We start from the raw sequence: 56494 nt of genomic DNA on the forward strand, positions 1-56494 counted from the left end.
CACTACCTCGGCGTCCAGTGGACCACCTGGGACGGCCAGCTCATCATCACCATGATGATCACCGTCACGGTCCTGCACGAGACGCTCCGCCTACCTGGCCTGCGTCACGACGGTCGTCGAGGGCGTCGTCGGCGTCGTCCGCCCGCTGGCGAGCGGGGAGACGGCCGTCACCGTGCGGGTGACGCGCGCCTACAAGCCGGTGCCGGGGCCGGCGGACGTCACCCTCACCTTGGCCCACCGGGTCGACGTCGCGCAGGGCGCCCCCGTCCTCGTCACCCTCCGCGCGGGCAGCACCGCGCCGGACCACCTGGTCGTCGGCAGCACCGGCATCGCCGCCGAACGCCCGGCGCTCGTCAGGGCGTTGGCGGAGTTCCCGCCGTTCGGCTGCGAGGAGTGACGCACGCGAGAGGGCGGGCACCCTTCCCCGGGTGCCCGCCCTCTCGCGTGGGTGCTGCTCAGCCCTTGGCGTCCTTGTCGTCCCAGACCCAGCTGCCCTTGGGGTCGCCGGGAATCGGCTTGCCCGTGAAGATCGGGTCGCCGAACTCGTCGACCGGGCCGACGCTCTGGCTCTGCACGGACGTGCCGTGCCCGCCGGTGAGGGCCAGCGGGAGCGCGAAGGTCGCGGTGACGGCCAGGGCGGCCAGGGCGATACGGACGGCTCGGCCGGTGGTTCGTGTCATTCTCTGCCTCTGCAATTCATCGATCCGGTGGGTGGGCGGCGGGGCGCCGGCGCCTCCGGGCGGCGAGCGTGTGCCTGACACGATCATCGCCGGACGGCCATGCCGCTGTCATGCTCGTTCGCTGGCCTCAGGAGGTCATGGCAGGCACAGGCCAGTCGGGTCGTGCCTGATCACGTCCCATCACGCGACCCGGCCGCCTCTCGGTTCCCCGTACAGGTAACGGTCCGGACGACAGTCCCCCAGCTCCCAGTCCGGCAGCAGCCCCGGCATACTCAGCCAGTCCGCCCAGCCGTCCCGGGCCCGCTCCAGCGCCTCGTCCAGACTGCCCGCCTCCACGAACGTCATCCCGACGAGCCGGCGGCCCCAGCACGCCAGCGAGACGTGCGCGATGCCCGGTCTGGGGTCCGCCCTCGTGCGTGCGGCGACGGCGTCCAGCCGCCGGTCGCTGGGCATCGCGACAGGCGCGGACGGGAGGAGGACGACCTTGACTGCGTACACGCTGCGACCTTAGGCACCGACCGTCCAGGTATCGGCTAGGTCCGGCTGTCAGCCCCCGGTCATGGCAGGGAGCGGCCAGGGAGGGGCTAGGGAGCCGGAAGGGGTTCGGTGGCTGAGTGGTCGAGAGGCTGAGCGGCCGAGAGGCTGAGTGGCTCAGCCACCGCACCGCTTGGCCGAGTGGCTGGCTGGCCGAGTGGCCGAGTGGCCGAGTGGCCGAGTGGTCGAGTGGCTCGATGGCTCAGCCAATCGACGTGGCTCGGTGGCTCGGTGGCTCAGCCAATCCATGTGGCCGAGTGGCCGAGAGGCCGAGTGGCTCAGCCAACCCCCGTGGCCGAGTGGCCGAGTGGCTCAGCCACTGCACCACCCCGCCCACCACCCCGCCCACAGCCACAGCCACCCCGCTCACAGCCCTCCCCTCACACCCCTCCCCTCACCCCCACCCCCCTCACAACCACCCCCTCCGCACCGCCTCCGCCCCCGCCTGAAACCTGCTCTGCACCCCCAGCCGCCGCTGAAGGTCAGCCGTGTTACGCCGCACCGTCCGCAGCGACACCCCCATCTTGCGGGCGATCCCCTCGTCCGTCAGCCCCGCCGCGAGCATCTTCAGCAGAGCCGCCTCCCGGTCCGTCGGCGCCTCCTCGACGATCTCCGCGGGCGCCGAGCCGAGCGGCACCGCGTTCTCCCAGACCATGTCGAACAGTTCCTCCAGCGCACGCACCATCCCGGGGTAGCGGATGAGCAGCGCCCCCTTGCGGCTGTTGTCGATGTCGATGGGGACGACGGCGGTGGTGTGGTCGGAGATGATCATCCGCATCGGCAGCGCCGGCACCGTCCGCGTCTCACCCCCGCGCGAGGCCAGCCAGTTCGCGTACTCGACGGTCGGCTGGTCGTTGCGGACGCTGTCGAGGTAGACCGTCCGCATCCGCACCCCGCGCGAGAGGTGCTGCTCGTCGAGAGGCCGCCCGGCCTCCAGCGCGCCCGCGCTCAGGGCCCCGCCGGGCGCGAACGTCCGGACGTCGATACGTGCCTGATGAGCCAGTTCCATCAGCCGCACCCGCACCGCGTCGACCCCTTCGAGGCGCTCCACCCCGCTGTCCACCCGGTGCGCCGCCATGTTCGCGTACGCCGAGGTCAGCGAGGCGAGCGCGGCCCTCTCCCGGGACAGCCGCGCGCGTTGTTCGGCCAGTTCCGCCTCTCTGCGTTCCAGCAGCGGTGTGAGGACGATTTCCGGACTCATGGGAACGAACTGGTGGCCCGAGGCCTCGTGCAGGAGGGAGAGTTGCGTCAGCCGGTCGAGCGCGCCGCGCACATCCGCCTCGGTGAGACCCGTCTCGCGGGCGATGTCCTCCAGGGTCCAGGAGGGGTGCAGCAGCAGCGACCGGTAGACGTCGTGGGTCGACTCGTCGATGCCGATGGTCTCCAGCATGGCTCCCCCTGCGGCCGGATCGCGGCCGAGATCTGTCGGTGGCGTGGAACTGCCGTTGACGGTATCCGATCAGCCATTCCCCCGTATCTGCGTTCGAGTCCCCGGCGTGACCTCTGGCAACTCCCGGCCATGGCCACGTGGTGCCACGGCCGGAATGCTCATTCGGTCTCCGACCCCGCCTAATGTCAGTGATCGCCGGGCGGTGCTCCCTCGGGGGAGGGCACCGCCCGGCGGACAGACTCCGGCCGGCGCCGCACGGGGGTGGGCGTCGGCCGGAAAGAACGGGGGGACATGGGGGAGGAAGAGGGCGGGGACACGGGGGAAGGAAGAAGGCGGGCGCTCTGGGGGAGCGCCCGCCTTCTTGATGCGGGGACCTACGACACTTTCAGGGGCGCGGGGAACTGCACGACCAGCCACGGCAGACCCGCAGCCGACTCACAGCCCCGCCACCCTCCCCACTGGTCGCTAGTCGACGACCTTCGCGACGACGACGGTCCCGACGCCGGCGGCGGTCCCGCGGGCGTTCACCAGCCGGACCTCCCCGAAGAACTCGCGGCCCTCGGGCCCAGCGGACTTCACGAGGACGTTCCCCGAGATGGTGGCGGACGCGCCGCTCGCGATGGAGACGGTCGCCCCCGTGTCCACGGACACCGAACCCAGCGCGGGCGCGAAGTAGACGTCCTTGTACTGGAACGTCGTCGTCCCGGCGGGCACGCTGTACCCGTCCACCACGACCGTGTACGTCCCGGCGGCCGGCGAGGCGATGCTCACCGATTCCTCGGAGTCGCCGTCGGCGGACTGGGCGACCTGCACACCGTCCCGGAAGACCGTCAGGTCGAGGTCGGCGGCTTTGTCGGAGACGGACCCGATGGACACGTCGAAGCGCTCAACACCGGCCGGAATCACGACAGTCGACGACTGGGACGTGCCGTGCGCGATCGTCGGCGTGGCCATCTTCACCGACCCCAGCGACCCGCCCGCCAGCTTCGCCTTCAGCGGCGCGAACCCGTTCGTCACCTTCCAGTCGGCGACGGCCGGCGTACCGATCTTCGCCTCGGGCAGCGTACGGACGGCCGGCGAGAACTCGGTGCCGAGGACCGACACGTCGAGCTTGTACGGGTTGTCCAGGTACGGGGACGTCCGCCGCGACTCGACCTCGATCTCCCACACACCCGGCATCGGGTTCGGGTAAGTCCGAAGGTCCGGGCGGCAGTTGTTCGGCGAGGAGGGGTTGTTGTAGTTGCTGTAGCAGTACACGGTCGCCGAGTCCTCGACCTGCACACCCTGCGGGTGCAGCGAGATGAACCGGGTCTGGCTCTTGCCCTTCAGCCCGCCGAGCGCGACCTCAAGGGTCTTGGCACCCTGCGGCACGGTCACGAAGTACGAGTGGCTGCTGTTGCGCTGCACCGACGTCGACTTGGCGAACGAGTACGACGGAGCCGCGAGCGGCTGCGACACGATGACGGTGGAGAGGATCTGCTTGTCCACGCCGACGGTCTTCTTGTCGTCCAGCTCGACGATCGCGCTGTGCACCCCGGCCGACTTGGCCTGCGCCTGCACCTTGAGCGTGACCGGCTTGTTCAGCGGCAGCTTGACCCGCGCCGGGCTCAGCAGCTTGAACGTCCCGTCGTTCGTGGCGAGGGAGACGGTGTGCTCAACAGCCTTGGCGGACCCGTTGGTTCGGGTCACGACGACGTCGTACGTCCGCTTCTGGCCGGCCTTGAGGCCACCCTCGCGGTCGTAGATCCCGGTACCGAACCCGGGCACCTTCAGCTCGCCCGAAAGGGCCGTGCGCACCGGCGCCTTGACGGTGTAGTCGTGCGCGGTGGCGCCCTTCTTGATGGCGTCCCACGCCTGCACGATCTGGATCAGACCGGAGCCCTGGACGTGCGCGGGGACGTCCTTGAGCTCACGCGCGGTGGAGGTGAGGGCCGTGCGCAGGTTCAACGGCGAGAGCTTGATGTGCCGTTGCTTGGCGGCGGACAGCAACAGGGCGCTGGCACCGGCCGCTTGGGGCGACGCCATCGACGTGCCCTGGAGCATCGCGTATCCGGCGGGCAGGCTGTACCCGGACTCGGCGACCGGCGAGCCGGGCGACCACGTCTGGATCGTGTTGATCGCCGCGCCCGGCGCGACGAGCGTCGGCGCGAACCCGCCGTCCTCACGCGGACCGGTCGAGGAGAACGGCAACATGGCGTAGTTCTTGGTCACTTGGGACCCGTAGTTCGACGCCCAGGTCTCCTTGGAAATGGACGCGCCGACGTTGATGACCTTGTCGGCGAGGCCGGGGTCACCGATCGTGTTGAGGCCGGGACCCTCGTTGCCGGCCGCGATCACCAACTGCACGCCGTACTGGTCGATGAGCCGCGTGTAGAGCTGCGCGCGGGCGTTGTTGCCGTCGTTCAGCGGGGGCAGGCCGCCGATGGACATGTTGACGATGTCGACGCCGCGCTTGGTGACGAGGTCGATCATGCCCTCGGTGAGCGCGACGTTGGTGCAGCCGCCGCTCCAGGTGCAGGCGCGGGACGACACGATCTTCGCGCCCGGCGCGGCGCCGTTCATCTTGCCGCCGAACAGGGAGTTGGCGGCGGTGATCCCGGCGACGTGCGTGCCGTGCTCGCTCTCGACCACGCCGATGTTGACGTAGTCGGACTTGGTGCCGGCGCCGTCGAAGACGACGTCCTTGCGGATCTCGACGACGAACGGGATGCGCTCGGAGATCTGCGTCTTCGGGTTGTCGGTGCCGAAGTACCCGATCTGGAAACCGTTCTTGTATGGCTTCAGGGCCTTCTCGTCGGTGAAGTCACCGTCGTTGTCGAGGTCGACGCGGACCGTGCCGGCGGCGGCGTCGTACAGCACGCCCCACACATCGGTCGTGTCGCCGTCGCGGTTCAAGTCCCCCTTCATGTCACCGCCGGTGGTGACGGACTCGGCGAAGGTCTGGAACTGGAACTTCCCGGCGGGGGCCTTCCAGGTGCGGCCCGCGGCGGTGAACGTGGGCCCCGAGACAGGGGAGTTCATCCGCAGCCAGGTGCCGTCGCGGTCGACCACCGGGTCGGTCGCGGTGACCCAGTCGACGATCTTCCGCTGACCGGTCGTCGTCTTCTGGAGCGCGGGGTGGCCGAGGTCGACGCCGGAGTCGAGGACACCGATGGTGATGCCTCGGCCGTCGAAGGTCGGGTTCTTCTTGACGAAGTCGACCGCACCCGTCTCGAAGGAGGGGTTGTACGGGTTCTTCGCCGGGGTCTTCTTGCCGGGGGCGGGATAAGCCGGCTTCTTGGGGCCGGACTTGTCCTTGGAGGCGCCCGGGGTGGGGTCGTCCAGCGCGATCTCCTGGCGGAGGTCGATCGCCTGCACGGACGTCAGCTTCGATGCGGCGGCGATCGCGGCGTCGGCCTTGCCGGTGGGGACCGTCGCGCGGACGTACCCGAGGGCGTCGTCGGTCCGGCCCACGAACCCGCCGGCCAGGCCGTCGAGTTGCTTCGCGACCTGGGAGGTCTCGCCCGGGGTGGTGGCGACCATCATGGTGACGGTCTTGTCCCCCTCGGCCTTGGCGTCCACGAGCGCCGCCGCGTCGTCCGCGCCGAGCTTGTCGGCGGCTGCCTTGGGGACGGCGGTGGAGTGCTGGTCGGCGGCGAACGCCAGCGGCGCGGGACCGGCGGCCGACAGCGCGGCAACCAGTCCGGCCGCCAGGGCTATTCGGGCCGTGGCCGTACGTCTCTGGGGGGTGTGGGTCATGGACATCCCTAGGTCGGGTCGAACGTGATGCCGAATGATCGCCCAGCTTTACTCAAGAGGTGATTGTTTGGGGAGGGATGACCGGGAGGTGGTTGATGTATGGGGAAAACCCGCGATGGACTTTAGGGGGTTGGTCGGTAATTTGGGACAAATCACCTGCTGTAGCGAAGGAGTTGTGAACCACCCGTGAGGAAGACCAGAAGAACGGCCGCCTACGCCGTGATCGTCCAGGACGACCGCATCCTCCTCTCCCGCTTCCGCGCACCCGACGGCTCCGGCGTCTGGATCATGCCGGGCGGGGGAGTGGAGCACGGCGAGCACCCGTACGACGCGGTGATCCGCGAACTCCGCGAGGAGACCGGGTACGAGGTGGAGGTCACGGCGCTGCTGGGCGTCACCTCGCGCCGCATACCCCGTCCCCGCCGCGGCCTGCGCCGCCCGCCCTCCGACCACCACGCCACCGCGATCATCTACGAGGCGAAGGTCGTCGGCGGCGAACTGCGCCCCGAGGAGAACGGCTCGACGGACCTGGCGGGCTGGCACGACCTCGCGGACCTGTCCGGCATGCAGGCGGTGGGCATGATCGAGGAGTGCGTGCGGCTGTGGCGGGAACGGCCGGCGACGGGCCACTTCGATTGATTGGCTGAAACACGCTCAACCCGAACGAAGACGACAACTCGCCCGGACCCGACCGCGTCCCTCCCCCTGACCACATGATCACGAGCAGGGGGAACCACATGAAGAGACTCCGTACGACGGTCCTGGCGGCGACGGCCCTCACCGCGACGGTCGCCCTCGCGGCCCCGGCGCTGGCCGCCCCGCCGGACCACGGAGCGACCCGCAAGGCCGTCGAGGGCGTCGTCGCAGAGGGCGTCCCCGGCGTCACGCTCACCGCCCGGGAGAACGGCGGGACCTGGTCGACGACGGCCGGCGTCGGCAACCTCCGTACCGGCAAGCCGCGTTCGGCCGGGGACCACTACCGGGTCGGCTCGATCACCAAGACGTTCGTGGCGACTGTGCTTCTGCAACTGGAGGCGGAGGGGAAGCTGTCGCTGGACGACACGGTGGAGAAGTGGCTGCCCGGGGTGGTGCACGGGAACGGCCACGACGGCAGCCGGATCACCCTGCGCCAACTCCTCAACCACACCAGCGGGATAGCGAACTACACGGCGGACGAGCAGTTCGGGAAGGACTACTTCCTCAAGGACGGCTTCTTCAGGAACCGCTTCAGGCCGTTCACCGCGTCGGACGCGGTGACCATCGCGATGTCCCACGCCCCGGACTTCGCGCCGGGCACCAAGTGGAAGTACTCCAACACGAATTACATCCTGGCCGGAATGGTCATCGAAAAGGCGACCGGCCGTCCGTACGGAGAGGAGATTCGCACCCGCGTACTCAACCCCCTCCACCTCAAGGACACGTCGGTCCCCGGCAGCCGGGCCACCCTCCCCAGGCCGTCCAGCCGCGCGTACAGCAAACTCGCCGAGACGAACGACGGCCCGACGTACGACGCCACCGAACTGAACCCGTCCATCGCGGGCGCGGCGGGCGGTGTGATCTCCACCTCCGCCGACCTGACCCGCTTCTACAGCGCCCTCCTGCGAGGGAAGCTCCTCCCGCCCGCCCAGCTCAAGGAGATGCAGACCACCGCCTTCGACTCCGACTACGGCCTCGGTCTGGGCGTCGGCACCCTCTCCTGCGGCGTCCGGATCTGGGGCCACAGCGGCGGCATCCACGGCTCCAGCTCCATCGCCTTCACCACCGCCGACGGCAAGCACTCCCTCGCCGCGAACCTGAACGCCGACTGGACGGGCGACGTCACGCCGGTCATAGAAGCGGAATTCTGTGGAAACCCCGCCCCGGGCGCAAGCCGTTCGGGTGAAACCGACCTCTCCGTCATCCAGGATGCGGCGAAATAAAACACCCAGTTCATCCACCGGAAATATCCGTGCCGCCTGATATCGGCTAACCCGCACCAACACGGGGATGGCTTGATACATGTGCAAGGCGGGTGAGCGCGAATGCTCCGTGTGCTGTCTGTCTACGAGGGCTTCTTCTCCGGGGGCGCCCGGATCGTCCACAGCGACGTGGTGCTGGGCCTGAGCGAAGGGGGCCAGCACCATCGCGTGCTCAGCATGCACGCGGAGGTCCACCGCGAGGCGACGCGTCAGCGCATGGAGAACGACACGTGCTACCGCCGGCTGACGGCGGCCGGCATCCCGGTGACGGCCCTCGGGAGGGCTTTCGAGGGGGGTGTTCCGGCCGCCTTCACCGGCGACGAGCTGGCCGATACGGCACGCGCGATGGCCGAGGCGGACGTCATCCTGTCGCTGAAGGAGCAGCCCCTCGCGCTGCTGAACCAGGCCGGCCTTCCGCGCCGCCCGGTCGTCGTCGGCCTCCACCGCTCCGACCCCGAGAACCAGTCCCTCGACGAGCTGCTCACCGGCATCGCCGACGGCAAGGTCGCGGCGGCGGTGTGCTGCGCGGAGTCCACGCGGGCGGCGTACGAGGCGGCGGGCGTGCCGGGCGAGCTGCTGACCGTCATCCCCAACGGCGTCGACCTCATCCGCTTCCGCCCCGACGCGGCCCGCCGGCTGGCCGTCCGCGAGGAACTGGGGGTTTCCGACACGGCCCCGGTGGTCGTCTTCGCGGCCCGCTACGACGGCATGAAGAACGTCCCCCTGTTCCTGCGCGCGGCGGCGGAGTGGCTCGCCCGTGAGCCCGAGGGGCACATCCTGATGTGCGGGGCCGGTATGAGCACCGAGAACGCGTCCCTGCTGTCGGACATCGCCTCGGCAGGCGTCCAGGACACCTCCCGCCTCCACCTGCTCGGCGTCCGCCGTGACATGGAGATGCTCTACGCCGCCTCCGACGTCGTCGCCCTCACCTCCGCCTGGGGCGAGGCCGCTCCCCTCTGCCTCATCGAAGGCATGATGTGCGGCGCCGTCCCCGTCACCACCGACGTCGGCGACAGCGCCTCCATCGTCGCCGGCCACGGCATCGTCACCCCCTTCGACCCCACCACCATCGCCTCCGCCTGGTCCGAAGCAGCCGCCACGAGAGCCGACCTCGGCCCCACCCTCGCCGCCGGCCGCGAACGGTTCAGCCGGACACGGATGATCGCGTCCTACGCGGCGTTGCTGGACCGGGTGAGCGGTCGCACTACGCGGCGGTCTCGCGCGGGGGCGTGAGGTAGGGGGAGGGACCGATGGGGTGCCGGGATACGGGACGGCGACTTCAACGCCTCCGTCGCCTCCGGAATCGCCGCAGGACGACTTGAACCAGGTGTGCTCGGGGGTGAGTTCAGGCGCTGTGAAACGGTCGGCGGTAGCGCCGACGCCACCATGATGTCGAACCGGTCGACCCACGAGGCCTGTCCGAGGTGAAGACGGAACCCTGGGTGGCGCCGGTCCGCACGCGGGACGCGAAGCCATTCGTCGACCGGCAGCCGCGACGGAACGACAACACCCGGACGGCGCATGGTCCCAGGCGGCCACCTCCGCACTCCCGACGACACACCCCAACACGGCCTCACCGAGGACGAGGTGGAGCTCCACCGGATTCCCCGAACAAGCACACACCCTGCCGCCGCATGCGCAACTCCCCCCCTGTGCGGCTGGGTTCAGCCATGCGCTCGTCCACCGCGCTCTCGGCGAACGCGTACCCCTCAGCCCGCAGGAGCCCCCACACCAAATCTGCGCAGCACGCCTTCACAGACCGCGCCCCACCTCCAAAACCAACAAACCGGGCACCCCAGGCATCCCCACCCGGCACCCCGTCAGCCAACCCTGGCCGCTGGAGCCCTCGTTGAGACTGACGACGCTGCCGGGATCAACACCCCGAACTTGTCCCGTACCCACCCCCCCACCTCGGACTAGAACATGAGCTACCCCCGCGTGCGCGGGGACCACTCGGACACCTTCGCCCACTGCTCGCCGATGTAGGGAACACCCCCGCGTGCGCGGGGACCACCACCACGTCCAGCCCGCCATCGAGCGACACCGGGGAACACCCCCGCGTGCGCGGGGACCACGGCACGCTCGATGAGTTGAATCGGACCGCTCAGGGAACACCCCCGCGTGCGCGGGGACCACCGCCCGTCGGTACTGGTCAGGCGCTCTCGCCCGGGAACACCCCCGCGTGCGCGGGGACCACGTGCGCAAGGCGGGCAACGCCGCCATCGGCTTGGGAACACCCCCGCGTGCGCGGGGACCACCGCATGAACGTGATCATCTGCCGCGCCCCTGGGGGAACACCCCCGCGTGCGCGGGGACCACTCCCAGCAAGCGGCTGAGGACAACGGCAGGGAAGGAACACCCCCGCGTGCGCGGGGACCACATCGGCTTCAGCGCCTACGACGCCTCCGGGAAGGGAACACCCCCGCGTGCGCGGGGACCACCGTCCGTGACCTGGGTCTTTATGCGAGCAAGCGGCAGTTTCCCATTACTTCCAAAGAAGCGGACATTTCGCCCCCCTGTCAGCAGGCCCAAATCCTATCCCCGTCACCGAACTTACCCGCCCACGTTGGCCAAACACCCCCAGCTCTCCCCACCTCCAGGCCGCACCCGAAGCCGGCGCGTACCCAAGGTGGACCCCGCTGACGCGCCCCCGGGAAGCGCAACACTCCAAAGAGGGAGACGACCTGCGAGGGAGTCTCGGCCGTAGGGCTTCGGTCGGTACCCGAAAGCGCACTGTTCCTCACCCCCGCACCCCGTCGCATTCCCTCCCTCCCTGAAAGGGTTAGAAACGATACCTCTCGCGTGAAATGATCAGCCCAACTTTGGCACTCCTCTCGCTGCCTAGGTCGAAAAGAGGAAGGGCGCCTACCTTGAAGCGAAACCTCTCATTCCGATTGAAGATCCTCCTGTGCCTATTCATCATCGCAGGCGTATTCTTCGTGTCCCAGCCCCTCCCTGGGGTGCTCAAAACAGTAGTCCCCGTAACGGTAGGCATGTTCTTGGGTGGCGTCATGTCCAGAAACCGCCCAAGGAAATAGAGAAGGAACACGAACTCACCCCAGCCCAGACGGAAGGATCCGCAACGCATGTCAACCCTCCTGGAGCTAGCCGTACTTGCTATGGTCGCCACCCTCGCAGGCGCAACCGTACGCGCAGCAACCCGGCGAAGAGCAGCCCGCCGCGACGCGGAATTAGCGGAAACCGGAACAGCAGCTTTCCCCTGTCGAATCACGTGGAAGGAGGGGTTGGGTCGCAGGGGAAGCGTATACGGCAAGCTCGGCGTGACAAACGACAAGGAACCCGAATTCACTCCCAGGTGGAAACCACCCGTACCCCTTCCCCGCAGCCCCCACATCAGCCAAGAACCAAGCTGGCGAACCGGCCTGACAACCCTGACCTACACACCCCCCACCCACGGCGAGATAACCATCCTCCTCAGCGATGGAGACGCAGAAAACGTGAAGAAGATACTGGGGTCGGAGAAATGACACACGCCAGGCTGATGAGAAAAGAGGACCTGGCCCCACAGAACTAACCTCGGCGATCACCTTCCTGAAGGCGGACCGAACCACTCACCGAGTCACCGACCCGCTCCCGAACCCCGCTCGGCAGACGCATCGAGACGATGGATCGACCGAATGCGCCACTTCCTCACAACAGACCCCGAGGTCTGCTGGACAGCTGAGAAGGGCAACGAAATCGTAGGCTTCGCGATCTCCCGGAACCGCACGAACCTCTGGTCCCTCGCCACCTACGGAGTACACCCCGCTCACCAGCGCAAAGGCACCGAAAACCGCCGCCTCATGGCAAGCCCTCACCCACGCTGCCGACCACCCCGGCATCTTCTTCTCCAGCGTCCACCCGGCAGCAACGAGACGCTACCGCCTGCCCGGCTTCCCCCTGCACCCCCAAATACGCATGACAGGCACGTCAACACACTAAACCCTCCTCGCAGTCAAGGGATTTGGCAGGCGAACGGTGCGGACCTGGACCCGGCCGACATTCCTGCGGTCACCGTAGGTGAGGTGCTCGGCCTTGGTGAACTCGTCCTCTTCCTTTCCCCGGGCCACGCAGTCCGGGTAGTCGTAGTCGGTCTGCTCGACGGGGACGCCGCCGGTGTTGTCGGCCTCCGGGACCTGGGTGACTCACCGGCCTCGCAGTCGCCCGGCACCGGCCGAATCCGCACCTCCCATGAATTTGCCGACATCATCACCACCCCCAGTGCGCAGGAACCAATCCCATTGATATGCAATGCGAGGTTCGCATGCCCGAACGTTCATACCCGCGGGTGATGAATGGATGGAGCAATCCACCCGTCACATGCCCGGACGATGAATGGATTTCTCAGTATGAAGCAGCCCAAGAACTTGGAATTTCTGTATGGCGAGTGGGATGGCGTATAGCCACAGGCCATCTGACGCCCGCTCACAACAGCAGACGGGAAGCCGGCGTGACGCGGTCCAGTATGAACAGTGATCGCGAATGGCTTGCGGCGGTATCCCGGCGAGCCAAAACACTCCGAATCATCAAGGGTCTGGTTCGCTGGATCTGAACGCGCACCTCCTGCCGAGCGGAGGGGCCACCCCGCACCACCGGGTGACCCCTCCGCTCCCCCCGGATACAGCCCCGGTTCCCCTCCTGCGACTACCGGGGCAGTACCACGACATAGGCGGACGGTGGCCGGTCGGCGGAGGCCAGCAGGGCGGTGCGGATCACCATGGCCTGCTGTTCCATCGACTCACGCAACTTGCGCGGGGTGATGTGGACGACCGTGATGCCGAGGCGCTCCAGGGTCTCCCGTTTGCGGGCGTACTCGGCCCACAGGACGTCGTCCTCCTGGCGGGGCGCGCGGACGTCGAGTTCGAGGGCGACGGCGTGGTCGGGCCAGTACGCGTCGAGCCCCCCGAGATGCGGCCCGCCGGGAAGGCGGAGGTCGACGTTCCAGAGGGGGTCGGGGAGGGCGTGGTCGCGGACGAGGCGGTAGAGGCGGCTCTCCGCGAGGGCCCGGCCCTCGGCGAGCAGCGTGTCGACCGCCTCCATCACATGCGGCCGGTTCAGCAGCTTCGCCCGGCTCAACTCCCGCACAGCGGCGGCCGGTTCACAGTGCCCGTCACGAACGGCCTCCGTCATGAGACCGCGGACGACGCCGGAGTCGTCGATCTCCGCGACCGCGTCGGCGAGGGCGCGGGCGACGGGGGCCACGGGAACGCCCATGAGGGGGACGGGAGCCGGTGGCGCCGCCGCGCGGACGATGCGGACGTAACCGGTGGAGCGCAGGCGCCGCAGGCGGGGGACGAGGACGTCGACGTACTCCTGCTCGTCCAGCGAGGGCGCCGAGCCGAAGCCGTGCAGCCACAGCGCCGCGAGCCCGGTGATCATCGCCTCCGCTTCGGACGACGCCCCCTGCGACGGCACCGACGAACCGCGGCCGATCGAACCGCGGCCGATCGAACCCCGCCCGCCCGCACCCCGCGCCGCGTACAGCAACGCCCCCCGCACCCGCTCCTCGCCCGTCACCTGCGCGGAGTGCAACGCGTACACCCCGGGCAGCAGTTGCTGCCAGGGCCCGTTCGGCCGGCACCGTTCGTTCGTCTCCGCCTGGGAGACACCGCAGGCGCGCAGCTGAGCCGCCGTCAGGATGCGGCCCCGGGCGGCGGGGAGGGAGGAGAGGAGGCACTGGGTGTGGGGGGTGTCCGAGTTCATGCGATCGGGATTCCCGCGCTCACTCGGCCCTTTAACCGGTGTTACACGCCCGTCGACAAATGCGGACAACGCTGCACTAAAGGACGGGTGTTCGGTTGCCGATAGGCGCCGAAAACCCCTGGTCCCAAGGGAGGGAGCCAGGGGTTACGGGTCCGATTGACCGGATTTCGTAACGCTCACCGAACGCCGAATCCTTGGCCAAAGGGCCAAAGCTCCCTCCCCTGAAACCCCGGGCGCCCTCCCTTTGAAACCCTGGGCTCCCTCCCTTTGAAACCCCGAAAAGCTAACCCCCCGAAATCACCCCCTGCGCCCGCAACCCCCGAGCCAGATCGTCCCGCCCCTCCAGCACCAGCCTCCGCAACGCCGGAGCCGCCCCCTCATGCCCCGCCAGCCACGCGTCGGCAGCCTCCAGCACCGCGAGCTCACTCCCCGCCACGGGATACGCCGGGAACAGCCCCGACACCACATCCACCCCGATCTGGATCGACCGCCGCGCCCACACCCCCTCGATCGCGCCGAAGTACTTGGCCACGTACGGCGCCGTCAACTCCCGCTGCGACGACCGCGCGAACCCGGCGATGGACGCCCCCACGAGCGCGTTGGACAGCGAGTCCCCCTCGACGACCTGGGCCCACGCCTGCGCCTTGACGGCGGCGGAGGGGCGGGCGGCGAGGCAGCGGACGTGGTGCCGCTTGCCGGACGCCGTGTCGTCACGCACCAGCTCCGCCGCCAGCTCGGCCTCCCCGACGGCGCCGTGCGAGGCGAGCGCGTCCAGCAGGACCCACCTCAGCTCCTGGTCGATCTCAAGCCCGGCGACCTTCTGCGCCCCGTCCAGCAGCCCCCGCAGGAACGCCAGGTCGTCCGGCGAGGACGCCACCGACGCGAAGAACCGCGCCCACGCGAGCTGCGGCTCGCTCCCGGGCTCGGCGGCACGCAGATCCCGCAGCGCCACCCGCGCCACCAGCTCCTCCCCGGCCGCCCGCTCGCCCGCCGGCATGTAGTTGACCAGCGCCGAGTCCGTCCACGTGAGCACCATCTGGAGCACCCCGATGTCGGACTCCCGGCGCGCGAACCGCGTCACCAGCTCCACGAACTCCGCCGCCGGCAGCAGCGCGTCCCGCGTCAGGTTCCACAGCGCCGACCAGCACAGGGCACGCGCGAGGGGATCGGTGATGTCACCCAGCGACCCGGTCAGCGTCGCGAGGGACCGCTCGTCGAACCGGATCTTGCAGTACGTCAGGTCGTCGTCGTTGACCAGCACCAGATCCGGCGCCTCGGCACCCGCCAGCTCCGCGACGACCGTCCGCTCACCCGTGACGTCCACCTCGGCCCGCGCGTACCGCACGACCCCCGCGTCCGTCCGCCGGTACAGCCCCACCGCCACCCGGTGCGGACGCGCCGGTGAACCCTCCTGGACGACCGCCAGCTCGACGACCCGGCCCCCGTCGAGCCGCACCTCGGGGGTCAGCGAGTTCAGCCCCGCCGTCTGGAGCCAGGACCGGGACCAGGCGGCCATGTCCCGCCCACTGGTCTCCTCCAGCACCGACAGCAGATCCCCGAGGCGCGTGTTCCCGTACGCGTGCCGCTTGAAGTAGCGGCGGGCGCCCTCCAGGAACGCGTCCTGGCCGACGTACGCGACGAGCTGCTTCAGCACCGAAGCGCCCTTCGCGTACGTGATCCCGTCGAAGTTGAGCTTCGCGTCCTGGAGGTCGCGGATGTCGGCGGTCACCGGGTGCGTGGAGGGGAGCTGGTCCGCGCGGTAGGCCCAGGACTTGCGGCGGTTGGCGAACGTGATCCACCCGTCGGTGAAGCGGGTCGCGCCGACGAGGGAGAACGAGCCCATGAAGTCCGCGAAGGACTCCTTCAGCCACAGGTCGTCCCACCACTCCATGGTGACGAGGTCACCGAACCACATGTGCGCCATCTCGTGCAGGATCACGTTCGCCCGCGCCTCGTACGACGCGCGCGTCACCTTGCCCCGGAAGATGTACTCCTCCCGGAACGTCACGAGGCCCGGGTTCTCCATCGCGCCGAGGTTGTACTCGGGGACGAACGCCTGGTCGTACTTCCCGAAGGGGTACGGGTAGTCGAAGTGGTCGTGGAAGAAGTCCAGGCCCTGCTTGGTGACGAGGAAGACGTCGTCCGCGTCGAAGTGCGGGGCCAGGCCCTTGCGGCACATCGCGCCGAGGGGGATCTCCAGCGCCGTGCCGTCCTCGAACTCACGGCGGTAGGAGTCCGTCACGTAGTGGTACGGGCCGGCCACCACGCACGTGATGTACGTCGAGATCGGCTTCGTCTCCGCGAACCGCCACACCCCGTCCGTCCGCGTCCCCACGCCGTTGCTCCACACCGTCCACCCCTCGGGCGCGCGGACCTCGAAGCGGAACGGGGCCTTCAGGTCGGGCTGCTCGAAGCACGCGAAGACGCGGCGGGAGTCGGCCGGTTCGTACTGCGTGTAGAGGTAGACCTCGCCGTCCTCCGGGTCGACGAACCGGTGCAGGCCCTCACCCGTACGGGAGTACGCGCACTGCGCGTCCACCACCAGCTCGTTCTCCGCGGCCAGGTCCTCCAGGGCGATCCGCGCGCCGTCGAACACCTCGCCCGGGTCCAGGTCGCGGCCGTTCAGCGAGACCGCGGTGACGCTCGGGGCGATCAGGTCCGCGAAGCTGGACGCGCCCGGCTCGCTGCACCGGAACCTGATCGTCGTCACCGACCGGAACGTACGGTCGCCGACCGGGTCACCCACCGCCGAGCGCAGGTCCAGCGCGATCTCGTACGCGTCGACCGACAGCAGCGCGGCCCTCTCCCTGGCCTCGTCGCGGGACAGATTCTCACCGGGCACGGGCGGCACTCCCTCATCGTGATCGAACTCGGCGCTCCCCGTTAACCCCCTGGCCATCGCGGTACGCCTGGACGGCACCGATCCTGCCATGCGCCCCTGACCCGACACATCGGGGAAGACCCCTGATCCACCCCTGCGGCCGAACGGGTGAGCGAACCCCGAGGCGGCCCCGGGACACCCCTGAACCCGGCCCTGAACCTCGCGGAACCGGGAATGGTGGGGCCCGGCGGGGCGTTGGCACGGCAACAGCCGCACTTTTCACGTGCTGCGCACCCGAACTTTCACGTGTTCCGCTCACGAGGAGAGACATGTCCGAGACGGCCGCCGAGAAGACCCCCGTCGACTTCTGGTTCGACCCGCTGTGCCCCTGGGCCTGGATGACCTCCCGCTGGGTCCTCGAAGTCCAGAAGCAGCGCGACCTCGACATCCGCTGGCACCCCTTCAGCCTCGCCGTGCTCAACGAGGACAAGCTCGACCAGCTCCCGGAGGAGTACCGCGAGCTGCTGGCGACGAAGGCGTGGAAGCCGATCCGCGTCGTGGCCGCCGCCTGGCAGAAGCACGGTGACGAGGTCGTCGGCCCGCTCTACACCGCCCTCGGCACCCGCTTCCACAACAACGGCGAGGGCCCCACGGTCGAGGCCATCGCCGCCGCCCTGGCAGAGGTCGGCCTCCCCGCCGACCTCATCGACTACGCCGACCAGGAGGACTTCGAGTTCGACGCCGAGCTGCGCGCCTCCCACAAGGAGGGCATCGACAAGGTCGGCCAGGACGTGGGCACGCCGATCATCGCCGTCCCCGGCCCCGAGGGTAAGGAAGTCGCCTTCTTCGGCCCGGTCGTCACCCCCGCCCCCAAGGGCGAGGCCGCCCTGCGCCTCTGGGACGGCACGATCGCCGTCGCCTCGGTCCCCGGCTTCTACGAGATCAAGCGCACCCGTACGCAGGGCCCGGTCTTCGAGTAGTCCACAGCCCGGAAGCCCAGGAGCCGACCGCCTCAGCCCCCGCCCGCCGGGGCCTGAGGGTTCAGCTCCCGCCCGCCGGGCGCCGCAGGCTCGGCTCCCGACCGCCGGGAGTCTGTTCGGCCCTCCCGCTCGCGGGGAGTCGGCAGGCCCGGCCCCGGCTCACCGGGAGCCTGCCCGGACTCCGCCCGCCGGCTCAGCTCCCGCCCGCCGGCGGCGGACTCCCGAACTCCTCCGGCAGATTCCCGCCCACCTGCCAGTTGTCCTTCCGCTGGATGCGCCGGCACCCCGCGCCGGTGCACCGGTGGTAGGCCGACGGCCGGAACCGCTCGCCCCGCTCACTCGCGAGCCGGCTCATCACCTTCGCCGCAGCGGCGATCTCGGCACCCACCAGATCCCGGAACCGCCGCAACGGCCCCGCCTTGCACGTCGGATTGGGGCATCGGACGTCGGCCACGCATACCTCCTCGCACCGGGAGGAGGAGCATAAGGTGCCCGCCGCCCGCGCGGGAGGCCCACAACCGGCCAGGTGGTTCCCGCACACAGAAAGCCCCCGTGAGTCACGTCCTCACGGGGGCTTTCCTCAATCCGCCTGCCGCACGCGAAAGTTGAGAAGACGATCACGAGGCAGGACGAGCGACAGAATCAACCGCCGAGCAACAGCACATCCGCCCGCGCCTTCGCGGCCTCGTACCGCCGGGCCACGTCCTGCCAGTTGACGACCGCCCACATCGCGTCGATGAAGTCGACCTTCTGGTTCTTGTACTGGAGATAGAAGGCGTGCTCCCACGCGTCGAAGACGAGAACCGGCACCGACCCCTGCCCCACGTTCCCCTGGTGGTCGTAGACCTGCTCGACGACGAGGCGCCCACTGAGCGGCTCGTACGCGAGGACACCCCAGCCGGAACCCTGCGTGGTGGCGGCGGCCTTGGTGAGCTGCGCCTTGAACCCGGCGAACGACCCGAACGACTCGGTGATGGCGTCCGCCAGCTCACCCACCCCGTCGGCGGCCAGCGGCTCCCCGCCACCGTCCTTCGGGCCGGTCATGTTCTGCCAGTAGATGCTGTGCAGGATGTGCCCGGAGAGGTGGAACGCGAGGTTCTTCTCCAGCCCGTTGATCGACCCCCACACCTCCTTGTCCCGCGCCTCCGCGAGCTGCTCCAGCGTGTCGTTCGCACCCTTCACGTACGCCGCGTGGTGCTTGTCGTGGTGCAGCTCGATGATCTCCGGGCTGATCACGGGGGCGAGCGCGGAGTAGTCGTAAGGGAGTTCGGGCAGCGTGTAGACGGGCATGAGGGGTCCTCTCAGAACCTTTCCTGCGCACCACTTCTTATTGCAACTAGCTTGCAGGTAGACCCTAGCAATAAAAAGCCCCGTCAGTCCTTACGGGCCCGCTGCCACCCGTACCCGACCCCCGCCAGCACCACCGTCATCGCCCCCGTCCACACCAACTGCGTCCGCGTGTCCCCCTCCCGCGCCATCAGCACGAACACCGCGACCATCCCCGCCAGCGCGACCCACGTCAGCCACGGGAACCCCCACATCCGCACGACCAGCCGCGCGGGCTCCGTCCGCCGCCGCAGCAGCAACTGCGAGACCGCGATGAAGATCCAGACGACGAGGATGACCGCGCCGATCATGTTCAGCAGCCACATGAAGACGTCGTCAGGACGCCAGTAGCTCAGCAGCACGCACCCGAACCCGACGACCGACGAGACGAGGACGGCGACCCGGGGCACCCCGCTCGACACGGTGCCCAGCGCGCGCGGCGCCTGCCCCCGGTCGACCAGCGAGTACGCCATGCGCGAGGCGCCGTAGATGTTCGCGTTCATCGCGGACAGCAGCGCGACCAGCACGATCACGTTCATCAGCTGACCGGCGCCGGGGATGCCGAGGTGGTCGAGGGCGGCGACGTACGGACCCTTCTCGACGACCGCCTTCGAGTCCCACGGCACGAGCGTCACGATCACGGCCATCGAGCCGACGTAGAACAGCGCGATCCGCCACATCGCCGTCCGCACCGCGCTCGCCACACCCCGCACCGGATCCTCGGACTCGGCCGCCGCGATCGTGACGGTCTCCAGACCGCCGTACGCGAAGACCGTCGCGAGGAGGCCGACGACGAACCCCTGGCCGCCGTTCGGCAGGAGGTCACCGAGGTTGGCGGAGCCGGGCGCGTCCGTGCCGGGCAGGACGCCCGCTATCGCGAGCACACCGAGCACCAGGAACAGGGAGATCGCCCCGACCTTCAGCGCCGCGAACCAGAACTCGAACTCGCCGAAGTTCTTCACGGCCGTCAGGTTCATGACGCAGAAGACGACCATGAAGAGCGCGACCCACGCCCACTCCGGCGTCCCGGGCAGCCACCCCGTCACGATCTTCGCGGCACCGATGCCTTCGAGCCCGACGACCGTGCAGAGCAGGACCCAGAACGCCCAGCCGACGGTGAACCCGGCCCACGGCCCGATCGCGCGCTCGGCGTGCGCGGAGAACGAGCCGGACGACGGGTGCGCCGCCGACATCTCGCCCAGCATCCGCATGACGAGCATGACCAGCAGACCGGAGAGTGCGTAGGCGAGGACGATGGAGGGACCGGCGGCGGCGATCCCGGAACCGGAGCCGACGAACAGCCCGGCGCCGATGACACCGCCGAGGGCGATCATCGACAGGTGGCGCTGCTTGAGGGCGTGCGTGAGACCGGGCGACTCGGCGGGGGTCTCGGTGCGTGGGGGTGTGGTGGGCATGGGCGCGGCTCGTCCAATGCTGGAGGTGGGCAAAGGCGATCAGCGTACCGACGGGCGTCCGGTTCGGTCCGTGAGCAGAGTCACGTGCGCCGACCGTGTGGGGCCGCCCTTTGTCCGGAGCCCACCAAGCCGCTGACCTGCCGTTTGTCGACGAGTGACGGTTCGCTCGGCCAGGGGTCTGGGATAGCGTCCTTAGGTCCCCCTTATCCGTCCCGGATGAGCGTCCGTCCTGGATGAACCCCCGACCCCCGCGGAGTCCCCATGAGCACCCTCGCCGCCTCGTCCGCCCCCGGACGGGTCCTCGCCGACCTCCTCCCGGCCGGCCGTGTCCGCGACATCGCGCTCGTCGTCGGCGGCGCGGCCCTCACCGGCGTCGCCGCCCAGATCGCCGTCCCGGTCCCGGGCTCGCCCGTCCCCGTCACCGGCCAGACCTTCGCGGCGCTCCTCGTCGGCACGTCCCTGGGCGCGGGCCGAGGCTTCCTCTCCCTCGCCCTGTACGCCCTCGCCGGGGTCATCGGCGTGCCGTGGTTCGCGCAGGGGACGTCCGGCGCGGGCATGGTGTCCTTCGGCTACATCCTCGGCCTGCTGCTGGCGTCCACCGTCGTGGGCGCGCTGGCCCGCCGGGGCGCGGACCGCAACGTCTGGCGGATGGCCGGCGCCGTCCTCCTGGGCGAGGCCCTGATCTACGCCGTCGGCGTCCCCTACCTCGCGTACGCGGCCGGCATGTCCGCCTCCCAGGCGATCGCGGCCGGCCTCACCCCGTACCTCCTCGGCGACGCGCTGAAGGCGGCGCTGGCGATGGGCCTGGTCCCCGGGGTCTGGAAGCTGCTCGAACGGCGGTAGTGCGTAAGCGAGTCGGAGAGCCGCGTTGCCTGGCCTCAGGCAACGCGGCTTTTCCGTACGGGAGTTACTCCGCGCCCACCGGACGGCGCCGGGACCACCACACGCCGGCCGCGCCCGCCGCCATCAGCGCGGCCCCCGCCGCGCCCAGCGGGAGCAGCTCATCTGCCGGTCCGGTGCTGGGGAGTTGGTCCGCGCCGGGGGTGACCGGCTTGTTGTCGGTGCCGAGCAGGAGCGGGGTCGCGGGGGCGTTGGGCGCGGTGTTGGTGGAGCCGAAGGGGACGGGACCCTGCTGCCAGTACGTCTTCTTGCCGTCCGGCGACTGGACCGGCAGGCAGATCTTCCCCTTTTTGGTCAGGTCGTAGCTCGCATCGACCGCGAACGACTTCTTCGCACCCGCCGCGAGATTGTCGATCGGACAATTGAAACCACTGTTCGAGCCCTCGGGAAGGCCTGCCTTCTCGATCTGCGTACAGCCCTCGACGCTGTTGATCGAAAGGCCGTCGAAACCGACGACCAGCAGCCGGATCTTTCCACTGTCTTTCGTGCCCTCGTTTTTCACGGTGGCGGTGACGGCGGTTTTCCTGGTGCTGTTGTCGACCGAGATGCGCTCGGGCAGTGTCGTGGTCAGTTTGACGCCGGCCGGTGCCGGATCCATCGCCTTGCCGCCCTGCGCGCTGCCGGGCCCCTGATCGTCCGCGCCCGCCTGCGGCGCCACGACCAGCAGCGCGGCCCAGCCGACCGCGACCAGGGCACCGGTGATCGCCGCGTTGTGCCGAGAACTCATGTCCGTCCCCCTCTGAGACTCCCCCTGATACCGCGCCTGAATTCGCGGTACTTGAAGAGGTACCACAAGATTTCTCCGCACTATGCTGGTACGGCCTGAAGTGTGACCATTGTGTTTCTGGTGGTACGGCCGGTGAAAGGGAGCAGTGGATTGCCGAGGAACAGCAGCAGCGGCGGTGTTCCCGGGCTTTTGGTGGCCGGGCGTTATCGGTTGGCGGCCAGCATCGGACAGGGAGGAATGGGGCGGGTGTGGCGGGCCGCCGACGAAATACTCGACCGCCTTGTCGCCGTGAAGGAGATAAGCATCGACGGCGCGGACGCGGAGGACACCAGGACCCGCCGCGAACGCACCCTGCGCGAGGCCCGCGCGACCGCCCGCATCGACCACCCCAACGTGGTCCGCGTGTACGACGTCGTCGACGAGGGCGAACTCCTGTGGATCGTCATGGAGTTGGTGCGCGGCCGGTCCCTGGAGCGGATCACGCTCGACGACGGCCCGCTCGGCCCCGTCGCCGCCGCCCGCGTCGGACTCGGCCTCGTCGCCGCCCTCCAGCAGGTGCACGCGGGCGGAGTCCTGCACCGGGACATCAAGCCGGGGAACGTCCTGGTCGAGGGCGACGGCGAGCGGATCGTCCTCACCGACTTCGGGATCGCGGCGATCCAGGACGCCAAGGCGCTCACCATGGTCGGGATGATCGTCGGCTCCCCCGACTACATGGCCCCCGAGCGCATCTCCGGCCGCCCCCAGGGACCCCCGTCCGACATCTGGTCCGTCGGCGCGACCCTGTGCGCCGCTCTCGCCGGGCACTCGCCCTTCGCCCGCGACACGACGCTCGCGACCCTGCACGCCGTGCTCTACGAGGAACCCCGACTCCCGGACAACGCGGGGGCGTTGAGCGGGGTGCTCGGACGGCTCCTGGTCAAGGAACCCGAACTCCGGCCGGACCTCACCGAGTTGGAGAGGGAGCTACGCCGGGCGGCGTTCCCGGAACCGACGCCGACGGTGCGGGTGGGGGAGATGCAACAGGGGCTCCAGCAAGGGCAGTTGCAAGGGACACCCCCCGGGACGGCACCCCCCGGGACGGCACCCCCCGGGACGGCACCCCCCGAGACCCCGCCCGCCCCCGCCCCCGACCCCGACACCGCCCACCTCCCCCGTCCGCCCAGGACACCCCCCTCGCCGTTCCCCACCCCCCAGGAACCACCCCGCCACCGCCGCACAACAGCCTTCGCCGCGGCCGGAGTCGCCGCCGTGGCCGCCGTCGTCGTCACCGCGGTCCTCCTCACCTCGGGCGGCGGGGAACCCGGCCCCGAGGCGAGCGGCACGACAACTCCCGTCACCTCACCCACCGTCGAAGGCACCGTCCGCCCCCGCACCCCACCTCCCGGCACCCACGAAGAAGCCGGCGGATACGCCTGGAAGACCCCCGAAGGCTGGCGGAGGGACGTGAAGACGGGGGCCGAGGTGCACTACACCTCACCCGACGGCACCCAGGAACTCCTCGCCAAGTCCTCCCTCGCCCGAGGCACGTTGATCGACTCGTGGCGCAAGTCCGAGCAGGACGCGCACCGTGGCCAGAACTATCGCAAACTCCGCCTGGAGGAGACGGAGTTCAAGGGCAGGACGGCGGTCCTGTGGGAGTACACGTTCACACTGAAGGGCACCCCCTGGCACGCCCGGCTGCTCGGGTTCGACCAGGACGGGAAGTCGTTCCAGGTCAACACGTGGTACCAGCCGGGCGTCGAGGAGAGTGCCCTCAAGGTCTACGAGGAGGTGAAGGAGAGCTTCACGGTGCTGTGAGGTTCTTGCGCATCCGGTCCTTCACCACCGCCACCGCCAGCACGCCCGCCGCGACCGCCAACGACAGCAGCACGGTCGTACGCCCGCTGCTCTCCCCCTCCGTGTCGGTCAGCATGTAACCCAGCACGAAGACGATCAATCCGGCCGTCGCCCAGGTGAGATACGGGTAGAGCCACATCTTCACGACGAGCTTCTCCGGCGACTCCGCCTGCATGATCTTCCGCATCCGCAGCTGCGAGAAACAGATCACCAGCCACACGAACAGGGCAACCGCACCGGAGGAGTTGACCAGGAAGAGGAACACCGAGTCCGGGTAGGCGTAGTTGAAGAACACCGCGACGAACCCGAAGACCACGGACGACAGGATCGCCGCCATCGGCACACCCCGCGCGTTGGTCCGCCCGAACGACTTCGGCGCGTCCCCGCGCCGGCCCAGTGAGAACGCCATCCGGGACGCCGTGTACAGACCGGAGTTGAGGCAGGACAGCACCGACGTCAGCACGATGAAGTTCATGATCTGCCCGGCGTGCGCGATGCCGAGCGAGTCCAGGGCGGCGACGTACGAGCCCTTCTCCTTGATCGAGGGGTCGTTCCACGGCAGCAGCGCCACCACGACGAAGATCGAGCCCAGGTAGAACACCCCGATCCGCCAGATCACACTGTTCGTCGCCTTCGTCACCGCCTGCTGCGGGTTCTCCGACTCGCCCGCCGCCAGCGTCGGGATCTCACTGCCCATGAACGAGAAGACGACCAGCAGGACGCCGGTGAGGATCGCGCCGGCGCCGTTCGGCAGGAAGCCGCCGTGGTCCGTGAGGTTCCCGAGCCCCGCCTTGTCGCTGTCCACGCCCGGCAGCAGCCCGAACACCGCGAGACCGCCGACCACGATGAACGCGCCGATCGCGACGACCTTGATCCCCGCGAACCAGAACTCGAACTCCCCGTAACTGCCCACGGAGACGAGGTTGGTGGCCGTCAGCACCACCATCACGATCAGTGCCCACCCCCACTGCGGCACGGCCGGCACCCAGGACTCCAGGATCTTCGCCCCGGCCGTCGCCTCCACCGCCAGCACCACGACCCAGAAGAACCAGTACAGCCAGCCGATCGTGAACCCGGCCCACGGGCCGAGCGCGCGCTCCGCGTGCGCCGAGAACGAGCCGGACGTCGGGTTCGCCGCCGACATCTCGCCCAGCATCCGCATCACCAGCACCACGAGCGTGCCGACGAGGGCGTAGGACAGGAGGATGCCGGGGCCCGCCGTCGCGATACCGGAGCTGGAACCGACGAACAGACCGGCGCCGATCACACCGCCGATCGCGATCATCGACAGGTGCCGGTTCTTCAGACCCGCCTGGAGACCGGGGCCGGGTTCCTGCGGGGTCTCCTGGGACAGGGTCGGGGGCGAGGTCATGGGGACGTCCTTTACGCGGTGTGGGGGAGGGGAGTGGGGTGCGAGTGCTGGCGGTCAGTGAAACCGAGGTAAGAGTTTTCGTGTACCAGCCATTAAGGATCGGTGACACCGTTTTCCTGGACGTTTCGTCCAGTTCCTCGCCGTTGCGGACCGCCGCACCCCTGCCCCCCTGCCCGCAACCCCCATGTCACACTCATCCCATGCGCGTGTATCTCGGCTCGGACCATGCCGGCTTCGAACTCAAGAACCACCTCGTCGAATGGCTCAAGGCGGCCGGTCACGACCCCGTCGACTGCGGCCCCCACATCTACGACGCCCAGGACGACTACCCCCCCTTCTGCCTCCGCGCCGCCGAGCGCACCGCCGCCGACCCCGACTCCCTCGGCATCGTCATCGGCGGCTCCGGCAACGGCGAGCAGATCGCCGCGAACAAGGTCAAGGGCGTCCGCGCGGCCCTCGCGTGGAGCGAGGAGACCGCGTCGCTGGGCCGCCAGCACAACAACGCCAACGTCGTCGCCGTAGGCGCCCGCATGCACACCCAGGACGAAGCGACCAAGTTCGTGGAAACCTTCCTCGCGACCCCGTTCTCCGGTGACGAACGCCACATCCGCCGCATCGAGATGCTGAGCGAGTACGAGACGACGGGCAACTTGCCGGAAATTCCGGCGCATCACCCGCAGCAGTAGCGATCTTTCAGCCCGTCCGGTGTCTGCGGGCACTTTCTCGACGCAGGGTTCGATATTTCAGCCCGTCCGGCGTTTGAGGACGAGGCCCCTTCAGGGCCGACAGCGGGGTTGAAGGGGTGGCAGCCCCTTCAAGGATGGGACGGGTAGGGGCGGCGGGGGCGAGAAAACCCCCCGCCCCGACGAGAGGAGCCACCGTGCCGGAGGGGCACACGATCCACCGCCTGGCCCAGGACTACGCGTCCCGCTTCCACGGCACACCCCCCGAAGTGACCAGCCCCCAGGGCAAGTTCTCCGACGCCGCGGCCCTCCTCACCCGCACGGAACTCACCACCACCGAGGCCCACGGCAAACACCTCTTCCTCGGCTTCCGCGACACCGACTGGATCCACATCCACCTCGGCCTCTTCGGCAAGGTCACCTTCGGCACCCCTCCCGCACCCCCACCCACGGACACCACCCGCCTGCGCCTCACCAACGACACGGCGTACGTGGACCTCAAGGGCCCCACCACCTGCGCCCTCATCACCCCGCAGGAGAAGCAGGCGATACACGCCCGCCTCGGCCCCGACCCCCTCCGCGAGGACGCCGACCCCACGGCCGCCTACACCCGCGTCCACCGCAGCCGCACCACCATCGCCGCCCTCCTCCTCGACCAGAAGATCATCGCGGGCGTCGGCAACGTCTACCGCGCGGAAGTCCTCTTCCGCCACCACATCGACCCCTACCGCCAGGGCAAGGACATCACCCGCCCGGAATGGGACGCGATCTGGACAGACCTGGTGGCCCTGATGCGCGAGGGCGTCCGCAACAACCGCATCGACACGGTCCGCCCCGAACACACCCCCGAGGCGATGAACCGTCCACCCCGCGTGGACGACCACGGCGGCGAGGTCTACGTCTACCGCCGCACCTCCCAGCCCTGCCACCTCTGCGCCACCCCCATCCGCACGGCGGACCTGTCCTCCCGCAACCTCTTCTGGTGCCCCACCTGTCAGCCGGCCTAGGGCCTCCCGGACGGCACGCAGCCGTCCTTTTCGGGCATTGACGGACGAGTGAGCGAATTTCCTCCTCCCCGCCCGGAGAACGCTTTCCATGAAGTTGACTGTGAAGTCGAGCCTCGGACGGGGGACAAGTGGGACCTCCCGTGCCAAGCGGCGGGTTGGATGGATAGGGTCCCGAACTAATGACAGCAGGACGACAGCGGCGTGCGGAAGCCGAGACGTTCGCGGCCCGGTTGCGGCATCTGATGCACCGGGTCCGCACCGGCGTGCGCAGAAGCGCCGTGGACTACTTCCGGGGCGACGGCTCCGACTGGGTCGCGCTGGCCGGCCTCCTGCTCACCGTCCCCGTCATCGCCGCCGCGACCCTCGCCAACTCGGTCTGGTTCTCCCCGGCCGCGCTGGTCCTCCCGATCGTCGCCGGGGGACTCCTGCTGCGCCCCTCCAGCCTGCTCGCCCTGTACGCGGCGGCGGCGACGGCACTGATCGTCGAGTCGGTGCGGCTGGGCCCGTACACGGAAGGCCCGTCACGTGTCACGCCGGGCGTCGTCCTCGTCGTCGCCGCCTGCGGTTCCTTCGGCCTGCTGATCGCCCAGTTCCGCAGCCGCGTCGGGGTCCCCTGGCGGCGGGGCGGGACGATGCTCTTCGACCTCCGTGAGCGCATCCGCGTCCAGAGCAAGCTGCCGAAACTGCCGCCGGGCTGGCACCGCGAGATGGCGCTGCGCCCGGCCGGCGGCCAGTCGTTCTCCGGTGACTTCGTGGTCGCCGCCCGCACGAACGGCGGTCGCACGATGGAGGTCGTCCTCACGGACGTCTCCGGCAAGGGCATGGACGCCGGCTCCCGCGCCCTCCTCCTCTCCGGAGCCTTCGGCGGCCTCCTCGGTTCCCTCCCGCCCCACGCCTTCCTCCCCGCCGCCAACGGCTACCTCCTGCGCCAGGACTGGGACGAGGGCTTCGCGACGTCGATCCACCTCGTCCTGGACCTCGACTCGGGCGACTACGAGCTGTACTCGGCGGGCCACCCGCCGGGCCTCCAGCTCAGCGCGGGCAGTGGCCGCTGGGAGGAGAAGGCGGCGGAAGGCCCCCTCCTCGGCGTCTACGAGGGTGCTCAATTCGACCCGGTGAAGGGCTCGTTGCGCCCCGGCGACGTCCTGATGCTCTTCACGGACGGCCTGGTGGAGACCTCCGACCGCGACATCGTCGAAGGCATCGACAGGCTCACCGGCGAAGCCGACCGCTACGTCGCCGGCGGCTTCCAGGGCGCCGCCTGGCACCTCATCGAGGCGGTGGCCAAGGACGTCAACGACGACCGGGCCCTCCTTCTGGTCTGCCGCGAGGGTCCGACGGCGACGCCGTCCCGCTTCTGACGCCCCGACTTCCGTGTGATTGGCCGGATTTGGGCGGAGTAAGTTCACCGGTTCATAAGCGGCTGATACGCAACGCCCCGCATGAGACGCCCCAGTTGGTGGCACGATGCTCTGTGGAGAGCGAACCGAACGAGGATGTGTGATCAGTCGTGGCGATTTCACTGTCAGTGGTGGTGCTGTTGGCGGTCATCCTGGTGGTCATGGTCCGAGGAGGCAGCATCAAGGCCGGCCCCGCCATCATCGCCGTCCTCTTCGGCTTCTTCCTCGCCTCGACGGGGATGGCCCCGTCCATCAGCCGCTTCATGAACTCCCTGGCGGAGTCGATCGGCGCCATCAAGTTCTGAGAAACACGAGAGCCGGGCCGGAAGTCGAAACTTCCGGCCCGGCTCTCGTCGTGCACAGAGCGGGCGACGGGAATCGAACCCGCGTAGCCAGTTTGGAAGACTGGGGCTCTACCATTGAGCTACGCCCGCATACGTGATGCCGCAGGTCACAGAAGCCCGCAGCGCCTGATGCATAGTAGCCGCTGGACCCCCTCGCCGCACATCCCGTCTCCCGTGCCCCCGTGCGCCGGTGGAATGCGACGTGCGGACCGCGTCCGGGCATGTACCCTACGTGTCGCACCAGCACGGGGTATGGCGCAGCTTGGTAGCGCGTCCGCTTTGGGAGCGGAAGGCCGTGGGTTCAAATCCCGCTACCCCGACCAGCAAGCCGATCATCGCCGTGATCGGCTTTGGGGTGCCTCGGCGGCTGCGGTTACTATGCAGGCTGCACGCCCGTGTCTCTCACTCTCTGGAAGTCTCCGGGCGGCTACCGACCGGGCCGATTCGGGTCCCGGTGGAACCCCAAGAAGTCAGCCACCAAGGAGACCGAACCGTGAAGAGCGCCGTGGAGACCCTGAACCCGACTCGGGTTCGGCTCACTGTCGAGGTGCCCTTCGAGGAGCTCAAGGACAGCCTCGACGCGGCGTACAAGAAGATCAACCAGCAGGTCACGGTCAAGGGCTTCCGCAAGGGCAAGATCCCGGCCCGGGTCATCGACCAGCGCTTCGGCCGGGGTGCCGTCCTGGAGGAGGCCGTCAACGACGCCCTCCCGAAGTTCTACACCGACGCGGTCAACGAGGCCGAGCTGAGCGTCCTGGGCCAGCCCGAGGTCGACATCACGGAGCTGAAGGACGGCGAGACGCTGAACTTCACCGCCGAGGTCGACGTCCGCCCCGCCCTTGAGCTCCCCGAGGACTTCTCCTCCATCGAGGTCGAGGTCGACGCCGTCGAGGTCACCGACGAGGACATCGAGAAGTCGGTCGAGCAGCTCCGCGAGCGCTTCGCCTCGACCTCCCCGGTCGAGCGCGCCGCCGAGGACGGCGACGTCGTCACCGTCGACCTGGAGGCCAAGGTCGACGGCGAGGTGCTGGAGGACGGCATCGCGAACGGCGTCTCCTACACGATCGGCTCCGGCGAGCTGCTCGAAGGCATCGACGACGCCGTCAAGGGCCTGGAGGCCGGTGGCGAGGCCACCTTCACCTCCGAGCTGAAGGGCGGCACCGGCGCGGGCAAGGAGGCCGAGGTCACCGTCAAGGTCACCCAGGTCGCCGCCCGTGAACTCCCCGAGCTGGACGACGAGTTCGCGCAGCTCGCCTCCGAGTTCGACACGCTGGAGGAGCTGAAGGCGGACAGCCGCAAGCGCCTGGAGAACATGAAGCAGTACGACCAGGCCACGCAGGCGCAGGAGCGCGTCCTGGAGAAGCTCCTCGACATCGTCGAGGTGCCGGTGCCCGAGAACCTCCTCGAAGAGGAGATCAACACCCGCAAGCACAACCTGGAGCACCACCAGCTCCCGCAGATGGGCCTCGACCTCGACAAGTACCTGGAACTCCAGGGCAAGACCGCCGAGGAGTTCGACACCGAGACCCGTGACGCCGCGGTCAAGGGCATCAAGACCCAGTTCGTCCTCGACGAGCTGACCAAGCGCGAGAAGCTCTCCGTGAACCAGGAAGAGCTGACCGAGCACCTCATGCGCCGCGCCGCCTCCTCCGGCATGTCCCCCGACCAGTTCGCCCAGGCGGTCGTCGAGGGCAACCAGGTCCAGCTGCTCGTCGGCGAGGTCGCCCGGGGCAAGGCTCTGGCCCTGGTCGTCGAGTCCGCCACGGTGAAGGACACCAACGGCGAGGTCATCGACCTGGACGACGAGGACGAGGACGAGGCGGAGGCTGTCGAGGCCGCCGCCGAGACCGCGTCCGAGGACAAGGCCGACGAGAAGGCCGACGCCTGATCCGCAGCAAGCTGACGACGGACCCCGGGTTCTTTCGGACCCGGGGTCCGTTGTTCGTTTCCGGCCATCAAGTGCCGCTGGTCTACGCCCCCGGCGAACACTTCCCTTTGCGGGATTCCCCGAACGGACCCGCGCGTTAGGGTCCATGGATAAAGGGCCTGCGTTATCGGCTGAACAGCCGAAGGCCCCCGCAGGGAAACGTGAGACGGCCCGGCGCCGTCGTAAGACGAGCAGGTGGATACGTGACGAATCTGATGCCCTCCGCCGCAGGCGAGCCGTCTATCGGCGGTGGACTCGGCGACCATGTCTACAACCGACTGCTCAACGAGCGGATCATCTTCCTCGGCCAGCCGGTGGACGACGACATCGCGAACAAGATCACGGCGCAGCTGCTGCTCCTCGCGGCGGCCGACCCCGAGAAGGACATCAACCTCTACATCAACAGCCCCGGCGGCTCGATCACCGCGGGCATGGCGATCTACGACACGATGCAGTTCATCAAGAACGACGTGATGACGATCGCGATGGGCCTCGCCGCGTCCATGGGCCAGTTCCTGCTCAGCGCGGGCACCCCCGGCAAGCGCTTCGCGCTCCCGAACGCCGAGATCCTGATCCACCAGCCGTCCGCCGGCCTCGCCGGTTCGGCCTCGGACATCAAGATCCACGCCGAGCGCCTCCTGCACACCAAGAAGCGCATGGCCGAGCTGACCTCGCTGCACACCGGCCAGACGGTCGAGCAGATCACCCGCGACTCGGACCGCGACCGCTGGTTCGACGCCCACGAGGCCAAGGAGTACGGCCTCATCGACGACGTCATCGCCACGGCCGCCGGTATGCCGGGCGGCGGCGGCACCGGAGCGTAGCCCTCCGGGGGTTCGCCAGGGTCCGGGCCGGCCACCTGAGGAGGGCCGACCCGACGCCCGGGACCCGACGGGATCGGACGCCCCGAACCCACCAGGGGACGGGACCCTCGCGGGCACGGGACCCCGAAGGGCCGCGCACCTCCGCGGGGCTGGCCTCGAAAGGGCCGGAACCGCGAAGGGCCGGAACCCGGAAAGGGCCAGGACCCCGAAGGGGCCGTGTCCGGAAGGGACTTGACCCCGGGACCGGGTCCGGAAGGGCCGTGGCCCCCAGGGGCTCGGCCCGGACGGTCCCGGAGCCCCTAGGGGAACGCCCTCAGCGCCCCTGGAGCTCCCCGGCCTCCCCGGCGAGACCCGAAAGCCCCGACAGAGCCCTCAGGGGCCCTGGAAGGCCGTAGGGACCCGCAGGGGGCCGTGAGGCCGCCGGACCCGTACGACCCGTAGGTGAAGAGCCTCTCGGGGCCCACCGGTCCCGTACGACCCCCAGGGGCCCGTACGGCCGGCACCCCGTACGACCCGCCCCGGACCCCCGAACACGCCCCGCTCCTCATCGCCCCACCAGCCACCGCCCAGCACAGCTTCTTCAGGAGAACACCGTGAACAGCTTTCCCGGCAGCGGACTGTACGACCGGACCATGGCCGAGTACACCGGCCCGCAGGCCGAGTCCCGCTACGTGATCCCCCGCTTCGTCGAGCGCACCTCCCAGGGCATCCGCGAGTACGACCCGTACGCGAAGCTCTTCGAGGAGCGGGTCATCTTCCTCGGCGTGCAGGTCGACGACGCGTCCGCCAACGACGTCATGGCGCAGCTCCTGTGCCTGGAGTCGATGGACCCCGACCGGGACATCTCGGTCTACATCAACAGCCCCGGCGGCTCCTTCACCGCGCTGACCGCGATCTACGACACCATGCAGTTCGTGAAGCCGGACATCCAGACGGTCTGCATGGGCCAGGCGGCCTCCGCCGCCGCGATCCTGCTCGCCGCCGGCACCCCCGGCAAGCGCATGGCCCTGCCGAACGCCCGGGTCCTGATCCACCAGCCCTACAGCGAGACCGGCCGAGGCCAGGTCTCCGACCTGGAGATCGCGGCCAACGAAATCCTCCGGATGCGCGCGCAGCTGGAGGACATGCTGGCCAAGCACTCGACCACGCCGATCGAGAAGATCCGCGAGGACATCGAGCGCGACAAGATCCTGACCGCCGAGGACGCGCTCGCGTACGGCCTCGTGGACCAGATCATCTCCACCCGCAAGATGAACAACGCGTCCATCCGTTGACGCTCAGGCGAATCCGTCTGGAGCCCCTTGGCACGGTTTGACACGGTCCACGTCAAAGTGAACCGTGCCAAGGGGGGCCCGAACGGGGGGCCAGGCAAGGTACCGTCGATGTAAGGCAGCACCAGGAGCCGCTGGACTCGTAGCGTCCAGGCGTCTCCCATGGCGAAGGGGAAGCACACCGTGGCACGCATCGGTGACGGCGGCGATCTGCTCAAGTGCTCGTTCTGCGGCAAGAGCCAGAAGCAGGTCAAGAAGCTCATCGCAGGGCCTGGTGTGTACATCTGCGACGAGTGCATCGATCTCTGCAACGAGATCATCGAGGAGGAGCTCGCCGAGACGAGCGAGGTGCGCTGGGAGGAACTCCCCAAGCCCCGCGAGATCTACGAGTTCCTGGAGGGGTACGTCGTCGGCCAGGAGGCCGCGAAGAAGGCCCTCTCGGTAGCGGTGTACAACCACTACAAGCGCGTCCAGGCCGGTGAGAACGGCGGCGGCCAGGGCCGCGAGGACGCCATCGAGCTCGCGAAGTCCAACATCCTCCTGCTCGGCCCCACCGGCTCGGGCAAGACCCTCCTCGCCCAGACCCTCGCGCGCATGCTGAACGTCCCGTTCGCGATCGCCGACGCGACGGCGCTGACCGAGGCCGGGTACGTCGGCGAGGACGTCGAGAACATCCTGCTCAAGCTGATCCAGGCGGCGGACTACGACGTCAAGAAGGCCGAGACCGGGATCATCTACATCGACGAGATCGACAAGGTCGCCCGCAAGAGCGAGAACCCCTCGATCACGCGCGACGTCTCCGGTGAGGGCGTCCAGCAGGCCCTGCTGAAGATCCTGGAGGGGACGACCGCGTCGGTTCCCCCGCAGGGTGGCCGCAAACACCCGCACCAGGAGTTCATCCAGATCGACACGACGAACGTCCTGTTCATCGTGGGCGGCGCCTTCGCGGGCCTGGAGAAGATCATCGAGGCCAGGGCTGGCGCCAAGGGCATCGGCTTCGGCGCGACGATCCGCTCCAAGCGCGAGCTGGCGGCCAAGGACCAGTTCGAGGAGGTCATGCCGGAGGACCTCGTCAAGTTCGGCATGATCCCCGAGTTCATCGGCCGCCTCCCCGTCATCACCTCCGTGCACAACCTCGACCGCGAGGCCCTCCTCCAGATCCTCATCGAGCCCCGCAACGCGCTGGTCAAGCAGTACCAGCGCCTCTTCGAACTCGACGGCGTGGAGCTGGACTTCGAGCGCGAGGCCCTCGAAGCCATCGCCGACCAGGCGATCCTCCGCCAGACCGGCGCCCGAGGCCTGCGCGCCATCATGGAAGAGGTCCTCCAGGGCGTCATGTACGAGGTCCCGTCCCGCAAGGACGTCGCCCGCGTCGTCATCACCGCCGACGTCGTCCTCTCCAACGTCAACCCGACGCTGATCCCGAGGGATTCGCGCGGCGGGCGTGGGCCGGGGGAGCAGAAGTCGGCGTGAGCGTCTGACAGTTGCTGTGCCGAAGGGCCCCCGGAACCGAGTTCCGGGGGCCCTTCGGGCTGTGGGGCGCCGATGTCGCGTCCTCCTCCGCCGCCCCCGCCCGGCCCGTCCTGCGGGCAGACGGCGCGAACGCGAGGGAAGGCGCACGCCGCTCACCTCACACCTTGACGCGAACGTCCTTGCGCAGCTTGGTCGTGATGTCGATCGCGGTGGCCTTGTCGACGCTCTTCGTGTTGTCGCCGGGGGAGACCATGGCGACGGTGCTGTAGTCGGCCCAGATGCAGAACCAGTCCGTGGCGGTCTTCTTCGTCAGGCTGTTGACGCTGGTGGCGGCCTGGCACTTGGCGGCGGCGCCGTCGATGTCGACCTTCTCCGGCTGCCCTTCGAGGGTCGTCTTCGAGGCACCCGGAGCCGAACCGCCGGACGCGATCTTCGCGTTGTTCGCCTCGATCTGCGCGGTGATCGCGGCGAAGTACCTGTCGAGGGTCACCTCGGGGTCGGCTATCTCCCCGTACCCGCCCAGCATCGTCACCCCCCGGGAGGTCAACAGCTCGGCCTGGGGCGGCAGTTTGGCCGGGTCCGGGTTGCGCGGGTCGAAGTCCTCCCCGAAGTCGGCCGTGGACCACTGCCCGACGACCGCCTTGCCGTCCTTCACGCCGCTCATCTGGAGGTACTTGACGGTGTCCGCGTCGCTCGTCTCACCACCCTTGCCGACCCGCTTGTACTCGGTGGCGACCTTCGCGGGGGTGTCCAGCCGGTGCGCCCCGTCGTTCTCCAGCCCGCCCCCACCACCGCTGCCGACCACGACGTACGCGCCCACCGCGACGGCCACGACGACGGCCGCGATCCCGACGATCAGCCCGGCACGCTTCTTCTTCGCAGGCGCCGGCACGGGCGGCTGCTGCATCGGGGGAGCCCCGTAGGGGGCCTGCCCGTAAGGGGGTTGCCCGTAGGGGGCCTGGGGCGCCTGCACCTGCCCCATCGGCTGCGTCGGCTGCGTGTAGGGGTTGGCCTGCGGCTGCTGCCCGTACGGACCCGGCTGCCCATAGGGACCCGGCGAGCCGTACGGACCGGGCTGCTGCGGCTGACCGCCGTACGGCCCCGGCTGGTTGTTGCTCATCCCTGGGATCCCCTCCAGATGCCTCACGTGTTCCTGACATCCTGGCCCAGCCCCGGGCGACCCACGGCATCGGGGTCGGGGCCGCCACCGGACAATCGCGTTTCTGGACGACCCCCGGCCCCCGTAAACTGGGCCCGTGACCGAGAACTCTCAGCAGCGCCCAGAGCCCACCACCGACCTGCCGACCCAGTACGCGCCGGCCGAGGTAGAGGGGGCGCTGTACGAGCGCTGGGTAGAGCGCGGTTACTTCGAGGCGGACGCGGCGAGCGACAAGCCGCCGTACACGATCGTCATCCCCCCGCCGAACGTCACCGGTTCGCTGCACCTCGGCCACGCCTTCCAGCACACGCTGATGGACGCCCTGACCCGCCGCAAGCGCATGCAGGGCTTCGAGTCCCTGTGGCTGCCCGGTATGGACCACGCCGGTATCGCCACCCAGAACAAGGTCGAGCAGCAGCTCGCCGAGGAGGGCAAGTCCCGCCACGACCTGGGCCGCGAGGAGTTCACCTCCCGCGTCTGGCAGTGGAAGGACGAGTACGGCGGCAAGATCCTCGGCCAGATGCGCCGCCTCGGCGACGGCGTCGACTGGTCCCGCGAGCGCTTCACGATGGACGAGGGCCTCTCCAAGGCCGTCCAGACCATCTTCAAGCGCCTCTACGACGACGAGCTGATCTACCGCGCCGAGCGCATCATCAACTGGTGCCCGCGCTGTCTGACGGCCATCTCCGACATCGAGGTCGAGTACCAGGAGGACGCCGGCGAGCTGGTCTCCATCCGGTACGGCGAGGGCGAGGACAGCCTCGTCGTCGCGACGACCCGCGCGGAGACGATGCTCGGCGACACGGCCGTCGCCGTCCACCCCGACGACGAGCGGTACCGGCACCTCGTCGGCAAGCGGATCAAGCTCCCGCTGACCGACCGCACGATCCCGGTCGTCGCGGACACCCACGTCGACCCCGAGTTCGGCACCGGCGCCGTCAAGGTGACCCCGGCGCACGACCCGAACGACTTCGAGATCGGCCGTCGGCACGACCTGCCGAACATGACGATCATGGACGAGCACGGGATCATCACCGTCCACGGTCCCTTCCTCGGCCTCGACCGCTTCGAGGCGCGCTCGGCCGTCGTCGGCGCGCTCAAGGAACAGGGCCGGATCGTCGCCGAGAAGCGGCCGTACATGCACTCCGTGGGCCACTGCTCGCGCTGCAAGACGACCGTCGAGCCGCGCCTGTCCATGCAGTGGTGGGTCAAGGTCGCGCCCCTCGCGAAGGCCGCCGGGGACGCCGTCCGGGACGGCCGCGTCGCGATCCACCCCGAGGACATGTCGAAGCGGTACTTCGACTGGGTCGACAACATGCACGACTGGTGCATCTCGCGCCAGTTGTGGTGGGGCCACCGCATCCCGATCTGGTACGGCCCGGACGGCGAGGTCGTCTGCGTCGGCCCCGACGAGCAGCCGCCCACCGGCGAGGGCTGGACGCAGGACGCCGATGTCCTCGACACCTGGTTCTCCTCGGGCCTGTGGCCCTTCTCCACCCTCGGCTGGCCGGAGAAGACCCCGGACCTGGAGAAGTTCTACTCGACCGACGTCCTCCTCACCGGCCACGACATCATCTTCTTCTGGGTCGCCCGGATGATGATGTTCGGCCTCTACGCGATGGACGGCGAAGTCCCCTTCAAGACCATCGCGTTGACCGGTCTCGTCCGCGACGAGTTCGGCAAGAAGATGTCCAAGTCGAACCCCAACGCCGTCGACCCCCTGACCTGGATGGACAAGTACGGCTCCGACGCCGTCCGCTTCACCCTCGCCAAGGGCGCCAACCCCGGCGCGGACGTCCCGATCGGCGAGGACTGGGTCCAGGCGTCCCGCAACTTCACCAACAAGGTGTGGAACGCGACGCGCTTCGCCCTGATGAACGGCGCGACGGTCGAGGGTGAACTCCCGCCGGTGGAGGCCCTGTCGGCCACCGACCGCTGGATCCTCTCCCGCCTGAACAAGACGGTCGCCGAAGTCGACGCCTTCTACGACGACTTCCAGTTCGCCAAGCTCAGCGAGGCCCTCTACCACTTCGCGTGGGACGAGGTCTTCGACTGGTACGTCGAGCTGTCCAAGCCGACCTTCTTCGCGGGCGGCGACCAGGCCAAGGTCTCGGCCCGCGTCCTCGGCGAGGTCCTCGACGTCATGCTCCGCATCCTCCACCCGGTGATCCCGTTCGTCACGGACACCCTGTGGACGACGCTGACGGGCGGCGAGACCCTCGTCACCGCCGAGTGGCCCGCAGACTCGGGCTTCCGCGACGACGCCGCCGAGCAGGAGATCGCCCTCGTCCAGCAGGTCGTCACCGAAGTCCGCCGCTTCCGCAAGGAGCAGGGCCTCAAGGACGGCCAGAAGGTCCCGGCCCGCCTGGTCCTCGACGGCACGCCGCTCGCCGCGCACGAGGCCGCCATCCGCCAGCTCCTCCGCCTCCAGCCCGAGACGGACGAGTTCGCCGCGACGGCGACCCTCCCCGTGGCCGGCGCCTCGGTCGCCCTCGACCTCTCCGGCACGATCGACGTCGAGGCCGAGCGCAAGCGCCTGACCAAGGACCTCCAAGCCGCCGAGAAGGAGAAGGCCGAGGCCGAGAAGAAGCTCGGCAACGAAGCCTTCGTCGGCAAGGCCCCGGAGAACGTCGTCGCCAAGATCAAGGCCCGCCTGACGAAGGCGGACGAGGACATCGCGAGGATCACCACCCAGCTGGAGAACCTCCCGAAGGCGTGAACCACGACAGGGCCCCGGTGCTGCGGAAGCACCGGGGCCCTGGTGTATCCCGGGGAGCGGGTGGCTCCGCAGTGCCGGTGACTTGAGGTTCCTTAGGGGCGCGGGGAACTGCGCGAGCAACCACGACGCGCCCGCACCCGCCGTTCACCGCACTGGGCGATACGCCCCGGACCCACCCGATGTCGGCGGCGCTCCGTAGACTGGCTCTCGTGACACAAAGCGACCCGTTCGACGAGATCATCGCCGCCGAGACCGACCGCGACCCCGACCTCGCGGTCATCGAGGCGGGGAGCCGGACGCTCCGGACCCAGGGCGCAGGGCAAGCCGAGGACGTCCCGAGCCGCCCGGCCGACCCCGAGGTGGACGCCGCGCTGCGCACCGTCGAGTCGGAGCTGGCGACGCGCTGGGGCGAGACGAAGCTGGAGCCGTCGGTCAAGCGGATCGCCGCGCTGATGGACGTCCTGGGCGAACCCCAGAACTCCTACCCGGCGATCCACATCACCGGCACCAACGGCAAGACGTCCACGGCGAGGATGATCGAGTCCCTCCTCGGCGCCTTCGAACTGCGCACCGGCCGCTACACCTCCCCCCACGTCCAGTCGATCACCGAACGCATCAGCCTCGACGGCGCCCCCATCTCCGCGGAGCGCTTCGTCGAGACGTACGAGGACATCAAGCCCTACGTCGAGATGGTCGACGCGAAGGAGGACTTCCGCCTCTCCTTCTTCGAGGTCCTGACGGGCATGGCGTACGCGGCGTTCGCGGACGCCCCGGTGGACGTCGCGGTCGTCGAGGTCGGCATGGGCGGCACCTGGGACGCGACGAACGTGATCGAGGCGGACGTCGCCGTGATCACCCCCATTTCCCTGGACCACACGGACCGCCTCGGCTCCACCCCCGCGGAGATCGCGGTGGAGAAGGGCGGGGTCATCAAGCAGGACGCGACGGTGATCCTCTCCCAGCAGCCGGTCGACGCCGCGCAGGTCCTGCTGAAGCGCGCGGTCGAGGTCGACGCGACGGTCGCGCGCGAGGGCCTGGAGTTCGGGGTCGTCGAGCGACAGGTCGCCGTCGGCGGCCAACTGCTGACCCTGCGCGGCCTCGGCGGCGAGTACCCCGAGGTGTTCCTCCCGCTGCACGGCGCCCACCAGGCGCACAACGCTGCGGTGGCGCTGGCCGCGGTGGAGGCGTTCTTCGGCGTCGGCGCGGCCCGCGCGGAACCCCTCGACCTCGACGTCGTCCGCAAGGCGTTCGCCAAGGTCACCTCGCCGGGCCGCCTGGAGATCGTCCGGCGCTCCCCGACGGTCGTCCTGGACGCCGCGCACAACCCGGCGGGCGCGCAGGTCACCGCCGACGCGATCAGCGAGGTGTTCGACTTCAGCCGGCTGATCGGGGTCGTCGGCGCGAGCGGCGACAAGGACGTCCGGGGCCTCCTTGAGGCGTTCGAGCCGATCTTCGCGGAGATCGTCGTCACGCAGAACTCGACGGCGCGGGCGATGGACGCGGACGAGCTGGCCGCCGTCGCCGTCGAGGTCTTCGGCGAGGACCGCGTCCAGGTCGAGCCCCGTCTCCCCGACGCCCTTGAGGCCGCGATCACCCTGGCCGAGGAGGACGGCGAGTTCTCCGGCGCCGGCGTCCTCGTCACCGGCTCCGTCATCACCGTGGGCGAGGCCCGCGTGCTCCTGGGAGGGCGCTGAGGATGCGCACGCTGTGTTCGTCGACATTGATCGGTGAATTCTTTGTCATCGGTTTCGCCGGCCTGGTGGCGATGAAGGACCCGGACCTGTCGATGGGGACGGTCTGGACGGTGTGCGGCGTGCTGATGGGGCTGAGTGTCCTGCTGTGCGGCGTCGTCACCCGGCCCGGCGGGATCGCGCTCGGCTGGGCCCTTCAGATCGCGCTGATCCTGTCCGGCGTCTTCGTCCCGCTGATGTTCTTCATGGGCGCGGTCTTCGCGGCGCTGTGGTGGGCGTCGGTGCACTACGGCCGGAAGGTCGACGAGGCGAAGGCGAGGTTCGCCGCGCAGGCGGCGGCCTCCACTACACCTGACGCTGCGTGACGGCGGTACCGACACGCCCTGTAACCTCGTGGCACCGCACATCAGCAGCGAAGGAGCTTCCCAGTGAGCCAGCGCACCCTCGTCCTCCTCAAGCCCGACGCCGTCCGTCGTGGCCTGACCGGCGAGATCATCGGCCGTATCGAGCGCAAGGCGGACTGGCGGATCACCGCGCTGGAGCTGCGGACGCTGGGCCGGGACATCCTGGAGCAGCACTACGCGGAGCACGTGGGCCGGCCGTTCTACGAGCCGCTGATGGAGTTCATGGCGTCCGGCCCGGTCGTCGCGCTGATCGTCGAGGGTGAGCGGGTCATCGAGGGCGTGCGGCAGCTGGCCGGTCCGACGGACCCGATCGCCGCGGCGCCGGGCTCGATCCGGGGTGACTTCGGGGTCATCGTCCGGGAGAACCTGATCCACGCCTCGGACTCGGAGGAGTCGGCGGAGCGCGAGGTCAAGCTGTTCTTCCCGGGGCGCGACTGACCGTCGTCCAGGGCCGTCCATGAACCTTTAGGGAGTTTTCGTGGACGTTTTTGACGGAGAGTCAGCTCGCCTGTTCGACAGTTCGGGGACGGCCGTACATTTTCGGCCGTCCTTCGGCATATGCGGTGCCGATCGGGGGAACGCGTGCCTCCGATGGACCGTCTCCACAAGCGAGGCGGGTCGGCACGTGCTGACAATGGCGAAGACCCTCGCGCGGTGTCCGTGATGGCGCGTCTACGATGTAATCCTTCACGTCACCGCACCCACTTCGCCGTCCTGAAAAGCCCTCAAAAGCTTGTGGGAAGGCCAGACGAATCCTGATGGGGAACTCAATGTCGTTCATCGGCCGTGACATGGCTGTCGACCTCGGGACCGCCAACACGCTGGTGTACGTCAGGGGTCGCGGGATCGTCCTCAACGAGCCGTCAGTGGTCGCGATCAACACCAACACCGGTGGCATCCTCGCGGTCGGCTCCGAGGCGAAGAAGATGATCGGCCGCACGCCCGGCAACATCGTCGCCGTGCGCCCGCTCAAGGACGGCGTGATCGCCGACTTCGAGATCACCGAGCGGATGCTGCGCTACTTCATCCTGAAGATCCACAAGCGCCGCTATCTCGCCCGGCCCCGCGTCGTCGTGTGCGTGCCCAGCGGTATCACCGGCGTCGAGCGCCGCGCCGTCATCGAGGCGTCGACGCAGGCGGGCGCCCGCCAGGTGCACATCATCGAGGAGCCCATGGCCGCCGCCATCGGCTCGGGCCTGCCGGTCCACGAGGCGACCGGCAACATGGTCGTCGACATCGGCGGCGGCACCACCGAGGTCGCCGTCATCTCCCTCGGCGGCATCGTCACCGCCCAGTCCATCCGCGTCGCCGGCGACGAGCTGGACAACGCGATCATCCAGCACATCAAGAAGGAGTACTCCCTCCTCCTCGGTGAGCGCACGGCCGAGCAGATCAAGATCACGATCGGTTCGGCGTACGACCTCGACGACGACGAGCACACCGAGATCCGCGGCCGTGACCTTGTCTCCGGGCTGCCCAAGACGGTCGTCATCTCGGCCGCCGAGGTCCGCAAGGCGATCGAGGAACCGGTCAACGCGATCGTCGACGCCGTGAAGACGACCCTCGACAAGTGCCCGCCCGAGCTGTCCGGCGACATCATGGACCGAGGCATCGTCCTCACCGGCGGCGGCGCCCTGCTGCGCGGCCTCGACGAGCGGCTCCGCCGGGAGACCGGCATGCCGATCCACATCGCCGAGGACCCGCTCGACAGCGTCGCGCTCGGCTCCGGCAAGTGCGTCGAGGAGTTCGAGGCGCTCCAGCAGGTGCTGGACGCAGCCCCGCGCAGATGACGTAACGCTTCGATTCCGCCGTACGAGACGATCCCTTCTCGTGCGGCGGATCGTTGATATAGAGGCATAAGCTCCCCCAAAGACCCCTGTTCCCGAGTGACTTCGCGGCAGGGCTTCCCGAATTTCTACGCATCACTACGAGGAAGGCACGGCCGCCGCACGTGAGGGACACACGAGAGAGCCGGCTGCTCCTGGTACTCCTGGTCGCCGTCTCGTTCGCGCTGATCACGGTCGACATCCGAGGGGGTGAGGACTCCCCGGTCGACGGCGCCCGGCAGGCCGCCGCGACGGTCTTCGGCCCCATCGAGAACGGCATGGCCTCCGCGGTCGACCCCATCGGCAACGCCGTCTCGGCCGTACGCGACTCCGGCAAGCGCCACGACCGGCTCGCGGCCCTGGAGAAGGAGAACGCCGCCCTCAAGGCCAAGCTCGGCAGCGACGACCGCAACCGCAGCCGCCTCACGCAGCTCGACCGGATGCTGAAGATCGCCGGCGAGGGCCAGTACGGCATCAAGGGCGCGCAGGTCATCGCCATAGGAGCGGCCCAGGGCTTCTCCTGGACGATCACCATCGACGTCGGCGCGCGCGACGGCATCCAGCGCGACATGACGGTCCTGAACGGCGACGGTCTGGTCGGGCGGGTGACGACGGTCGGCCCGAACTCCTCGACCGTGCTGCTCGCCAGCGACCCCGACTTCACCGTCGGCACCCGCATGGAGGCCGGCGACGAACTCGGGTTCGCGTCGGGGCAGGGGGACCGGCCGCTGCGCGTCGAACTCCTCAACGGCAAGGCCGAGGTGAAGAAGGGCGACCGGCTGGTGACCTTCGGCTCCCAGGCCGACAAGCCGTTCGTGCCGGGCGTGCCGGTCGGCATCGTCTCCCGGGTCGACCCCTCCGGCGGCGACCTGACGCGGACGCTGTACGTCACGCCGTACGTCAGCTTCACGAAGCTCGACATCGTCGGGGTCGTCGTCGAGGCCCCCAAGAAGGACCCGCGTGACACGGTCCTCCCGAGCAAGCCGAAGCCCGTCCCCACGCCGACCGTCACCGTGACGGTCACCCCGGGCGCGACGGCACCGGACCAAGGCCGGCGCAGCGGCCAGCAGCAAGAGCAGTAGGAGCTGACACTTTTCATGCGCGTCAACCGCATTCTGCTCTCCGCGACCCTCGTCGTCGTGGCCCTGGTCGTCCAGGTCAGCGTGCTGGCCCGGCTCCACCTCCCCGGCGCGGTCCCCGACCTCCTGCTCCTGACGGTCCTCGGCCTCGCGATGGTCTACGGGCACACCAGCGGGGCCCTGATCGGGTTCGGCGCGGGTCTGTTGGCCGACCTCGCCCCGCCCGCCGACCACGCCGCCGGGCGGTACGCCCTCGTCCTCAGCGTCATCGGGTACGCGGCCGGGCTGATCAAACCCGAGACCGGGCGGCTGAAGTCGGCCACGGCTCCGATGCTGGTGGTCGTCGCGTCGGCGATCGGGTCGACGCTGCTGTACGCGATGGTCGGGGCGCTGGTCGGGGACACCGCCGCACGGCATGTCGGGCTCGGGGGGCTGCTGTTCAGCGCCGCCCTGTACGACCTGCTGCTCGCGCCCTTCGTCGTGCCCGCCGTGATGTTCCTGGCGCGGCGGGCCGACAACGATCCGCTGGCCGAGGCCGGTTCGGCTGCCAAAGCGCGGGACGTGTCCGCCGGGTGGCTGTCGTCGGGGACCGGGCTGCGGATCGGGGGGCAGCGGGGGAGCGGGCTGAAGATGAAGGCGGCGAAGAGGTCCGCCGCGCGGACGGGGCGGATCAAAGGGGTGAAGAGGCTTTGAGGACGGGGGAGTCGGGCGAGGCGGCCGGGGCTGTGGATTCGGCGGCCGGGATTTCTGCGCGAGGTTCACTCGCAGGGGTGAACGGCGGGGGAACGCGGGCGGGTGGCCCGGCCGTTCATGAGGCGTACGGACATTCGATTCAGAGCGGGGCGGTTCAGGGCATGCCGGTTCAGCGAGCGGGGAGGGGGAGGCAGTGACGAACATCCCGGAGACCGGGCGGACACCCAGGGTCCAGACGCGGCTCGTGGTGATCCAGATCCTGGTCCTCTCGCTGCTCGGGACGCTCGGCGGGCGCCTGTGGTACCTCCAGATCCGGGAGGGCGACGAGTACGCGAAGGAAGCGTCCGGCAACCACGTCCAGCAGGTCGTGGAACCGGCGGTGCGCGGCTCGATCCTGGACGCGCGAGGCGTGCCCCTCGCGGACAACGAGACCCGGCTCGTGGTCTCCGCGTCCCGTACGGAACTGCTGAAGCAGAAGGACGACGGCAAGGCGGTCCTCACCAAACTCGCGGGCGTGCTCGGCATGACCCCCGAGGAGGTCCGGCAGAAGGTCCGCCTCTGCGACGCCAAGACCCCCCAGCCCTGCTGGAACGGCTCGCCCTACCAGCCCATCCCGATCACCGACGAGGCGACACCGAAGCAGGCCCTCCAGATCCGCGAGCGCGCCGAGGACTTCCCCGGCATCACCGCCGAGCCGGAAGCGGTCCGCCGCTACCCCGGCCCCGGCCAGTCGAACACCGCGCAGGTCCTCGGCTACCTCTCGCCGGTGACGGACGACGAGATCCAGCAGGCCAAGGACAGCGACTCGCCCTACCTGCGCTCGGACCAGGTCGGCCGCTCGGGACTTGAGCGGGAGTACGACAAGGAACTGCGCGGCAAGGCCGGCGTCACGCGCTACGAGGTGGACAACCTCGGCCGCGTCATCGGCCAGGCCGAGGCGACCCCGGCACAGCCCGGCGCCAACCTCGTCACCAGCATCGACGCCCGGGTCCAGCGCGTCGCGGAGTTCGAGCTGAACGACGCGATGAAAGAGGCCCGCAAGCAGTGGGACCGCAACACCAACGAGAAGTACAAGGCGGACTCCGGCGCCGTCGTCGTGATGGAGGCCAAGACCGGCCGCATCGTCGCGATGGCCTCGAACCCGACGTACGACCCGAACGCGTGGGTCGGCGGGATCTCCGCCAAGGACTACAAGTCGCTCACCGGCAAGGACTCCAACTACCCGCTGCTGAACCGCGCCATACAGGGTCAGTCGGCACCGGGCTCCACCTTCAAGGTGATCTCCACGGCGGCGGCGGTGGAGGCGGGCTACGAGTTCAACGGCCGCTACCCCTGCACGAGTTCGTACTCGGTCGGCGGGCAGGTCTTCAAGAACTTCGAGTCGGAGAACTTCGGCCCGATCAGCCTCGGCCGCGCTCTTGAGGTCTCCTGCGACACCGTCTTCTACGGCCTCGCGCACAACGAGTGGCAGAAGGACGGCGGCATCAAGCCGAAGAAGAACCCCGGCGACTACTTCTTCAAGGCCGCCCACCAGTTCGGCCTCGGCAAGGAGACCGGCATCGACCTGCCGAACGAGGTCACCGGCCGCGTCCCCGACCGCCAGTGGAAGCAGAACTACTGGAAGGCCAACAAGGACGCCTGGTGCAAGCAGGGCAAGAAGGGCGGCACGTACGTCGAGCAGATCGCGTACGAGAACTGCCTCGAAGGCAACCAGATGCGCGCCGGTGACGAGATCAACTACTCCATCGGCCAGGGCGACACCCTCGTCACCCCGATCCAGATGGCGACGATCTACGCGGCGATCTCCAACGGCGGCACGCTCTACAACCCGACCGTCGGCAAGGCCGTCATCAGCCCCGACGGCAAGACGACCACCGCGATCGAGCCCAAGTCCCACGGCAAGCTGCCCATAAGCCAGGCCACCCTGTCCCAGATGGACAAGGCCCTCGCCGGCGTAGCCACCGAAGGCACCGCCGCCTGGCGCTTCGCCCAGGTCGGCTGGCCCCAGGCCAAGATCCCCATGCACGCGAAGACCGGTACCGCCGAGGTCTACGGCAAGCAGACGACGTCCTGGTTCGCGACCTACACCAAGGACTACGCGATCGTCATGACGATCTCCCAGGGCGGCACCGGCTCCGGCGCCTCGGGCCCGGCGGTCCGCAACATCTACGACGCGCTGTACGGCGTAGCGGACGACGGCACGATCACCCCCAAGAACGCCCTGCTCCCGACCCCGCAAAAGACCCTCCCGAAGATCCAGCCCGACGGCACGATCACGTCCCCGAAGGTCCCCAGGGACCCCGCAAAGGACCAGCGAGCAAGCCAGACGGCCCCGGCAAAGCAGGACGGCACACTGCCGCCGGGTACGACCCCGACGAACACGGGGGGCAACCAGGACACGCGGAGGAAATCGCGTCGCAGGAAATACGGGCCTGAGGGCAACGGACCTCAGGGGCGCGGGGCTGTATCTGATAGCGGCTCCGCCGCGGGGCGCGACCAGCCACGACGAAGCCGCACCCGCCAGACCACCGATCGAGGCACTTACGGGCTGCGATCCTTCCTCCGCCATCCCCGAGGGGAAGCCAAATGACGGGCAACACCTTCTCGGTCTCGGGCTACGGCCCGGACCGCGCGGGCTGGACCAGACTCCTCGCCCGCGACTCGCTCGCAAGACGCCTCGACTGGCCGATACTGCTCTCCGCCCTGGTGCTCTCCTGCATCGGCTCCCTCCTGGTCTTCTCCGCGACGCGAAACCGCACGGAGATCAACCAGGGCGACCAGTACTACTTCCTCCTGCGCCACCTCATGAACACCGGCATCGGCTTCGCCATGATGATGGGCACGGTCTGGCTCGGCCACCGCACCCTGCGCAACGCGGTCCCGATCCTCTACGGCCTCTCGGTGTTCGGCATCCTCCTCGTCCTCACCCCCCTCGGCTCCACGGTCAACGGCGCCCACTCCTGGATCGTCCTCGGCGGCGGCTTCTCCCTCCAGCCCTCGGAGTTCGTGAAGATCACGATCATCCTCGGCATGGCGATGCTGCTCGCGGCGCGAGTGGACGCGGGCGACAAGCCGTACCCCGACCACCGCACGGTCCTCCAGGCCCTGGCCCTCGCGTCGGTCCCGATGCTGATCGTCATGCTGATGCCGGACCTCGGTTCGGTCATGGTGATGGTGACGATCGTCCTCGGCGTCCTCCTCGCCTCCGGTGCCTCGAACCGCTGGGTCCTCGGCCTCCTCGGCGCGGGCGGCGCCGGCGCGCTCGCGGTCTGGCAGCTGGGGATCCTGGACGAGTACCAGATCGCGCGGTTCGCGGCGTTCGCCAACCCGGAGCTGGACCCGGCGGGCGTCGGCTACAACACCAACCAGGCACGGATCGCGATCGGCTCGGGCGGCCTCACCGGCTCGGGCCTCTTCCACGGCTCGCAGACGACCGGCCAGTTCGTGCCGGAGCAGCAGACGGACTTCGTGTTCACCGTGGCCGGCGAGGAGCTGGGCTTCGTGGGCGCGGGCCTGATCATCCTGCTGCTCGGGGTGGTCCTCTGGCGGGCCTGCAAGATCGCCCGGGAGACGACGGAGCTGTACGGGACGATCGTGGCCGCCGGGATCGTCGCGTGGTTCGCGTTCCAGGCGTTCGAGAACATCGGGATGACGCTCGGCATCATGCCGGTGACCGGTCTGCCGCTGCCGTTCGTGTCGTACGGGGGGTCGTCGATGTTCGCGGTGTGGGTGGCGGTGGGGCTGTTGCAGTCGATCAAGGTGCAGAGACCGATGTCGGCGTGAGGGGGTGGCCGTCGGGCGGCCGGTCGGGTGCTTATCCGGCAGTTCGTCGGGAATTCACCCTTCCTTTCCCTCTGCCGCTTTGCCCCGACTGCCACTAGATTCAACTCATGGCGGAGACGAAACGCGAGATCGAGCGCAAGTACGAATCCGACGAGAGCGGGCTTCCGGACCTGACCGGTGTCGCCGGGATCGAGAGCGTGGTCGACAAGGGTGTGGCGGAGCTGGACGCCGTCTACTACGACACCCTGGACGAACGGCTGGCGGCGGCCTCCATCACCCTGCGGCGCCGGACCGGGGGATCGGACGCCGGGTGGCATCTGAAGCTCCCGGTGGGTCCTGGGGTGCGGGACGAGGTGCGGGCACCCCTCTCACCAAGTCTGCCGCGCAGCCTCGCGGGGCTGGTCAGAGCGCGGGTGCGAGGTGCCGAACTGGTCCCCGTGATGCGGTTGCGGTCCGCGCGGGACGTGCGGGAACTGGTCGACGGTGAGGGCCGGCTGCTCGCCGAGGTGAGTGTGGACGCGGTCCGGGCCGAGCGGCTCAGTGGGGGCGACGGCTCCGTCCAGTGGTCCGAGATCGAGGTGGAACTCGCCGACGGGGGCGACCCTGCGCTCCTCGACCAGATCGAGAAACGGCTCCGCAAGGCCGGGGTGCGCCGCTCGTCGTCGGAGTCGAAACTGGCGCGGGCACTGGCGGAGACGGCGCCGAAGAAGGGGAAGCCCAAGGGCGGCAAGGGGAAACAGGGCAAGTCCAAGAAGGCCGCCGACGAAACCCCGGCCGGCCCCGCGGCCTCCGTGCTCCCCGGCACCGCCGCCCACCACGTCCTCGCCTACCTCCGTGCCCAGCGTGACGCCATCGTCAGCCTCGACCCCGCTGTCCGGCAGGACGAGTTCGACTCGGTGCACCGGATGCGGGTGGCCACGCGGCGGACGCGCAGCGCGTTCAAGTCGTTCGGCAAGGTGCTGGACCGCGAGGTCACCGACCCCATCGGCGAGGAGCTGAAGTGGCTCGCGGGGGAGCTCGGCGTCGACCGGGACCGGGAGGTCCTCACCGAGCGGGTCACGGCGGCGCTGGACAAGCTGCCGAGGCACCTCGTCGTCGGCCCCGTCCGCACCCGCGTCCGCACCTGGTCGCACGCCCGCCGGGGCGGATCGAGGCGCCGGCTCATCGCCGTCCTCGACGGGAAGCGGTACCTCGCGCTGCTGGACGCGCTCGACGCGCTGGTCGCGGAGCCTCCCCTGCTGGAGGCGGCGGCCGGGACGCCGGAGAAGGTGATCGCCAAGGCCGTCCGCAAGGACTTCGCGAAGGTCGCCGCGCTGATCGAGGAGGCGCTCGCGCAGCCGTCGTCCGGACCCGAGCGGGACCTCGCGCTGCACGAGGCGCGCAAGAAGGCGAAGCGGACGAGATACTCCGCCGAGGCCGCCGAACCAGCGCTCGGGGACCCGGCGACCGCGCTGGTCAAGGCAGCCAAGTCCCTCCAGAACCTCCTCGGCGACCACCAGGACAGCGTCATGGCCCGCGAGGCGCTGCGCGACATCGCCCGCCAGGCGCACGCGGCGGGGGAGAGCGGCTTCACGTACGGGCTGCTGTACGGCCGTGAGGAGCGCAGGTCGGTCGACGACGAGGCGGAGCTGCCGGGGCTGTGGGAGTCGGTGAAGGGCGGGACGGGGGTCTGAGCGGACGGGGGAGACCCTCCGGTCGCGTTAGGCTGGGTGGTCACCCCTGTCGTTCTTGTTTTTCTCCCGCACACGAAAGTTCGCGCGATGTCTGTCGAGTCGGTGTTCCCGCAGCTCGAAGCACTGCTCCCGCATGTGCAGAAGCCGATCCAGTACGTGGGCGGCGAGCTGAACTCCACCGTCAAGCCCTGGGACAGCAGTGACGTCCGCTGGGCCCTGATGTACCCCGACGCCTACGAGGTCGGGCTGCCCAACCAGGGCGTCATGATCCTGTACGAGGTGCTGAACGAACGGGAGGGCGTCCTCGCCGAGCGCACGTACAGCGTGTGGCCGGACCTGGAGGCGCTGATGCGGGAGCACGGCGTCCCTCAGTTCACCGTCGACTCGCACCGCCCGGTGAAGGCGTTCGACGTGTTCGGGCTCTCCTTCTCCACCGAGCTGGGCTACACCAACATGCTCGCGGCCCTCGACCTCGCGGGCATCCCGCTGGAGGCGAAGGAGCGCGGCCTGGACGACCCGATCGTCCTCGCCGGCGGGCACGCCGCGTTCAACCCCGAGCCGATCGCCGACTTCATCGACGCGGCCGTCATCGGGGACGGCGAGCAGGCGGTCCTCGACATCACCGACATCGTCCGCGCGTGGAAGGCGGAGGGACGCCCCGGCGGCCGTGAGGAGGTGCTGTTCCGGCTCTCCAGGACCGGCAACGTGTACATCCCCCGGTTCTACGACGTGGAGTACCTCGCGGACGGCCGGATCGCCCGCGTCGTCCCGAACCGCAGCGGCGTGCCGTGGCGGGTGTCGAAGCACACCGTCATGGACCTCGACGAGTGGCCCTACCCGAAGCAGCCGCTGGTGCCGCTCGCGGAGACGGTGCACGAGCGGATGTCCGTCGAGATCTTCCGGGGCTGCACGCGCGGCTGCCGGTTCTGCCAGGCCGGGATGATCACGCGGCCGGTGCGGGAGCGGTCGATCACCGGGATCGGCGAGATGGTCGAGAAGGGCCTGAAGGCGACCGGCTTCGAGGAGGTCGGCCTGCTGTCGCTGTCCTCCGCCGACCACAGCGAGATCGGCGAGATCGCCAAGGGCCTCGCCGACCGCTACACCGAGGACAAGATCGGCCTCTCCCTGCCCTCGACCCGCGTGGACGCGTTCAACGTCGACCTCGCCAACGAGCTGACCCGCAACGGCCGCCGCTCCGGCCTCACCTTCGCCCCCGAGGGCGGGTCCGAGCGGATGCGCAAGGTCATCAACAAGATGGTCTCCGAGGACGACCTCATCCGCACCGTCGCCACCGCGTACGGCAACGGCTGGCGGCAGGTGAAGCTGTACTTCATGTGCGGCCTGCCCACCGAGACCGACGACGACGTCCTCCAGATCGCCGACATGGCCGCGAACGTCATCGCCAAGGGCCGCGAGGTCTCCGGCGCCGGTGACATCCGCTGCACCGTCTCCATCGGCGGCTTCGTCCCCAAGCCCCACACCCCCTTCCAGTGGGCCCCCCAGCTCTCCGCCGAGGAGACCGACGCCCGCCTCGGCAAACTCCGCGACAAGATCCGCGGCGACAAGAAGTACGGCCGCTCCATCGGCTTCCGCTACCACGACGGCAAGCCGGGCATCGTCGAGGGCCTGCTCTCCCGGGGCGACCGCCGCATCGGCTCCGTCATCCGCGCGGTCTACGAGGACGGCGGCCGCTTCGACGGCTGGCGCGAGCACTTCTCCTACGACCGCTGGATGACCTGCGCCGCCAAGTCCCTCGCAGCCTTCGACCTCGACGTCGACTGGTACACCACCCGCGAGCGCACCTACGAGGAAGTCCTCCCCTGGGACCACCTCGACTCCGGCCTCGACAAGGACTGGCTCTGGGAGGACTGGCAGGACGCCCTCGACGAGACCGAGGTCGAGGACTGCCGGTGGACGCCGTGCTTCGACTGTGGGGTGTGTCCTGCGATGGACACGCACATTCAGGTGGGGCCGACGGGGAAGAAGCTGTTGCCGTTGAGCGTCGTCAACAAGTAAGTAGGAGGGCGGGCCCTTCCCGGTGGGGGAGGGCCCGTTCGTGTAAGCGGTTCCTGGGGAGGGCCTGCGTTCGATGAGTCGTCGTTCCGGATCGCTCGGTGTCTGGGCCGAGATGCAGCGTCAGCAGCAGCGCCAGGCGGAAGCCGCCGCCCGGCAGCACAGGGAGTGGGAACGGCAGGAGCGCGCCAGGCAGCGGCAGGCCGCCCAGGACCACAAGGCGTACCGGCAGGCGGAGGCCGCGCGGCGCACCCAGGAGCTGGAGGACAGGGTGACCGCGCTCCAGGGACTGCTGGCCGCCGGCTGCCTGGCACCGGTGTTCAGGGCCGACTCGCTCAGCCGGACCGAGGAGCTGCCACCGTTCGATCCGGGAGCCCTGGGACGGCCCGTCGAGATGCCGCATCCCGGCCAGTACCCGGCACAGGGCGGCGGCTGGACGGCGAGTTCACGGGAACGCGCGCAGGCCGAGGCCCGCGCCCGCTTCGAGCAGGCGTGGCACGCGGCCCAGACGGCCGAGGCCCAGCGCCGACAGCAACTGGACGCCTACCAGCGGGAGTACGAGCAGTGGGCGCGGGAGCAGCGGGCGGAGACCCGGCGGTACAACGAGGGCGTCGCCGCGGTGCTCCGGGCCGTCGAGCGGGCAGAGCCGGACGCCGTCGTCGAGTACTTCACCGCCGCGCTCTACGCGTCGCAAGGATGGCCCGACGGCTTCCCCCGCCGGCTCACGGCGGCCTACGACCCGGCCGCCCGGGAACTCGTCCTGGACTGGGAACTGCCCGGCTACGACGTCGTCCCCGAGGCGAAGTCGGTGCGGTACGCGCCGGGTGAGGACCGGGAGAAGGAGACCGCGCGCCCGGTGGGACAGCGGCGGACGCTGTACCGGGAAGTGGTGGCGCAGTGCGCGCTGCTCGTCCTGCACGAGCTGTATGCCGCCGACACGTTCGGCGTGCTGGAGTCCGTCGTCCTCAACGGCATCGTCGAGGGGGCCGACCCCGCGACCGGCCGTCCGGCCAGGCTTCCGCTGGTCACGCTCCGGGCGGCGCGGCGGGTGTTCACCGGACTGCTTCTGGCCCAGGTGGACGCGGTCAGCTGTCTGACGGAGGGGCTGCGCGGACAGCTCTCCGCCCGGCCCGACCAACTGACCGCCGTACGGACGGGACGCCGCCCGGAGGACGTCGGGAACCGTGTGGTGACCCACGCGGACGGCGGGGTGGCCGGTGAGGAACCCGACCTGTACACGATGGACCCGATCGCTTTCGAGGGCCTCGTCGCCGAATTGTTCCGGGCGATGGGGATGCGGGCGGTGACCACCCAGTGGTCGGGGGACGGCGGGGTCGACGTCGATGCGACGGATCCGACGCCGATCCGGGGCGGGAAGATCGTCGTGCAGGTGAAGCGGTACCGCAACACCGTGCCGCCGACGGCCGTGCGGGATCTGTACGGCACGGTCCAGGGGGCGGGCGCCAACAAGGGCGTGCTGGTGACGACGTCGTCGTTCGGGCCCGGTTCGCGGGACTTCGCCGCCGGGAAGCCGCTGGAGCTGATCTCCGGCCCCGAACTCGTCGACCTCCTCCACCGGCACGGTCTGCGCGGACGACTGGGCGACGGCGAGGCGCGGCCCGAACCGGGCGACGGACACAGCGTGCTGGGCATGTCCTGGACCGGGACGGTCGCGCTGGACGTGTGCGCGCTGGTGTGCAGGGGCGGGCGGGTCCTCGGCGACGAGTACTTCGTGTTCTTCAACAACCCCGGGACACCGGACGGTTCGGTTCGGGCGGTGCCCCCGACCTCTCCGGACAAAGCCGCGCTGAGGGTCGACTTCGACGCGCTGCCCGCAGGCGCCGACCGGCTCGTCCTGGTCGCCGCCGTCGACCCCGAGGCCGATCCGCACGCCGACCTCACCGGTTTCACCGACGCCCGCATCCGCCTCCTCGACTCCACGGCGGCCGAACTCGGCGTCCTCGAAGTCTCCGACGGCCGCTCCGGCGAGACCGCCCTGGTACTCGGCTCCTTCCGCCGCCGGGACAGCGGCGACTGGGACTTCGTCCTCGGCGGGAAGGGATACCGCGGCGGTCTGGCGGACTTGGTCCGAGACCACGGTCTCGACGTGGAGTAGCCCGCGTGGGGGACAGGCACAATTCCGGTATGGACGAGATCGTCGTGCGGGCCGCCGAGGAGCGGGAGTTGGGTGTTGTCGCGGGGCTGCGGTGGCGGTGGTTCGTGGAGGAGGGGAAGGTGCCGGTGGTGGGGCGGGAGGAGTTTGTGCGGGAGTTCGTGGGGTGGGCTCGGGAGAATGAGGGGTCGCACTGGTGCTTGGTGGTGGCGCGGGGAGAGCGGGTTGTGGGAATGGCGTGGGTGGGGGTGGTGAGGAGGGTTCCTACGCCTACGGCGCTGGGGAGGGCGTCGGGGGATCTGCAGTGTGTGTATGTGGTGCCTGAGGAGCGGAACTCGGGGGTGGGTGGGCGGTTGTTGGAAGGGGTGTTGGAGCGGGCTCGGGAGGTGGGGGTTGAGCGGGTGACGGTGCATTCTTCGGTGCGGGCCGTGTCCGCTTATGTGCGGGCCGGGTTCGAGGGGTCGGGGAGGTTGTTGCAGGTTCGGTTCTGAAGTGGGGGCTGTTCGGGCGCATCTTCGGGGGTCGGCGTAGCGTCTGTGTCGTTATGGATCTGGAGAAGTCGGCAGCGGGTCGGGGGGCGTCTGTGGAGCGGCAGGGTGGGGAGGGGTGTCTGGTTGTCGCCGTGCGGATTCCGGTGCGGATCGTGGTGTTGGTGCTGGTGGTGCCGGTGAGGGTGGTGTGGGACGGGCTCGTTGTGGTGGGGCGGGTGGTGTGGGACGCGGTGTTGAGGCCGGTGGGGAGGGGGCTGGGGTGGCTGGGGAAGGTGGTGTTCGGGGGGCTGTGGCGGTGGGTTGTGGTGCCGGTGGGGGAGGGAATGGCTTGGCTGGGGCGGGTTCTGGTCGTGGTGCCCCTCGTCGCGTTGTGGCGGTGGGTGGTCGTGCCGGTGGGGACGGGGATCGCCTGGGTGTGGGCGAACGGGGTCGTTCCTGTCGGGCGTGGGGTGATGTGGGTGCTGCGCGGGATCGGGGCCGGGGCCGGGTGGTTGACGCGGTGTCTGGTGGTCGTGCCCGCGGTGTGGTTGTACACGTGGGTGCTGACGCCGGTCGGGCACGGGGTGGGGGCCGCGCTGTACTGGACGGGCCGGGTGCTCGTCGTGTGGCCGGTGCTCGGGGTGTGGCGGTGGGTGCTGGTGCCCGTCGGGCGCGTGCTCGGGGTCGTGCTGCGGGAGGTGGGGGACGCGCTGGGGCACGCCTGGCGGGTCGCCGGGTATGTCTCCCTCGCCGTGTGGCGGTTCCTCGTCGGGGTGTTCCGGTGGGTTGTGGTGGAGCCGGTGCGGTGGGTGTACGCGACGGTGCTGACGCCCGTCGGACATGTCGTGCGGGACGCCGTGCTGCGGCCCGCCGCCGACGCCGTCCGGAGTATGGGGCGCGTCACCCGGCAGGTGCTCGGGGCCGCGCGGGAGACGGCGCGGGAGGTACGGGCCGATCTGCGGCGGGCGCTGTTCGGGGGGCCACGGGAGAGGGAAGCGGTCGTCGGCCGGGAACCTCGGGAGCGCGAGGCGCGTATTCTGGACAAGAGGTCTGGTGCCGCAGAAGTCTCCCCGCCGTCGCGGGGGTGATCCGGACCGGCGCACCGGGGAGGCGACGACCCGGAGGCGCCTCTCCGCAGCACAGACCGCACGACACAAGGAGAGGTCCCCCTGGGCAAGCGACAGCCCGAAGGCCCGCCGCCCGCACCCGCGGTGCAGCGCATCCGACTGCGTTACACCAAGCGCGGTCGCCTTCGGTTCACCAGCCACCGTGACTTCCAGCGCGCTTTCGAGCGGGCGCTGCGCCGTGCCGAGGTGCCGATGGCCTACTCGGCGGGGTTCACACCGCACCCGAAGGTGTCGTACGCCAATGCCGCACCCACCGGCACGGGCAGTGAGGCGGAGTATCTGGAGATCGCGCTCACAGCGGCGCGGGACCCGCGGAAACTGCGGGAACTGCTCGACGAGTCGCTGCCGGACGGCCTCGACATCGTGGACGCCGTCGAGGCGAAGACCTCGGGGCTCGCCGACCGGCTCACCGCCTCCGTGTGGGAGCTGAGACTCGCCGGGGTCGACCCGGAAGCGGCCGGTGAAGCGGTGGACGCGTTCAACGCGGCCGAACTGGTCGAGGTCCAGCGCGCCACGAAGAACGGCGTACGGAATTTCGACGCCCGCGCGGCTGTCGTACACCTGGAAACAACACAGAGTGAAACGGCTGATAGGCCGACCGACCAGCCCTGTGCGATACTGCGGCTGGTTGTTCGGCACGTGACGCCTGCCGTTCGACCCGACGACGTCCTGTCCGGTCTCCGCGCCGTGGCCGACCTGGCGCCGCCGGTCCCCGCAGCGGTGACCAGGCTGGCGCAGGGGCTGCTCGATGAAGAGACCGGCACGGTGACCGACCCGCTCGCGCCCGACCGCGAGGCATCGGAGGCCCCCTCAACGGCCGAACCGATCGCCGCCGCGAAGGCGTAGGCAGAGGGAAGGTCCCGCGAAGGACGGCCGGCGTAGCGCCGCCCTCGTACTCGGGAGCCACCTGGGTCGGGCAGCGCACTGACCACAAAGACTTTCGCCAGGCCGTACGCAACATGGCGTACGGAACCGGCGAGACAGGACACGGAAAGCTCCCGTGCGGCGCCCGCGCCCCGGCGGCGGTGAACGCGAATCGCGTACCCGCGGACGTCAGCGGTGATCGGCCTTCATGGCCGACGCCGGACCAAAGCGCGGCGCCCGGGAGCCTGACGGGAGAAACGCCCGCATGCTCGAAACGACCGACCCCGCCGAGGGTTCCGAACCGAACAACACCCCCAGCGACACCCTGCCGCCGCGTCGTCGGCGCCGTGCCGCGTCCCGGCCGGCCGGTCCGCCCGCCGGTACGGAGGCCTCCGCCGAGAGCACCTCGGCCATACAGGCCGACCCCGCCGACACCAGCACCCCCGCCGCACCCGCGACGGCTCCCGAGGAGCAGGCGGCCGACGCGCCGGTTGAGACCGCTCCCCGCTCCCGCCGCCGGGCCACCCGCAAGGCGTCCGCGCCCGCCGGTGCGCCCAAGGCCGCCGAG

The 56494-nt window shown here is 69.5% G+C and carries 45 protein-coding genes, 2 tRNA genes and 1 CRISPR repeat array; of the genes, 34 read left to right on the top strand and 13 right to left on the bottom strand.

Translation table 11 applies throughout. The features are described 5' to 3' along the window. The first annotated feature begins 172 nt into the window (after positions 1-172). Positions 173-397 (top strand): hypothetical protein, encoded by a 225-nt coding sequence (locus ACVNF4_RS01940; protein ID WP_461800857.1) that lies wholly within the window; start codon positions 173-175, stop codon positions 395-397. A gap of 58 nt (positions 398-455) precedes the next feature. Here the strand turns inward: ACVNF4_RS01940 and ACVNF4_RS01945 are convergent, their stop codons facing one another. The 4 genes from ACVNF4_RS01945 to ACVNF4_RS01960 all read right to left on the bottom strand — a co-directional run bounded on the left by ACVNF4_RS01945 (position 456) and on the right by ACVNF4_RS01960 (position 6342). Beyond that, on the bottom strand, positions 456-680 hold the full coding sequence (locus tag ACVNF4_RS01945; protein WP_461800858.1) for a hypothetical protein: 225 nt from the start codon (positions 678-680) through the stop codon (positions 456-458). Positions 681-860: 180 nt separating this feature from the next. After that, positions 861-1178: a hypothetical protein gene (locus ACVNF4_RS01950; protein WP_461800859.1), complete on the bottom strand. Its 318-nt coding sequence runs from the start codon at positions 1176-1178 to the stop codon at positions 861-863. 445 nt (positions 1179-1623) lie between these two features. Continuing rightward, entirely contained in the window at positions 1624-2604 is a 981-nt protein-coding gene (locus ACVNF4_RS01955; protein ID WP_461800860.1) for a LuxR C-terminal-related transcriptional regulator, read from the bottom strand. Positions 2605-3069: 465 nt separating this feature from the next. Beyond that, positions 3070-6342: a S8 family serine peptidase gene (locus tag ACVNF4_RS01960; RefSeq protein WP_461800861.1), complete on the bottom strand. Its 3273-nt coding sequence runs from the start codon at positions 6340-6342 to the stop codon at positions 3070-3072. A 186-nt stretch (positions 6343-6528) separates the two neighbouring features. On the opposite strand from ACVNF4_RS01960, the gene ACVNF4_RS01965 reads away from it, so the two are divergent. The 5 genes from ACVNF4_RS01965 to ACVNF4_RS01985 all read left to right on the top strand — a co-directional run bounded on the left by ACVNF4_RS01965 (position 6529) and on the right by ACVNF4_RS01985 (position 12592). Continuing rightward, the gene (locus ACVNF4_RS01965) at positions 6529-6981 is read left to right on the top strand and encodes an NUDIX hydrolase (RefSeq protein WP_461800862.1); all 453 of its coding nucleotides are present in this window, start codon (positions 6529-6531) and stop codon (positions 6979-6981) included. Between the two features lie 98 nt (positions 6982-7079). After that, entirely contained in the window at positions 7080-8261 is a 1182-nt protein-coding gene (locus ACVNF4_RS01970) for a serine hydrolase domain-containing protein (protein WP_461800863.1), read from the top strand. Between the two features lie 111 nt (positions 8262-8372). Next, entirely contained in the window at positions 8373-9533 is a 1161-nt protein-coding gene (locus ACVNF4_RS01975) for a glycosyltransferase (RefSeq protein WP_461800864.1), read from the top strand. A gap of 691 nt (positions 9534-10224) precedes the next feature. Next, positions 10225-10741: a CRISPR direct-repeat array (repeat unit 29 nt; unit sequence GGGAACACCCCCGCGTGCGCGGGGACCAC). A gap of 645 nt (positions 10742-11386) precedes the next feature. After that, positions 11387-11788, top strand: a complete 402-nt coding sequence (locus ACVNF4_RS01980; RefSeq protein ID WP_461800865.1) for a hypothetical protein — start codon at positions 11387-11389, stop codon at positions 11786-11788. A 150-nt stretch (positions 11789-11938) separates the two neighbouring features. Next, complete coding sequence (locus tag ACVNF4_RS01985; RefSeq protein ID WP_461800866.1) at positions 11939-12592, top strand: GNAT family N-acetyltransferase; 654 nt, start codon at positions 11939-11941, stop codon at positions 12590-12592. Between the two features lie 352 nt (positions 12593-12944). Here ACVNF4_RS01985 and ACVNF4_RS01990 read toward each other — a convergent pair whose 3' ends face one another. Together ACVNF4_RS01990 and pepN are read right to left on the bottom strand one after the other, a co-directional pair. Beyond that, positions 12945-14003 carry a hypothetical protein gene (locus ACVNF4_RS01990; RefSeq protein WP_461800867.1) on the bottom strand — a complete coding sequence of 353 codons (1059 nt, stop codon included), beginning with the start codon at positions 14001-14003 and terminating at the stop codon, positions 12945-12947. 283 nt (positions 14004-14286) lie between these two features. Continuing rightward, a complete protein-coding gene (gene pepN, locus ACVNF4_RS01995; protein ID WP_461800868.1) occupies positions 14287-16845 on the bottom strand; it encodes an aminopeptidase N in 2559 nt (852 codons plus the stop codon). Positions 16846-17153: 308 nt separating this feature from the next. Here pepN and ACVNF4_RS02000 point away from each other — a divergent pair, with 308 nt between their 5' ends. After that, positions 17154-17804: a mycothiol-dependent nitroreductase Rv2466c family protein gene (locus ACVNF4_RS02000; protein ID WP_461800869.1), complete on the top strand. Its 651-nt coding sequence runs from the start codon at positions 17154-17156 to the stop codon at positions 17802-17804. A gap of 193 nt (positions 17805-17997) precedes the next feature. On the opposite strand, the gene ACVNF4_RS02005 is transcribed toward ACVNF4_RS02000, so the two are convergent. The 3 genes from ACVNF4_RS02005 to ACVNF4_RS02015 form a co-directional block, all read right to left on the bottom strand. Further along, entirely contained in the window at positions 17998-18258 is a 261-nt protein-coding gene (locus ACVNF4_RS02005; protein WP_461800870.1) for a hypothetical protein, read from the bottom strand. Between the two features lie 188 nt (positions 18259-18446). Beyond that, entirely contained in the window at positions 18447-19094 is a 648-nt protein-coding gene (locus ACVNF4_RS02010) for a superoxide dismutase (protein WP_461800871.1), read from the bottom strand. A gap of 83 nt (positions 19095-19177) precedes the next feature. After that, positions 19178-20545 (bottom strand): amino acid permease, encoded by a 1368-nt coding sequence (locus ACVNF4_RS02015; protein ID WP_461800872.1) that lies wholly within the window; start codon positions 20543-20545, stop codon positions 19178-19180. 261 nt (positions 20546-20806) lie between these two features. On the opposite strand from ACVNF4_RS02015, the gene ACVNF4_RS02020 reads away from it, so the two are divergent. Continuing rightward, complete coding sequence (locus ACVNF4_RS02020; RefSeq protein WP_461800873.1) at positions 20807-21388, top strand: biotin transporter BioY; 582 nt, start codon at positions 20807-20809, stop codon at positions 21386-21388. A 64-nt stretch (positions 21389-21452) separates the two neighbouring features. Here ACVNF4_RS02020 and ACVNF4_RS02025 read toward each other — a convergent pair whose 3' ends face one another. Further along, positions 21453-22172 carry an LPXTG cell wall anchor domain-containing protein gene (locus ACVNF4_RS02025; RefSeq protein WP_461800874.1) on the bottom strand — a complete coding sequence of 240 codons (720 nt, stop codon included), beginning with the start codon at positions 22170-22172 and terminating at the stop codon, positions 21453-21455. 237 nt (positions 22173-22409) lie between these two features. Here ACVNF4_RS02025 and ACVNF4_RS02030 point away from each other — a divergent pair, with 237 nt between their 5' ends. Next, positions 22410-23972, top strand: a complete 1563-nt coding sequence (locus tag ACVNF4_RS02030) for a serine/threonine-protein kinase (protein ID WP_461800875.1) — start codon at positions 22410-22412, stop codon at positions 23970-23972. Here ACVNF4_RS02030 and ACVNF4_RS02035 read toward each other — a convergent pair. Next, complete coding sequence (locus ACVNF4_RS02035) at positions 23959-25383, bottom strand: amino acid permease (RefSeq protein ID WP_461800876.1); 1425 nt, start codon at positions 25381-25383, stop codon at positions 23959-23961. The two genes, ACVNF4_RS02030 and ACVNF4_RS02035, sit on opposite strands and share 14 nt — an antisense overlap. 200 nt (positions 25384-25583) lie before the next feature. Between ACVNF4_RS02035 and ACVNF4_RS02040 the strand changes: the two genes are divergently transcribed. From ACVNF4_RS02040 to ACVNF4_RS02055, 4 genes are all read left to right on the top strand, one after another. Next, a complete protein-coding gene (locus ACVNF4_RS02040; RefSeq protein ID WP_461800877.1) occupies positions 25584-26069 on the top strand; it encodes a ribose-5-phosphate isomerase in 486 nt (161 codons plus the stop codon). Between the two features lie 194 nt (positions 26070-26263). Next, positions 26264-27073, top strand: coding sequence for an Fpg/Nei family DNA glycosylase (locus ACVNF4_RS02045; protein ID WP_461800878.1), 810 nt, complete (start codon positions 26264-26266; stop codon positions 27071-27073). Between the two features lie 179 nt (positions 27074-27252). Then, positions 27253-28434, top strand: a complete 1182-nt coding sequence (locus ACVNF4_RS02050) for a SpoIIE family protein phosphatase (protein ID WP_461800879.1) — start codon at positions 27253-27255, stop codon at positions 28432-28434. Between the two features lie 149 nt (positions 28435-28583). After that, a complete protein-coding gene (locus tag ACVNF4_RS02055; RefSeq protein WP_461800880.1) occupies positions 28584-28778 on the top strand; it encodes a hypothetical protein in 195 nt (64 codons plus the stop codon). Between the two features lie 58 nt (positions 28779-28836). On the opposite strand, the gene ACVNF4_RS02060 is transcribed toward ACVNF4_RS02055, so the two are convergent. Further along, positions 28837-28907 (bottom strand) — tRNA-Gly (locus tag ACVNF4_RS02060). 156 nt (positions 28908-29063) lie between these two features. On the opposite strand from ACVNF4_RS02060, the gene ACVNF4_RS02065 reads away from it, so the two are divergent. The 5 genes from ACVNF4_RS02065 to clpX all read left to right on the top strand — a co-directional run bounded on the left by ACVNF4_RS02065 (position 29064) and on the right by clpX (position 34312). After that, a tRNA-Pro gene (locus ACVNF4_RS02065) sits at positions 29064-29140 on the top strand. 170 nt (positions 29141-29310) lie between these two features. Then, a complete protein-coding gene (tig, locus tag ACVNF4_RS02070; RefSeq protein ID WP_461800881.1) occupies positions 29311-30705 on the top strand; it encodes a trigger factor in 1395 nt (464 codons plus the stop codon). Positions 30706-30959: 254 nt separating this feature from the next. Then, entirely contained in the window at positions 30960-31568 is a 609-nt protein-coding gene (locus tag ACVNF4_RS02075; RefSeq protein WP_461800900.1) for an ATP-dependent Clp protease proteolytic subunit, read from the top strand. Positions 31569-32161: 593 nt separating this feature from the next. Further along, a complete protein-coding gene (locus ACVNF4_RS02080; protein WP_461800882.1) occupies positions 32162-32842 on the top strand; it encodes an ATP-dependent Clp protease proteolytic subunit in 681 nt (226 codons plus the stop codon). 180 nt (positions 32843-33022) lie between these two features. After that, positions 33023-34312, top strand: a complete 1290-nt coding sequence (gene clpX / locus ACVNF4_RS02085) for an ATP-dependent Clp protease ATP-binding subunit ClpX (RefSeq protein ID WP_461800883.1) — start codon at positions 33023-33025, stop codon at positions 34310-34312. 157 nt (positions 34313-34469) lie between these two features. Here the strand turns inward: clpX and ACVNF4_RS02090 are convergent, their stop codons facing one another. Further along, entirely contained in the window at positions 34470-35432 is a 963-nt protein-coding gene (locus ACVNF4_RS02090) for a hypothetical protein (protein ID WP_461800884.1), read from the bottom strand. 136 nt (positions 35433-35568) lie between these two features. Between ACVNF4_RS02090 and ACVNF4_RS02095 the strand changes: the two genes are divergently transcribed. From ACVNF4_RS02095 to ACVNF4_RS02170, 16 genes are all read left to right on the top strand, one after another. Beyond that, positions 35569-38190, top strand: a complete 2622-nt coding sequence (locus tag ACVNF4_RS02095; RefSeq protein ID WP_461800885.1) for a valine--tRNA ligase — start codon at positions 35569-35571, stop codon at positions 38188-38190. Positions 38191-38399: 209 nt separating this feature from the next. Beyond that, entirely contained in the window at positions 38400-39884 is a 1485-nt protein-coding gene (gene folC, locus ACVNF4_RS02100; protein WP_461800886.1) for a bifunctional tetrahydrofolate synthase/dihydrofolate synthase, read from the top strand. Between the two features lie 2 nt (positions 39885-39886). Next, a complete protein-coding gene (locus tag ACVNF4_RS02105) occupies positions 39887-40246 on the top strand; it encodes a DUF4233 domain-containing protein (RefSeq protein ID WP_461800887.1) in 360 nt (119 codons plus the stop codon). A 63-nt stretch (positions 40247-40309) separates the two neighbouring features. Next, the gene (gene ndk / locus ACVNF4_RS02110; protein WP_461800888.1) at positions 40310-40723 is read left to right on the top strand and encodes a nucleoside-diphosphate kinase; all 414 of its coding nucleotides are present in this window, start codon (positions 40310-40312) and stop codon (positions 40721-40723) included. Positions 40724-41055: 332 nt separating this feature from the next. Further along, positions 41056-42075 carry a rod shape-determining protein gene (locus ACVNF4_RS02115; protein ID WP_010355320.1) on the top strand — a complete coding sequence of 340 codons (1020 nt, stop codon included), beginning with the start codon at positions 41056-41058 and terminating at the stop codon, positions 42073-42075. A gap of 161 nt (positions 42076-42236) precedes the next feature. Continuing rightward, complete coding sequence (gene mreC, locus ACVNF4_RS02120; protein WP_461800889.1) at positions 42237-43193, top strand: rod shape-determining protein MreC; 957 nt, start codon at positions 42237-42239, stop codon at positions 43191-43193. Positions 43194-43208: 15 nt separating this feature from the next. After that, a complete protein-coding gene (gene mreD, locus ACVNF4_RS02125) occupies positions 43209-43883 on the top strand; it encodes a rod shape-determining protein MreD (protein WP_461800890.1) in 675 nt (224 codons plus the stop codon). A 193-nt stretch (positions 43884-44076) separates the two neighbouring features. After that, the gene (gene mrdA, locus ACVNF4_RS02130; RefSeq protein WP_461800891.1) at positions 44077-46473 is read left to right on the top strand and encodes a penicillin-binding protein 2; all 2397 of its coding nucleotides are present in this window, start codon (positions 44077-44079) and stop codon (positions 46471-46473) included. Then, the gene (gene rodA / locus ACVNF4_RS02135; protein WP_461800892.1) at positions 46470-47666 is read left to right on the top strand and encodes a rod shape-determining protein RodA; all 1197 of its coding nucleotides are present in this window, start codon (positions 46470-46472) and stop codon (positions 47664-47666) included. The genes mrdA and rodA overlap by 4 nt, the downstream gene beginning before the upstream one ends. Before the next feature lie 107 nt (positions 47667-47773). Continuing rightward, positions 47774-49339, top strand: a complete 1566-nt coding sequence (locus ACVNF4_RS02140) for a CYTH and CHAD domain-containing protein (RefSeq protein ID WP_461800893.1) — start codon at positions 47774-47776, stop codon at positions 49337-49339. 87 nt (positions 49340-49426) lie between these two features. Then, positions 49427-51355, top strand: a complete 1929-nt coding sequence (locus tag ACVNF4_RS02145) for a TIGR03960 family B12-binding radical SAM protein (RefSeq protein ID WP_461800894.1) — start codon at positions 49427-49429, stop codon at positions 51353-51355. 73 nt (positions 51356-51428) lie between these two features. Further along, positions 51429-53468: a restriction endonuclease gene (locus ACVNF4_RS02150; protein ID WP_461800895.1), complete on the top strand. Its 2040-nt coding sequence runs from the start codon at positions 51429-51431 to the stop codon at positions 53466-53468. Positions 53469-53497: 29 nt separating this feature from the next. Further along, a complete protein-coding gene (locus ACVNF4_RS02155; RefSeq protein ID WP_461800896.1) occupies positions 53498-53956 on the top strand; it encodes a GNAT family N-acetyltransferase in 459 nt (152 codons plus the stop codon). Between the two features lie 53 nt (positions 53957-54009). Continuing rightward, entirely contained in the window at positions 54010-55023 is a 1014-nt protein-coding gene (locus ACVNF4_RS02160; protein ID WP_461800897.1) for a hypothetical protein, read from the top strand. Between the two features lie 123 nt (positions 55024-55146). Further along, complete coding sequence (locus ACVNF4_RS02165; RefSeq protein WP_461800898.1) at positions 55147-55908, top strand: TIGR03936 family radical SAM-associated protein; 762 nt, start codon at positions 55147-55149, stop codon at positions 55906-55908. 283 nt (positions 55909-56191) lie between these two features. Then, positions 56192-56494, top strand: a 303-nt coding sequence (locus ACVNF4_RS02170; RefSeq protein ID WP_461800899.1) for a hypothetical protein, incomplete at its 3' end; no start/stop codon positions are given.

It is taken from the genome of Streptomyces sp. S6 (assembly GCF_054880855.1).

Excerpts from the sequence above, each read along its gene's own strand:
- ACVNF4_RS02115 (WP_010355320.1), top strand. The coding sequence starts at position 41,056 with ATGTCGTTCATCGGCCGTGACATGGCTGTCGACCTCGGGACCGCCAAC.
- ACVNF4_RS02105 (WP_461800887.1), top strand. The coding sequence starts at position 39,887 with ATGCGCACGCTGTGTTCGTCGACATTGATCGGTGAATTCTTTGTCATC.
- ACVNF4_RS01980 (WP_461800865.1), top strand. The coding sequence starts at position 11,387 with ATGTCAACCCTCCTGGAGCTAGCCGTACTTGCTATGGTCGCCACCCTC.
- ACVNF4_RS02020 (WP_461800873.1), top strand. The coding sequence starts at position 20,807 with ATGAGCACCCTCGCCGCCTCGTCCGCCCCCGGACGGGTCCTCGCCGAC.
- ACVNF4_RS02090 (WP_461800884.1), bottom strand. The coding sequence starts at position 35,432 with ATGAGCAACAACCAGCCGGGGCCGTACGGCGGTCAGCCGCAGCAGCCC.
- ACVNF4_RS02010 (WP_461800871.1), bottom strand. The coding sequence starts at position 19,094 with ATGCCCGTCTACACGCTGCCCGAACTCCCTTACGACTACTCCGCGCTC.
- ACVNF4_RS02030 (WP_461800875.1), top strand. The coding sequence starts at position 22,410 with ATGGGGCGGGTGTGGCGGGCCGCCGACGAAATACTCGACCGCCTTGTC.
- ACVNF4_RS02035 (WP_461800876.1), bottom strand. The coding sequence starts at position 25,383 with ATGACCTCGCCCCCGACCCTGTCCCAGGAGACCCCGCAGGAACCCGGC.
- ACVNF4_RS01960 (WP_461800861.1), bottom strand. The coding sequence starts at position 6,342 with ATGACCCACACCCCCCAGAGACGTACGGCCACGGCCCGAATAGCCCTG.
- ACVNF4_RS02000 (WP_461800869.1), top strand. The coding sequence starts at position 17,154 with ATGTCCGAGACGGCCGCCGAGAAGACCCCCGTCGACTTCTGGTTCGAC.
- ACVNF4_RS02140 (WP_461800893.1), top strand. The coding sequence starts at position 47,774 with ATGGCGGAGACGAAACGCGAGATCGAGCGCAAGTACGAATCCGACGAG.
- ACVNF4_RS02155 (WP_461800896.1), top strand. The coding sequence starts at position 53,498 with ATGGACGAGATCGTCGTGCGGGCCGCCGAGGAGCGGGAGTTGGGTGTT.
- rodA (WP_461800892.1), top strand. The coding sequence starts at position 46,470 with ATGACGGGCAACACCTTCTCGGTCTCGGGCTACGGCCCGGACCGCGCG.
- ACVNF4_RS01945 (WP_461800858.1), bottom strand. The coding sequence starts at position 680 with ATGACACGAACCACCGGCCGAGCCGTCCGTATCGCCCTGGCCGCCCTG.
- ACVNF4_RS02145 (WP_461800894.1), top strand. The coding sequence starts at position 49,427 with ATGTCTGTCGAGTCGGTGTTCCCGCAGCTCGAAGCACTGCTCCCGCAT.
- mreD (WP_461800890.1), top strand. The coding sequence starts at position 43,209 with ATGCGCGTCAACCGCATTCTGCTCTCCGCGACCCTCGTCGTCGTGGCC.
- ACVNF4_RS01990 (WP_461800867.1), bottom strand. The coding sequence starts at position 14,003 with ATGAACTCGGACACCCCCCACACCCAGTGCCTCCTCTCCTCCCTCCCC.
- ACVNF4_RS02050 (WP_461800879.1), top strand. The coding sequence starts at position 27,253 with ATGACAGCAGGACGACAGCGGCGTGCGGAAGCCGAGACGTTCGCGGCC.
- ACVNF4_RS01985 (WP_461800866.1), top strand. The coding sequence starts at position 11,939 with ATGCGCCACTTCCTCACAACAGACCCCGAGGTCTGCTGGACAGCTGAG.
- ACVNF4_RS02160 (WP_461800897.1), top strand. The coding sequence starts at position 54,010 with ATGGATCTGGAGAAGTCGGCAGCGGGTCGGGGGGCGTCTGTGGAGCGG.
- ACVNF4_RS02075 (WP_461800900.1), top strand. The coding sequence starts at position 30,960 with ATGCCCTCCGCCGCAGGCGAGCCGTCTATCGGCGGTGGACTCGGCGAC.
- ACVNF4_RS02025 (WP_461800874.1), bottom strand. The coding sequence starts at position 22,172 with ATGAGTTCTCGGCACAACGCGGCGATCACCGGTGCCCTGGTCGCGGTC.
- ACVNF4_RS01970 (WP_461800863.1), top strand. The coding sequence starts at position 7,080 with ATGAAGAGACTCCGTACGACGGTCCTGGCGGCGACGGCCCTCACCGCG.
- ACVNF4_RS02040 (WP_461800877.1), top strand. The coding sequence starts at position 25,584 with ATGCGCGTGTATCTCGGCTCGGACCATGCCGGCTTCGAACTCAAGAAC.
- ACVNF4_RS01955 (WP_461800860.1), bottom strand. The coding sequence starts at position 2,604 with ATGCTGGAGACCATCGGCATCGACGAGTCGACCCACGACGTCTACCGG.
- ACVNF4_RS02150 (WP_461800895.1), top strand. The coding sequence starts at position 51,429 with ATGAGTCGTCGTTCCGGATCGCTCGGTGTCTGGGCCGAGATGCAGCGT.
- ACVNF4_RS02015 (WP_461800872.1), bottom strand. The coding sequence starts at position 20,545 with ATGCCCACCACACCCCCACGCACCGAGACCCCCGCCGAGTCGCCCGGT.